This window comes from Microbispora siamensis (assembly GCF_016863095.1).
GTDB lineage: Bacteria > Actinomycetota > Actinomycetes > Streptosporangiales > Streptosporangiaceae > Microbispora > Microbispora siamensis.
Window position 1 is genome coordinate 57,298 of record NZ_BOOF01000001.1, and the last position, 55,244, is coordinate 112,541.

56 protein-coding genes (1 of these 56 running past the window's edge) are annotated in these 55,244 nt (G+C 72.4%); 39 read left to right on the plus strand and 17 right to left on the minus strand.

What is annotated here, in order from left to right:
- Positions 1 to 53: 53 nt before the first annotated feature.
- From Msi02_RS00270 to Msi02_RS00285, 4 genes are all read left to right on the plus strand, one after another.
- Complete coding sequence (locus tag Msi02_RS00270; RefSeq protein WP_079320561.1) at positions 54 to 470, plus strand: CBS domain-containing protein; 417 nt, start codon at positions 54 to 56, stop codon at positions 468 to 470.
- A 224-nt stretch (positions 471 to 694) separates the two neighbouring features.
- Positions 695 to 1,105 carry a hypothetical protein gene (locus Msi02_RS00275; RefSeq protein WP_079320562.1) on the plus strand — a complete coding sequence of 137 codons (411 nt, stop codon included), beginning with the start codon at positions 695 to 697 and terminating at the stop codon, positions 1,103 to 1,105.
- 20 nt (positions 1,106 to 1,125) lie between these two features.
- Positions 1,126 to 1,599, plus strand: coding sequence for a DUF6789 family protein (locus tag Msi02_RS00280; RefSeq protein ID WP_204046530.1), 474 nt, complete (start codon positions 1,126 to 1,128; stop codon positions 1,597 to 1,599).
- Positions 1,596 to 2,411, plus strand: a complete 816-nt coding sequence (locus tag Msi02_RS00285; RefSeq protein ID WP_204046531.1) for an SDR family NAD(P)-dependent oxidoreductase — start codon at positions 1,596 to 1,598, stop codon at positions 2,409 to 2,411. The genes Msi02_RS00280 and Msi02_RS00285 overlap by 4 nt, the downstream gene beginning before the upstream one ends.
- 107 nt (positions 2,412 to 2,518) lie before the next feature.
- Here the strand turns inward: Msi02_RS00285 and Msi02_RS00290 are convergent, their stop codons facing one another.
- Positions 2,519 to 2,944, minus strand: a complete 426-nt coding sequence (locus Msi02_RS00290) for a PPOX class F420-dependent oxidoreductase (RefSeq protein ID WP_079320565.1) — start codon at positions 2,942 to 2,944, stop codon at positions 2,519 to 2,521.
- A gap of 416 nt (positions 2,945 to 3,360) precedes the next feature.
- Here Msi02_RS00290 and Msi02_RS00295 point away from each other — a divergent pair, with 416 nt between their 5' ends.
- The gene (locus Msi02_RS00295; protein ID WP_204046532.1) at positions 3,361 to 5,589 is read left to right on the plus strand and encodes a M4 family metallopeptidase; all 2,229 of its coding nucleotides are present in this window, start codon (positions 3,361 to 3,363) and stop codon (positions 5,587 to 5,589) included.
- Positions 5,590 to 5,650: 61 nt separating this feature from the next.
- Here Msi02_RS00295 and Msi02_RS00300 read toward each other — a convergent pair whose 3' ends face one another.
- The 4 genes from Msi02_RS00300 to Msi02_RS00315 form a co-directional block, all read right to left on the minus strand.
- Positions 5,651 to 8,518 carry an AAA family ATPase gene (locus Msi02_RS00300; protein WP_204046533.1) on the minus strand — a complete coding sequence of 956 codons (2,868 nt, stop codon included), beginning with the start codon at positions 8,516 to 8,518 and terminating at the stop codon, positions 5,651 to 5,653.
- A 119-nt stretch (positions 8,519 to 8,637) separates the two neighbouring features.
- Entirely contained in the window at positions 8,638 to 9,375 is a 738-nt protein-coding gene (locus tag Msi02_RS00305) for a lysophospholipid acyltransferase family protein (protein ID WP_204046534.1), read from the minus strand.
- 74 nt (positions 9,376 to 9,449) lie between these two features.
- Entirely contained in the window at positions 9,450 to 11,198 is a 1,749-nt protein-coding gene (locus tag Msi02_RS00310; RefSeq protein ID WP_204046535.1) for a thiamine pyrophosphate-binding protein, read from the minus strand.
- On the minus strand, positions 11,195 to 11,968 hold the full coding sequence (locus Msi02_RS00315; RefSeq protein ID WP_204046536.1) for a cyclase family protein: 774 nt from the start codon (positions 11,966 to 11,968) through the stop codon (positions 11,195 to 11,197). Before Msi02_RS00315 ends, Msi02_RS00310 begins: the two co-directional genes overlap by 4 nt.
- Positions 11,969 to 12,101: 133 nt before the next feature.
- Between Msi02_RS00315 and Msi02_RS00320 the strand changes: the two genes are divergently transcribed.
- The 4 genes from Msi02_RS00320 to dhaL all read left to right on the plus strand — a co-directional run bounded on the left by Msi02_RS00320 (position 12,102) and on the right by dhaL (position 16,163).
- On the plus strand, positions 12,102 to 13,637 hold the full coding sequence (locus Msi02_RS00320; RefSeq protein WP_204046537.1) for a hypothetical protein: 1,536 nt from the start codon (positions 12,102 to 12,104) through the stop codon (positions 13,635 to 13,637).
- 111 nt (positions 13,638 to 13,748) lie between these two features.
- The gene (locus Msi02_RS00325; RefSeq protein ID WP_204046538.1) at positions 13,749 to 14,519 is read left to right on the plus strand and encodes an MIP/aquaporin family protein; all 771 of its coding nucleotides are present in this window, start codon (positions 13,749 to 13,751) and stop codon (positions 14,517 to 14,519) included.
- The gene (gene dhaK / locus Msi02_RS00330) at positions 14,516 to 15,508 is read left to right on the plus strand and encodes a dihydroxyacetone kinase subunit DhaK (protein ID WP_079315828.1); all 993 of its coding nucleotides are present in this window, start codon (positions 14,516 to 14,518) and stop codon (positions 15,506 to 15,508) included. The genes Msi02_RS00325 and dhaK overlap by 4 nt, the downstream gene beginning before the upstream one ends.
- Before the next feature lie 28 nt (positions 15,509 to 15,536).
- Complete coding sequence (gene dhaL, locus Msi02_RS00335) at positions 15,537 to 16,163, plus strand: dihydroxyacetone kinase subunit DhaL (RefSeq protein WP_204046539.1); 627 nt, start codon at positions 15,537 to 15,539, stop codon at positions 16,161 to 16,163.
- Between the two features lie 118 nt (positions 16,164 to 16,281).
- Here dhaL and Msi02_RS00340 read toward each other — a convergent pair whose 3' ends face one another.
- Positions 16,282 to 17,055: an IclR family transcriptional regulator gene (locus Msi02_RS00340; RefSeq protein ID WP_239107984.1), complete on the minus strand. Its 774-nt coding sequence runs from the start codon at positions 17,053 to 17,055 to the stop codon at positions 16,282 to 16,284.
- Between the two features lie 36 nt (positions 17,056 to 17,091).
- On the opposite strand from Msi02_RS00340, the gene dhaM reads away from it, so the two are divergent.
- Both dhaM and Msi02_RS00350 read left to right on the plus strand, forming a co-directional pair.
- A complete protein-coding gene (gene dhaM / locus Msi02_RS00345) occupies positions 17,092 to 17,466 on the plus strand; it encodes a dihydroxyacetone kinase phosphoryl donor subunit DhaM (protein WP_204046540.1) in 375 nt (124 codons plus the stop codon).
- On the plus strand, positions 17,450 to 17,752 hold the full coding sequence (locus Msi02_RS00350) for an HPr family phosphocarrier protein (protein ID WP_204046541.1): 303 nt from the start codon (positions 17,450 to 17,452) through the stop codon (positions 17,750 to 17,752). Before dhaM ends, Msi02_RS00350 begins: the two co-directional genes overlap by 17 nt.
- 4 nt (positions 17,753 to 17,756) lie before the next feature.
- On the opposite strand, the gene Msi02_RS00355 is transcribed toward Msi02_RS00350, so the two are convergent.
- On the minus strand, positions 17,757 to 20,600 hold the full coding sequence (locus tag Msi02_RS00355; RefSeq protein ID WP_204046542.1) for an AfsR/SARP family transcriptional regulator: 2,844 nt from the start codon (positions 20,598 to 20,600) through the stop codon (positions 17,757 to 17,759).
- A 115-nt stretch (positions 20,601 to 20,715) separates the two neighbouring features.
- On the opposite strand from Msi02_RS00355, the gene Msi02_RS00360 reads away from it, so the two are divergent.
- The 6 genes from Msi02_RS00360 to Msi02_RS00385 all read left to right on the plus strand — a co-directional run bounded on the left by Msi02_RS00360 (position 20,716) and on the right by Msi02_RS00385 (position 24,180).
- Complete coding sequence (locus Msi02_RS00360; protein WP_204046543.1) at positions 20,716 to 21,168, plus strand: carboxymuconolactone decarboxylase family protein; 453 nt, start codon at positions 20,716 to 20,718, stop codon at positions 21,166 to 21,168.
- Positions 21,169 to 21,207: 39 nt separating this feature from the next.
- On the plus strand, positions 21,208 to 21,498 hold the full coding sequence (locus Msi02_RS00365; RefSeq protein ID WP_079315823.1) for a hypothetical protein: 291 nt from the start codon (positions 21,208 to 21,210) through the stop codon (positions 21,496 to 21,498).
- Positions 21,499 to 21,567: 69 nt separating this feature from the next.
- Positions 21,568 to 22,476: a hypothetical protein gene (locus Msi02_RS00370; protein WP_204046544.1), complete on the plus strand. Its 909-nt coding sequence runs from the start codon at positions 21,568 to 21,570 to the stop codon at positions 22,474 to 22,476.
- 62 nt (positions 22,477 to 22,538) lie between these two features.
- On the plus strand, positions 22,539 to 23,114 hold the full coding sequence (locus Msi02_RS00375) for a hypothetical protein (protein ID WP_204046545.1): 576 nt from the start codon (positions 22,539 to 22,541) through the stop codon (positions 23,112 to 23,114).
- Between the two features lie 53 nt (positions 23,115 to 23,167).
- Positions 23,168 to 23,647: a cupin domain-containing protein gene (locus Msi02_RS00380; RefSeq protein WP_079315820.1), complete on the plus strand. Its 480-nt coding sequence runs from the start codon at positions 23,168 to 23,170 to the stop codon at positions 23,645 to 23,647.
- A gap of 158 nt (positions 23,648 to 23,805) precedes the next feature.
- Positions 23,806 to 24,180 carry a PH domain-containing protein gene (locus tag Msi02_RS00385; RefSeq protein WP_204046546.1) on the plus strand — a complete coding sequence of 125 codons (375 nt, stop codon included), beginning with the start codon at positions 23,806 to 23,808 and terminating at the stop codon, positions 24,178 to 24,180.
- A 586-nt stretch (positions 24,181 to 24,766) separates the two neighbouring features.
- On the opposite strand, the gene Msi02_RS00390 is transcribed toward Msi02_RS00385, so the two are convergent.
- Positions 24,767 to 25,540, minus strand: coding sequence for an IclR family transcriptional regulator (locus tag Msi02_RS00390; RefSeq protein ID WP_079315819.1), 774 nt, complete (start codon positions 25,538 to 25,540; stop codon positions 24,767 to 24,769).
- A 126-nt stretch (positions 25,541 to 25,666) separates the two neighbouring features.
- Here Msi02_RS00390 and Msi02_RS00395 point away from each other — a divergent pair, with 126 nt between their 5' ends.
- The 12 genes from Msi02_RS00395 (at position 25,667) to Msi02_RS00445 (ending at position 37,417) form a co-directional block, all read left to right on the plus strand.
- Positions 25,667 to 26,641, plus strand: coding sequence for an ABC transporter substrate-binding protein (locus tag Msi02_RS00395; RefSeq protein WP_204046547.1), 975 nt, complete (start codon positions 25,667 to 25,669; stop codon positions 26,639 to 26,641).
- Entirely contained in the window at positions 26,634 to 27,623 is a 990-nt protein-coding gene (locus Msi02_RS00400) for an ABC transporter substrate-binding protein (RefSeq protein WP_079315817.1), read from the plus strand. Before Msi02_RS00395 ends, Msi02_RS00400 begins: the two co-directional genes overlap by 8 nt.
- On the plus strand, positions 27,620 to 28,441 hold the full coding sequence (locus Msi02_RS00405) for an ABC transporter permease subunit (protein ID WP_204046548.1): 822 nt from the start codon (positions 27,620 to 27,622) through the stop codon (positions 28,439 to 28,441). Before Msi02_RS00400 ends, Msi02_RS00405 begins: the two co-directional genes overlap by 4 nt.
- The gene (locus tag Msi02_RS00410) at positions 28,438 to 29,190 is read left to right on the plus strand and encodes an ABC transporter ATP-binding protein (protein ID WP_204046549.1); all 753 of its coding nucleotides are present in this window, start codon (positions 28,438 to 28,440) and stop codon (positions 29,188 to 29,190) included. Before Msi02_RS00405 ends, Msi02_RS00410 begins: the two co-directional genes overlap by 4 nt.
- Positions 29,187 to 30,716, plus strand: coding sequence for a zinc-binding metallopeptidase family protein (locus Msi02_RS00415; protein ID WP_204046550.1), 1,530 nt, complete (start codon positions 29,187 to 29,189; stop codon positions 30,714 to 30,716). Before Msi02_RS00410 ends, Msi02_RS00415 begins: the two co-directional genes overlap by 4 nt.
- 1 nt (position 30,717) lies before the next feature.
- Positions 30,718 to 30,840, plus strand: coding sequence for a hypothetical protein (locus Msi02_RS43805; RefSeq protein ID WP_275414059.1), 123 nt, complete (start codon positions 30,718 to 30,720; stop codon positions 30,838 to 30,840).
- A complete protein-coding gene (locus Msi02_RS00420; RefSeq protein ID WP_204046551.1) occupies positions 30,837 to 31,670 on the plus strand; it encodes an LLM class flavin-dependent oxidoreductase in 834 nt (277 codons plus the stop codon). The genes Msi02_RS43805 and Msi02_RS00420 overlap by 4 nt, the downstream gene beginning before the upstream one ends.
- Positions 31,660 to 32,760: an LLM class flavin-dependent oxidoreductase gene (locus Msi02_RS00425; protein ID WP_204046552.1), complete on the plus strand. Its 1,101-nt coding sequence runs from the start codon at positions 31,660 to 31,662 to the stop codon at positions 32,758 to 32,760. Before Msi02_RS00420 ends, Msi02_RS00425 begins: the two co-directional genes overlap by 11 nt.
- Positions 32,757 to 33,638 carry an ABC transporter substrate-binding protein gene (locus Msi02_RS00430; RefSeq protein WP_204046553.1) on the plus strand — a complete coding sequence of 294 codons (882 nt, stop codon included), beginning with the start codon at positions 32,757 to 32,759 and terminating at the stop codon, positions 33,636 to 33,638. Before Msi02_RS00425 ends, Msi02_RS00430 begins: the two co-directional genes overlap by 4 nt.
- Before the next feature lie 62 nt (positions 33,639 to 33,700).
- Positions 33,701 to 34,753 (plus strand): LLM class flavin-dependent oxidoreductase, encoded by a 1,053-nt coding sequence (locus Msi02_RS00435; protein ID WP_204046554.1) that lies wholly within the window; start codon positions 33,701 to 33,703, stop codon positions 34,751 to 34,753.
- Between the two features lie 144 nt (positions 34,754 to 34,897).
- On the plus strand, positions 34,898 to 35,995 hold the full coding sequence (locus tag Msi02_RS00440) for an LLM class flavin-dependent oxidoreductase (protein WP_204046555.1): 1,098 nt from the start codon (positions 34,898 to 34,900) through the stop codon (positions 35,993 to 35,995).
- A 12-nt stretch (positions 35,996 to 36,007) separates the two neighbouring features.
- A complete protein-coding gene (locus tag Msi02_RS00445; protein WP_204046556.1) occupies positions 36,008 to 37,417 on the plus strand; it encodes an NtaA/DmoA family FMN-dependent monooxygenase in 1,410 nt (469 codons plus the stop codon).
- 1,931 nt (positions 37,418 to 39,348) lie between these two features.
- Here Msi02_RS00445 and Msi02_RS00450 read toward each other — a convergent pair.
- Positions 39,349 to 40,089, minus strand: coding sequence for a carbonic anhydrase (locus Msi02_RS00450; RefSeq protein WP_204046557.1), 741 nt, complete (start codon positions 40,087 to 40,089; stop codon positions 39,349 to 39,351).
- A 280-nt stretch (positions 40,090 to 40,369) separates the two neighbouring features.
- Between Msi02_RS00450 and Msi02_RS00455 the strand changes: the two genes are divergently transcribed.
- Positions 40,370 to 41,338: a tyrosine-type recombinase/integrase gene (locus Msi02_RS00455; protein ID WP_204046558.1), complete on the plus strand. Its 969-nt coding sequence runs from the start codon at positions 40,370 to 40,372 to the stop codon at positions 41,336 to 41,338.
- 28 nt (positions 41,339 to 41,366) lie between these two features.
- Here Msi02_RS00455 and Msi02_RS00460 read toward each other — a convergent pair whose 3' ends face one another.
- Both Msi02_RS00460 and Msi02_RS00465 read right to left on the minus strand, forming a co-directional pair.
- Positions 41,367 to 41,621 carry a Smr/MutS family protein gene (locus Msi02_RS00460; protein WP_030509549.1) on the minus strand — a complete coding sequence of 85 codons (255 nt, stop codon included), beginning with the start codon at positions 41,619 to 41,621 and terminating at the stop codon, positions 41,367 to 41,369.
- An 80-nt stretch (positions 41,622 to 41,701) separates the two neighbouring features.
- Entirely contained in the window at positions 41,702 to 42,130 is a 429-nt protein-coding gene (locus tag Msi02_RS00465; RefSeq protein WP_079315837.1) for a CBS domain-containing protein, read from the minus strand.
- 165 nt (positions 42,131 to 42,295) lie between these two features.
- On the opposite strand from Msi02_RS00465, the gene Msi02_RS00470 reads away from it, so the two are divergent.
- Entirely contained in the window at positions 42,296 to 43,690 is a 1,395-nt protein-coding gene (locus Msi02_RS00470) for an aminopeptidase P family protein (RefSeq protein ID WP_204046559.1), read from the plus strand.
- 195 nt (positions 43,691 to 43,885) lie between these two features.
- Here Msi02_RS00470 and Msi02_RS00475 read toward each other — a convergent pair whose 3' ends face one another.
- A complete protein-coding gene (locus Msi02_RS00475) occupies positions 43,886 to 44,239 on the minus strand; it encodes a hypothetical protein (RefSeq protein ID WP_204046560.1) in 354 nt (117 codons plus the stop codon).
- Between the two features lie 207 nt (positions 44,240 to 44,446).
- On the opposite strand from Msi02_RS00475, the gene Msi02_RS00480 reads away from it, so the two are divergent.
- Entirely contained in the window at positions 44,447 to 45,094 is a 648-nt protein-coding gene (locus Msi02_RS00480; protein WP_204046561.1) for a 4'-phosphopantetheinyl transferase family protein, read from the plus strand.
- Here Msi02_RS00480 and Msi02_RS00485 read toward each other — a convergent pair.
- Entirely contained in the window at positions 45,074 to 46,015 is a 942-nt protein-coding gene (locus Msi02_RS00485) for a cation diffusion facilitator family transporter (RefSeq protein ID WP_079315806.1), read from the minus strand. The two genes, Msi02_RS00480 and Msi02_RS00485, sit on opposite strands and share 21 nt — an antisense overlap.
- A gap of 38 nt (positions 46,016 to 46,053) precedes the next feature.
- Between Msi02_RS00485 and Msi02_RS00490 the strand changes: the two genes are divergently transcribed.
- The 3 genes from Msi02_RS00490 (at position 46,054) to Msi02_RS00500 (ending at position 48,831) form a co-directional block, all read left to right on the plus strand.
- On the plus strand, positions 46,054 to 46,521 hold the full coding sequence (locus Msi02_RS00490) for a MarR family winged helix-turn-helix transcriptional regulator (protein ID WP_079315836.1): 468 nt from the start codon (positions 46,054 to 46,056) through the stop codon (positions 46,519 to 46,521).
- A 115-nt stretch (positions 46,522 to 46,636) separates the two neighbouring features.
- Positions 46,637 to 47,284, plus strand: a complete 648-nt coding sequence (locus Msi02_RS00495) for an LppX_LprAFG lipoprotein (RefSeq protein ID WP_079315805.1) — start codon at positions 46,637 to 46,639, stop codon at positions 47,282 to 47,284.
- Positions 47,281 to 48,831, plus strand: a complete 1,551-nt coding sequence (locus tag Msi02_RS00500; protein ID WP_204046563.1) for an MFS transporter — start codon at positions 47,281 to 47,283, stop codon at positions 48,829 to 48,831. The genes Msi02_RS00495 and Msi02_RS00500 overlap by 4 nt, the downstream gene beginning before the upstream one ends.
- An 18-nt stretch (positions 48,832 to 48,849) precedes the next feature.
- On the opposite strand, the gene Msi02_RS00505 is transcribed toward Msi02_RS00500, so the two are convergent.
- Entirely contained in the window at positions 48,850 to 49,326 is a 477-nt protein-coding gene (locus Msi02_RS00505) for a MarR family winged helix-turn-helix transcriptional regulator (RefSeq protein ID WP_239107985.1), read from the minus strand.
- Between the two features lie 52 nt (positions 49,327 to 49,378).
- On the opposite strand from Msi02_RS00505, the gene Msi02_RS00510 reads away from it, so the two are divergent.
- The 4 genes from Msi02_RS00510 to Msi02_RS00525 all read left to right on the plus strand — a co-directional run bounded on the left by Msi02_RS00510 (position 49,379) and on the right by Msi02_RS00525 (position 52,777).
- Positions 49,379 to 49,756, plus strand: coding sequence for a cupin domain-containing protein (locus Msi02_RS00510; protein ID WP_204046564.1), 378 nt, complete (start codon positions 49,379 to 49,381; stop codon positions 49,754 to 49,756).
- A gap of 35 nt (positions 49,757 to 49,791) precedes the next feature.
- The gene (locus Msi02_RS00515) at positions 49,792 to 50,208 is read left to right on the plus strand and encodes a cupin domain-containing protein (protein WP_204046565.1); all 417 of its coding nucleotides are present in this window, start codon (positions 49,792 to 49,794) and stop codon (positions 50,206 to 50,208) included.
- A gap of 185 nt (positions 50,209 to 50,393) precedes the next feature.
- Positions 50,394 to 50,855 (plus strand): DUF6220 domain-containing protein, encoded by a 462-nt coding sequence (locus tag Msi02_RS00520; RefSeq protein ID WP_204046566.1) that lies wholly within the window; start codon positions 50,394 to 50,396, stop codon positions 50,853 to 50,855.
- Positions 50,852 to 52,777 (plus strand): multicopper oxidase family protein, encoded by a 1,926-nt coding sequence (locus Msi02_RS00525; RefSeq protein ID WP_204046567.1) that lies wholly within the window; start codon positions 50,852 to 50,854, stop codon positions 52,775 to 52,777. Before Msi02_RS00520 ends, Msi02_RS00525 begins: the two co-directional genes overlap by 4 nt.
- A 9-nt stretch (positions 52,778 to 52,786) precedes the next feature.
- On the opposite strand, the gene Msi02_RS00530 is transcribed toward Msi02_RS00525, so the two are convergent.
- From Msi02_RS00530 to Msi02_RS00540, 3 genes are all read right to left on the minus strand, one after another.
- On the minus strand, positions 52,787 to 53,434 hold the full coding sequence (locus Msi02_RS00530) for a response regulator (RefSeq protein ID WP_079315801.1): 648 nt from the start codon (positions 53,432 to 53,434) through the stop codon (positions 52,787 to 52,789).
- Complete coding sequence (locus Msi02_RS00535) at positions 53,425 to 54,672, minus strand: sensor histidine kinase (protein WP_204046568.1); 1,248 nt, start codon at positions 54,670 to 54,672, stop codon at positions 53,425 to 53,427. Before Msi02_RS00535 ends, Msi02_RS00530 begins: the two co-directional genes overlap by 10 nt.
- An 87-nt stretch (positions 54,673 to 54,759) precedes the next feature.
- A protein-coding gene (locus Msi02_RS00540) for a multicopper oxidase family protein (protein WP_204046569.1) crosses the window boundary here: on the minus strand, positions 54,760 to 55,244 show its end. 943 nt of this gene lie beyond the right edge of the window; only the last 485 of its 1,428 coding nucleotides appear in the window; the start codon falls outside the window, past its right edge — the gene reads right to left on this strand; its stop codon occupies positions 54,760 to 54,762.

Genomic DNA, 55,244 nt, shown 5'->3' on the forward strand with positions numbered 1-55,244 from the left:
TCGCGCGGCCCGTCCCCGGCCGCGCGTACGGAACACGAAAGAAGGGAGAAGGCATGACGACCGCTCGCGAGATCATGACCCCCCGGGCCGAGTGCGTGAACGCGGACGAGACCGTCCTCGACGCCGCGCAGAAGATGGCGCGCCTCGGCGTGGGCTCGCTGCCGATCTGCGGCACCGACGACCGGCTCAAGGGCGTGCTGACCGACCGCGACATCGTCGTGAAGGTGCTGGCCCAGGGCAAGGACCCCAAGTCGTGCCAGGCCGGTGAGCTCGCCCAGGGCGAGGCCGTCACGATCGGCGCCGACGACGACGCGGCCGAGATCCTGAGCACGATGGCCACGCACAAGGTCCGCCGCCTGCCCGTCATCGACGGCCACAAGCTGGTGGGCATCGTCGCGCTGGCCGACGTGGCCCGCGCCCTGCCCGACCGTCCGGTGGGCGACCTGGTGGACGCCATCAGCACGGACTGACGTCCGTCCGCCCCGTACGGCAGGCGGCCGCCTGAGCCCCGGCCCTCCCACGGCCGGGGCTTCGCGTAACGCCCTGTTTCATCCCGACCAATGGGGTATGGCGGCACTTGCGCGCTCTGTCCCGGCGGGACGTCGCCAGAGCCGGAGCCGCGGCGACCGGGGCCCACGCAGACGGGCCCCACCGGCCAGACCCATCGACGACCGAGGTGCCGGGAGGGGTAGCGATGACCGACGACACCACCGCGGGCAAACCGGAACGCTTCGCGTTCGACTTCGACCCCCGATTCGCCCCCCTGCTGTCCGTCCTGGGCATCCGCCCGGACACCGCCGGGGTCCTGGTCGGCCCCGGCACGCTGCGAGTCCGCTTCGGGCCCTGGGTGACCGAGACCCCGCTGGCCAACGTCTCCGGCGTCGAGACGACCGGCCCCTACTCCCCGTTCCGGGCGATCGGGGTCCACGTCTCGCTCGCCGACCGCGGCCTCACGTTCGCCACCAACGCCCGCAAGGGGCTGTGCGTGCGGTTCCACGAGCCGATCAGGGGCGGCGAGCCTTTCGGGCTGCTGCGCCACCCCGGCCTGACCGTGACGGTCGCCGATCCCGCGGGACTCGCCGAGAAGCTCTCCCGGCGCCTGTAGAAGCCTCCTGGAGGAGATCCTTGATCCGCCAACTCGTACGCGGCGCGGCCGCCGGAGCGCTGTCCACCCTCACGATGAGCGCGGTGATGCTCGCCGGGCAGAAGACCGGCCTGATGCCGGGCCAGCCGCCCAAGCACATCGTGAGGGCGGCCCTGCCGGGCCACCGGCATCGGCCCAAGCCCGGGGAGAACGTCCTCGGCGCCGCCGCGCACCTGGGATTCGGCGCCACCTGCGGCGCGGCGTTCGCCCTGCTCACCCGCGGGCGCGGGGCCGGCGTTCCCCTCGGGGTGGGCTACGCCCTGCTGATCTGGCTCGGCGCCTACCAGGGCTGGGTGCCCGCACTGAACATCCTGCCGCCCGCCTCGCGCGACCCCGTGCGCGGCCGCCCGGTCGTCATGGCCGCGGCACACGTGGCGTACGGCGCCACGCTGGCGCTCGCGATCCGCGCCATGCGCGGGACGGACGGACGACACGACGAGAAGGAGGACAGATGACGACGACGGAACGGCCGCTGGCCCTCGTGACCGGCGCCTCCAGCGGCATCGGCTACGAGCTCGCCCGGCAGTTCGCCCAGCACGGCTTCGACGTGGTGGTCACGGCGGAGGACGCGGAACTCGACACCGCCGCCGAGTCGCTGAAGGAGTACGGCGGGCAGGTCATGCCGGTGCGCGCCGACCTCACCCGGTACGACGAGGTCGAGCGGCTGTGGACCGCGACCGTCGCGGCCGGGCGGCCCCTCGACGCCGTGGCGATCAACGCGGGCGTCGGGGTGGGCGGCGCCTTCGCCCGTGAGACCTCGCTGGAGGCCGAGCTGAAGCTCATCGAGCTGAACGTCACCTCCGCCGTGCACCTGGCCAAGCGCGCCGTCGCCGCCATGACCACCCGCGGCAAGGGGAAGATCCTGTTCACGTCGTCGGTCGCCGCGCTCACGCCCGGGCCGTTCGAGGCCGTGTACGCCGCGAGCAAGGCGTTCCTCCACTCGTTCGCCGAGGCCCTGCGGGGCGAGCTGAAGGACTCCGGGGTCACCGTCACCTCGCTCCTGCCCGGCCCGACGGACACCGAGTTCTTCGAGCGGGCCGGCATGGAGGACACGCGGGTGGGCGCCGGCAAGAAGGACGACCCGGCCGAGGTCGCCCGGCAGGGCTTCGACGCGCTGATGAAGGGCGACGACAAGGTCGTCGCCGGGTCCTTCATGAACAAGCTCCAGGACGTGGCGGGCCGGGTCGCGCCGGACACGGCCAAGGCCGCCGTGCACCGCCGCATGGCCGAACCCGGCAAGGGCGGCACGTCCGGGAAGGACGAGTAGGCGCAACAGGGTGCGCGGCGGGGGGGCGCCCCGCCGCGCACCGTGCCCACCGCGCACAGTGCCCACCGCGCACGGCGACCAGGCGGTGACACCGGCCGGCGGGCTGCTCAGGAGGCGACGTCCCTGAAGGCGACGACCTTGCCGACGCGCAGCCGGACGAGGAACTCGCCGGGGACGCCGTTGCGCGCGCCGTACGCCTCGGCCCGGTCCTCCCCCATGTAGCGGCCGCCGAGCACGGTCGCCCAGTGCCGGACCTCGTCGAGGTCGGCCGACAGCGTCGCCTCACCCTCGATCATCACGTACGAGTACGGCGGGGCCTGGTCGTCGACGCACAGGGTCGCCCGGGGATCGCGGCGCAGCGCCTTGGCCTTCACCCCGCTCTCGTGGGTGGTGAACACCACGTCGTCCCCGTCGAGGGCGAACCAGATCGGCGTCACGTGCGGCCGCCCGTCCGCCCTGGTTATGGCGAGTTTGCCGGTCTTGGTGCCGCTCATCGCGAAGTCCCGCCACTCGGCCTCGGTCATCCTTTCCATGGCCTCGAAGCTAGCGCCCCTCGCCTGTTCGCCTCGCCTGCCCTCCCCCACGTGACGGCCCTTTTCTTACGCTCTACGCACCAAGGCCGTCGCTTTTCCGTAGATGTACGGATATCGCTACGGATGTTCGTGTCCGGAGCATGGTTCTAACGTCGCGCACGGGCCGGTTTCCCCGGCCGGGTCGGCGAAGACGAGGAGCCTCGTGACGTAGCACTCCCCCTCTTTTCTCCCAGCCGTCTCCCGCCATGGGAGAGACGCGTCCGCTCGTGCCCGCCACAGCGGAACGCACCGTCCATTTCTCTCATCACCCCCCAAATCCCACAGTGTCCGCCGTCCGGGCTCGTCTCGGCGGCGCGACCGCCGGCGCCCGCCCACAAGGCGGACGTCACGTGGGAGGCAGAGAAAGGAAGACGCCCATGAGGCGCACAGCACTGCTCGCGGCGGCCGCCGCACTGGCCGTGACCGGCGTGGTGGCGCCCGCCACCGCCGCTGCCGCCAAGCCCCCGCCCGGCAGCGAGAGCGCGGTCAGGTCCCTCGCCGACGACCCCGCGCAGCGGGCCGCGGCCGCCGCCGACCAGGCCGTCGCGAGCGGCCTGGACGACCTGCGCGTGTCCCCCAACGAGACCTACCGGCGCACCGCCGTCACGCCGGGCGGCGGCATGTACTACGTCACCTACGAGCGGTCGTACAAGGGCCTGCCCATCGTGGGCGGCGACGCGGTCGTGGTCACCGACGCAGGCGGGCGCGTACGCGACACCGAGGCGGCGTCCGGCGCCCTCCCCCTGGGCGTGCCGACCTCGCCCACGGTCGGCGCCGAGACCGCCACCGCCACGGCGAAGACCGTGCTGTCCCGGGTCGACGACACCGCGGCCCCGCGCCTGGTGGTCCTGGCCTGGGGTCACAAGCCGCGCCTCGCGTGGGAGGCCGTCGTCTCCGGAATCGCCGACGGCAAGCCGAGCATCCGGCACGTGTTCGTCGACGCGACCACGGGTGAGATCGCCGACTCCTACGACCAGGTGAAGGCGGGCACCGGAAACGGCTACTACTACGGCACCGTCACCATCAACACGAGCGGCTCCGGCACCTCGTACTCGATGACCGACTCCACCCGCAGCGGCATCAAGTGCGGCGGGCAGAACGGCTCGGCCTACACCGGCACCGACGACTCCTGGGGCAACGGCAGCGGGACCAATCTGGAGACCGCCTGCGTCGACGCGCTCTACGGCGTGCAGCGCGAGTGGGACATGCTGCGCGACTGGCTCGGCCGCAACGGCATCAACGGCAGCGGCGGCGGCTTCCCCGCCCGCGTGGGCCTGGCCGACGTCAACGCGTACTGGAACGGCAGCTACACCAACTTCGGCCACTCTCAGGACAACGCCCGTCAGGCCACGCCGATCGACGTCGTGGCGCACGAGTTCGGTCACGCCATCTTCCAGACGACCCCCGGCGCCGCCGGCTCCGGCAACGAGAACGGCGGCATCAACGAGGGCACCGGCGACATCTTCGGCGCGCTCACCGAGGCGTACGCCAACAACCCGAACGACCCGCCGGACTACCAGGTGGGCGAGGAGGTCGACCTCGTCGGCGACGGGCCGATCCGCTACATGTACAACCCGTCCCTCGCCGGCGACCCCAACTGCTACTCCTCCTCGATCCCGAGCACCGAGGTCCACTCCGCGGCCGGCCCACTGAACCACTGGTTCTACCTGCTCGCCGAGGGCTCGTCGCCGGGCGGCGGCAAGCCGAGCAGCCCGATCTGCTCGGGCGGCCCCTCCTCCGTCACCGGCATCGGCATCCAGAAGGCCGGCAAGATCTACATGGGCGCGCTGCAGCGCAAGACCTCGACCTGGAAGTACGTCAACGTCAGGACCGCGTCGCTGGCGGCGGCGGTGGAACTGTACGGCGCGAGCAGCCCCGAGTGCGCGGCCACCAAGGCGGCGTGGAGCGCGGCCGGAGTGCCGGCGCAGTCGGGCGAGGCGAGCTGCTCCTCCTCGGGCAACGACTTCTCGCTGTCGCTCAGCCCCACGGCGGGCACGGTGACGCCGGGCCAGTCGGCCACCTCCACGGTCGCGACGTCGACCAGCTCGGGTAGCGCGCAGACGGTCACGCTCAGCGCCTCCGGGCTTCCCTCCGGGGCCACCGCGAGCTTCAGCCCGTCGTCGGTGACCTCGGGCGGCTCCGCCACGCTGACGATCGCCACCAGCGCGTCGACGCCGTCGGGGACGTACACGGTCACCGTCACCGGCAGCGGCTCGTCCGGCACCCACACCGCGTCGTACACGCTGACGGTGTCGGGCACCTCCGGCGGGCGCACGTTCACCAACGGCACCGACTACACGATCAACGACCTGACCACGATCACCAGCCCGATCACCTCGACCGCCACGGGCACCGCGGTCTCCCCGGTCAAGCTCAGCATCACGATCTCGCACACCTGCGCCGAGGACCTGCGGATCAGGCTCCAGGGCCCGAACGGCACCTGGTACACGGTCAAGTCCAGCGGCGGCCTGAGCTGCACGTCGTTCGGCACCCGGACCTACTCCGTCCCGGTCACGCAGACGGCGGCGGGCACCTGGACCCTCGAGGTCCGCGACCAGTACACCTACGACACCGGCTACCTCGACTCGTGGAGCATCACGGTCTGAGCGACGGCGGCGCAGCCCCCGGGACCGCACCGGTCCCGGGGGTTTCCGCGTACGGGGCCGGTCAGGCGGGCGGCGCGATCTGGGTCCGCGACCGTACGCCGAGCTTGCGCAGCACGGTGGCCACGTGGGTCTCGACCGTGCGCGTGGACAGGAAGAGCACATCGGCGATCTCGCGGTTGGTCCGGCCGAGCGCGACGAGCCGGGCCACCTCCCGCTCCCGCTGCGACAGCGCGCCGGCGGCCCGCCGCCCGCCGCGCGGGAGCGGGACGTCCACGCCGATGTCGCGCAGCACCCGCCTGCACCGGGCGGCGTCGTGGGTGGCGCCGAGCCGGCCGTACGACTCCGCGGCCTCCCGGAAGCCCGCCGCGGCGGCGCCGTCCCCGAGCGCGAGCCGGGCCCGCGCCTCGCCCTCGGCCGCCCGCGCCGCCGCGTAGGGCTGGGGCAGGGCGGCGTACGCCTCCCGGGCCCGGGCGAAGAGGGCGGCGGCGTCGGCGTGCCGCGGTCCTGCGGCGGCGAGCGCGCCGCGGGCGGCGTCGAGCGCGGCGTGCGCGGCGGGCGCCACCCGGCCCGCGATCCCGGCGGCGTACTCGTCCACCAGCTCCGCCGCCGTCTCCATGCGCCCTGCCCTGGCGAACGCGGCGACGGCCGACGGGACGAGGCTCGCGCCCCACACCCACACGCCCTTGCGGCGCAGCAGGGCGACCGCCCGCCCGGCCTCCGCGACGGCCTCGTCCATCGCTCCCCGGGCGAGGTGCAGGTCGACGAGCCCCCCGGCGGCGGCCGTCACGACCGGGACATTGCGGGCCTCCGGCGCGTCCAGCCCGGCGCGGTGGAACTGCCTGACCGCCTCCTCCCATTCGCCCGTCGCAAGGGCGAGCAGCCCGAGCACCAGCCACAGGTCCACCGCGATCAGCGGTGTCTCCGTGGCCGACTCCCCCAGGGACGCCGCGCGGTCGCGCAGCCCTTCCCACCGCCCGGTGAGCCACTCCCTGCGGATCGCGGAGGCGTCGAGGAGGAAGGCGGGATACTGCGCGCCGGTCTCCAGGGCGAGCCGCCGTCCTTCCCGGGCGAACCGCTCGGCCGCCGCGTAGAGCCCCACGGTGGTCGCCGAGTCGTGGAGGTTGCAGTACGCCCGGGCGACCTCCCGCCGGACCCCCGTGCGCGGGTCGTCGACCGGAAGCCGGGTGGCGACGTCGAACGCGCCGGGAGAGCCGGTCGTCATCTCGAAGGAGGCCCGGTTGGCCAGCACCGCGGCCGACAGCTCCGGGTTGTCGGCGGTGGCCACGAGCGCCTCGGCGCGGGCCATCCACTCCGCGTGCTCCGCCAGCGACTCGGCGCCCCATTCGGGCATCGCCATGCTGGCCCAGCCGCGCGCGGCGAGCGTCGGCCGGTCGTCCAGCTCGGCGAGGGCGGCCATGATCTCCGGCCGCCCCGCGGCGGCGTCGCCCGCCTGGTTGGACAGGACGACGCCGAGGTTGAGCCGCACCTCGCCGCGCACGTCCCTGGACAGGAAGTCGCCCCGCAGCACCTGGCGCAGCAGCCGCACCACCCGCTGGTGCGACAGGCCCGTCGCCGCGAAGCGGCTGAGCATCAGCACCAGCGGGCCCCGGTCCCGCACCGGCAGGTCGGGGTCGTCGAGCATGCCCTCGACCACCTCGACGGCCAGGGCGGTGTCCCCCAGCGCGGCGGCCTGCTGGGCGGCGGCGGTCCCGTGGCGCACCCAGGCGTCGGTGTCCCCGGCCTGCCGGGCGTGGAAGGCGAGCTGCACCAGCGGCGGCGCGTCCGTCGCGGCCAGCGCGGCCATCGCCCGGACGTGCGCCGACCGGCGTTCGGGGCCCGGAATCGCGTCGTAGACGGCCTGCTGCGCCAGCGCGTGGCGGAAGCCGTACCGGCCGCCGGGGTGCTCGTGCAGGACCCCGGCGCGCAGCGCCTCAGCCAGGCCGGCGGAGCCAGGCGCAAGGGCGCCCGGCCCGGAAGCGGTGTCGCCGCCGACCGCGGTGATCAGTTGCTCCGCCGCGGGGAGCCGCAGCACGGCCGCCGCCCGGACCGCTCTCGCCGCCGCCGGGGACAGACAGGACATCCGCTCGGCCATCGCCTCGCGCAGCAACAGCGGGACGCCGGCACGGTCGACGGCACGGTCGAGCGCGTCCGGGTCGTCCGCGCCGGGCGGCGAGGCGGGCAGGGATCGGACCAGCTCCTCCACCACGAACGGGATGCCCGCCGTGCGCTCGTGCAGCCGTGTGACGAACCCGGGAGACAGGTCGGAGCGCTCCAGCAGCGCGCCGGCCAGGCTGGCCACGCCGGACGCGTCCAGCGGCGCCAGCCGTACGACCACGCTGGCCGTGTCCGGCTGGTGCCGGTAGGCCCGGCCGAGCGGCGGACCGGCGACGCCGTCCCGGCGGCACGTGGCGACCACCGCGAGCCCCTGCGGCGGCTGCCCGGCCAGGAAGCGCAGCAGGTCGAGCGTGCCGTCGTCGGCCCAGTGCAGGTCCTCGACGACGAGCACGGCCGGTCCGACGGCCGCCAGCAGGGCGCGTATCGCGCGGAACACCCGGTGGCGCTCGGCCCGCGGGTCGTCCAGGGGCTGCGGCGACGGCGGCAGCGCCCCGGCCAGTTCGGGCAGGTGGCCGCGGAGCGCGCCGGTGACCGGGTTGAGCCGGTGCGCCGCCGGGAGCCGTCCCCTGATGTCCCGCAGCGCCTCGAAGACCGGCCCGTACGGGAAGGGTTCGCGGATCTGGTGGCAGTAGCCGAGGAGCACGGCGCGGTCGCCGGTCGGCAGGCGGTCGAGCGCGGCGCGGACGAGCCGTGTCTTGCCGATGCCCGCCTCGCCCTCCACCAGCACGACCGCCGGCGGGCGGGTCACCGCGTCGATGAGAGTCCGCAGCTCAGTGGCGCGTCCGACCAGCGGGGGCGGGGGCACGATGCTCATCCACGGCTCCAAGGTACGGGTTGCGGGTCCCCCCGGGCTCAGTTATCCCCGTCCCTTGACCGCCGGTCAACCCTTCGGCGTAACGGCCGTGTTGCGGAACCGGACAGACGTGTGCGGCCCTACTCGCGGCGTGGCCGGGCGGCGGCGTCGAGCGCGGCGGCCTCCTCCGGGGTGGGCGCGGTGCCGCCGAGGTGGGCGGGCTGCCACCACACGCCCCGCCGCTGGTCGGGGTAGGTCCGCTGGGCCTCGTCGAGCAGGTCGGTCATCCGCCGCCGCAGGTCGCCGGTGAGCGCGGCGATGTCGTCGTCCGGACCGGGCCGCATCGGCTCGCCGACCAGGATCGTGATCGGGACATGCCGCTGCAGCAGTCTGCGGGGCCGGCCCTTGGTCCACAGCCGCTGACCGCCCCACAGGGCGAGCGGGATCACGGGCACCCCGGCCTCGGCCGCCATCCGGATCGGGCCGCTCTTGATCTCCTTGACCGTGAACGACCTGCTGATCGTCGCCTCGGCGAAGTTGCCGATGATCTCGCCGTCCTTGAGGGCCCGTACGGCGGCGTCGTAGGCTCCCGCCCCGGCCGACCGGTCCACCGGGATGTGGTGCATGCCGCGCATCAGCGGGCCCGACACGGGGTGGTCGAAGACCTCCTTCTTCGCCATGAACCGGACCAGCCGCCCGGCGGGATAGGCGGCGAAGCCGGCGAAGATGAAGTCGAGATAGCTGACGTGGTTGCTCACCAGGACCGCGCCGCCGCTGCGGGGTATCCGCTCGGTGCCCTCCATGCGGAACCTCAGGTCGAGCAGTTTGAAGGCGGTCAGCGCGGTCCGCAGGACCGGTGGGTACACGATCTCAGCCATGCCTGAAACCGTAACCTACTCATCCGTAACTTTTATCGGGCCGAAGGTCCTCTTCTCCGCACGCGCACACCGGGTCAATGGCCGCGGAATGCCTCCTCCAGCCACCACGACGGGCGGTCGGCGGTGACCTTCGCGTGGACGAGCAGGGGTTTGTCGCGCGGCCCCTTCAGCCACTCGGCGACCCCCGACAGGTCCTCCTCCCGCCGTACGGTCACCGCCTCGAAGCCGAAGCCCCGGGCGATCCGCGCGATGTCGGCGGGCGGGAAGGTGACCGTGCCGAGCGGGAAGCCGTGCGGGCCGAAGTGGTGGACCTCCGCGCCGTATCCGTCGTCGTCGTAGACCACGACCACCATCGGCAGGCCGAGCCGTACGACCGTCTCCAGTTCGGCGACGCCCATCAGGGCCCCGCCGTCGCCGAGGGCGGCGACCGCGAGCCGGTCGGGCCGTGCGACGGCCGCGCCGATCGCGGTGGCCAGGCCGAGCCCGATCGACTGGTAGGCCTGGGTGAAGCAGAACGCGCCGCCGTCCGGGACCGTGAGGAACATCGACGGATATCCCATGAAGTTCCCCGAGTCGACGGCCACCAGCCGCTCCTGCGGGAGCAGGTCGTCGAGCCCGATGGTCAGCGTGCGGGGGTCGATGCGTCCTCCGGCGCTCAGGTCCTCGTACGGCACGTCGCGCCAGCGCCCCTCGCGGGCGATGCGCTCGGCGACCTCCGGAGCGCGGTAGCCGCGCGTCCCCGTCTCGCCCTGCGCCGCGGGTTCGCCGAGCAGGGCGGCGACCGCCCGCGCGGTCTCGCGTACGTCGCCGACGACGCCGAGGTCGATCTCGCGGTGCACGCCGAGCGCGTCGGGGTCGAGGTCCACCTGGACGACCCTGGCCTCCGGCCCGATCAGGGCGCCGTGCCGGGTGGTCCACATGGTGAACGAGCAGCCCCAGCCGACGACGAGGTCGGCGCCGCGGATCAGCTCGGCCGCGAGCGGGGTGGCGAAACCGCCGCTCACGTCGAGGTCCCACGGACTGCCGTGGAAGTGGCCCTTGGCGACCGCCGAGGTGGCGAACAGCGCCCCCACCCGCTCGCCGAGCGCCTCCAGTTCCCGCCGCGCGCCGCGGGCTCCCCGTCCGGCCACGAAGACCGGCCGCTCCGCCTCCGCCAGCATCCGCGCGAACCGCGTCAGCTCGTCGGACGGCTCCGCCGCGAACCCCTCCGGCTCCTCGTCGTCCCCGGACTCGATGGGGAACGTCAGCCCCCACGCCGCCGGCACGCGGCTCGCCACGTCGCGGTGTGCGCCGCCCCGGCCGGCCAGCAGTTCGCGTACGGCCTCGGCGGCCTCGTCGGGCAGCGTCTCGGCCTGCACGTCCAGGGGCAGGTTGAGCACCACCGTCCGGCGCCCGAGCAGGGCGGCGAGGAAGGCCATCACGGTGTCGTCCACGACCGTGGCGGCCGAGCCGACCCTGGCGCAGTGCGCGCCCACGGCCTCGGCGAGCGCGGTCTGGTCGATGCGGAAGTTGGAGGTGGGCGAGGTCACCTCCGGCGCGAGCACCAGCAGCGGGGTGCGGCTCTTGGCCGCCTCGGTGACGCCGGTCAGCGCGTTGGTCAGGCCGGGCCCCTGGTGGACGGTGAGCACGGCGACCGTGCCGCTCATCCTGGCGTAGGCGTCGGCCATCGTGGCGGCCCCGCCCTCGTGCCGCGCCGCGACGTACCGCACGCCGTGTTCGACGAGGGCGTTGGTGACGTGGAAGTTGCCGCTGCCGACGACGCCGAAGGCCGCCCGTACGCCGAGGGCGGCGAGGGCCGCGCCGACGGCCTCCGCGACGTTCACCGCTCCACCAGCGCGAGCACGCGGACCGGGCTGCCCGAGCCGCCGACGATGGGCAGCGGGCCGGCGACCACCACCGCGCCGGTCGGCGGCAGCCGGTCGAGGTTGCGCAACTGGGTCAGGCCGTACTTGCCCGCGCCGAGCAGGAAGGAGTGGCACGGGAAGGCGGGGTCGAAGGAGTGGGCCGCGCCGGCGTCGGTGCCGACGGTCTCCACCCCGATGCCCGTGATCGGCGTCTCCTCGGCGAGGTAACGGGCGCAGTCGAACGACATGCCCGGCGTGTGCGGCCCCGTCTCGTCGGCGTTGAGGAACTCCGCCTGGTCGTGGGCGCGCACGTCCCAGCCGGTGCGGTACAGCAACCAGCCGCCGTCGGGCAGCGGCCCGTGCTCGGCCTCCCACGCCTTGACGTGGTCGACCTCCAGCAGGAAGTCGGGGTCGGCGGCCGACTGCGCGCTGAAGTCGAGCACCACGGCGGGTGCGATCAGCTTGACGGGGGCCACCTGCGCGACGTCCTCGCCGTCGCGGCCGGTGACCCAGTGGACGGGCGCGTCGAAGTGCGTGCCGGTGTGCTCGCCGGTGGTGAAGTTGTTCCAGTACCAGGCCGGGCCGCGGTCGTCGTACCGGCTGATCTCCTGCATCGAGAACGGCACCGTCTGCCCGAACGGCTCGGGCAGCAACAGGATCGGTGTCTTGTCGCTCAGCGGCGCGGTGAGGTCGAGCACCTCGATCCCCCCGCTCCGGATGCCGTCCACCAAATCCCGCAACACCGACATCAACGCCTCCCCATGATTCAGGCCCCTGCGATACTCCTACACCCTCCCCCCGGAACGCCATATGCCGTCTCCATATAGGCCCGGCGTATAGATCGTCCAAACCACGTAGGCTACGCCGGACGGAGGAGACGAGGTGGCGGTGAGCTCTCGGGGCACTGGAACCGCCGCGGCGTGGCTCGGCCATCCGGCGACACTCGCCGCGATCGCCGTGCTCCTCGTCAACGACCACCTGCTCAAGCGGCTGTGGCCGGGCGTGGTCACCGGCAAGCTGAGCGACGTCGCGGGCATGTTGGTCGCCCCGCCGCTGCTGGCGTTCGCCGCGACCCTCGCCGTACGGCGCACCGTCGCTCGCGCTCCGGGCGGCGCCTCGGGGAGCGCCGCAGTGGAGCACGGGGAGGCGGACAGGCGGGCCGCCCTGACGGCGATCGCGCTGACCGGCGTGGTCTTCGCCCTCGTGAAGACCACGCCGATCGGAGCGCGCGTGGCCGCCGACGCCTGGGCGCTGTTCAGCTCCTCCGCCGGCGTCGTCGCGGACCCGGCCGACCTGCTCGCCCTTCCCGCCCTCGGCCTCGCCTGGATCGTCCGACGGCACGCCGTACGGCCATCCTCCCGCCCCGGCCGTTCCGCACGCCGCGCCCGGCTGCTGGTCGCCCTGCCCGCGGCGGTTATCGCGGTCACCGCAACCGCCGCGGCTCCGGCCTTTCCGTCCGCCGTGCACGTGGAGGCGCACGATGCCGTGATCGTCGTGTATCTCGGCTACGGCCTGGACGGGCTTGCCACGAGCGACCAGGGCCGGTCGTGGCATCGCTGGACCAGCCCGCCGTCCGAAAGATCGTCGCGGAAGACAGCCTGTGTCCCCGGCGAGCCGAGGCGCTGTTACCGAGTGGCCCCGCCTCTGCTCAAGGTCGAGCAGTCCGACGACGGAGGACGCACCTGGGCGACGGCCTGGGAGGTCTCACCGGGCCGGCAGCACTACCTGTACCGGAGCCGATACGAGAGCAGTCCTCTCCGCTCCGACACCGCGGAGTCCACGGCCGTGGCGGTCCTGCCGACGCCCCGGGGACACCTCGTTGCCGTGGCGAACGGCCGCGACGGCGTGGCGCTGCGCGACGTCACCGGACGATGGCACCGGCTCGGCTTCCGGGGATACGACGACCTGTCCGAGCAGTCGGCCGCACCTGTCGTCAACGCGGGCGAGCGCATCGAGGCGGAGACGGGGACGGCCTACCTCACCGCGCTGACCGTGCTGCTGGCCGCGCTGGCGTTCGCCGGGTGCTTGCGGAGGTCGCCGCTCGGCTTCTCGGCCGCCGGGTTCCTCACCTGGGTGGGCCTCTACATGGCGGTGAAGGGCCCGCCGGGCATCTACGGGCTGCCGTTCACGGTCCTGGGCGCGCTCCTCGTGGTGGGCGGGTGCGTCGCACTGGCCGCCATCGCCGCGTACTCCCGTATGCGGGGACTGAGCTCGATCGTCGCGGCGCCGCTGACCTTCGCCGCGATCTACCTGCCGTTCCGGGGCTGGAGCGCCGGGCGGCCCGACGACTACGGCACCGCCGTGCTGCTGGCGGTCGTGCTGTGCTGTCCGGCCGTCGCCCTCGGCGCGCATCTCGCGATCCGGGCCCGAGGCGGCTACCGCCGGGTCGCGCGGGCGCTGCGCTCCCTCACCCGCTGAGCCTTCACGGCCCTGCACCACGCCGGCCCTTGACGTGGATGGCCTCCAGATTTAACTTCTATGAAACCGCGTTCGACATTATCGAACGACGTTCACACTCTGGACGGTCCCATGAACGACTCACCCCCCTCCACGTTCCAGAAGCTCCTGTCGGAACTACTCGGCACCGCCTTCCTCGTGTACGTCGGCGCCGGCTCCGCCGCGGCCACCGGCGTCATCGCCGCCGGCTCCCACGCCCCCTTCTCCATGGCCGAGCTCGGCATGATCAGCTTCGCGTTCATGCTGGTCATCGTGGGCACGGTGTACGCCGTCGGGCACATCTCCGGCGCCCACATCAACCCGGCGGTCACGGTCGCCCTCGCCGCGACCGGGCGCTTCCCCTGGCGCGAGGTGCCGGGTTACGTCGCGGCGCAGGTCGCCGGGGCCCTCGCCGGCGCGCTCGGGATCTTCGCGACGCTCGGCGCGGACGCCGCCAGGGCCGCCGGAGGCGGCGTGACCGCGTACGCCCCCGAGGTCGGCTTCGCCCGCGGCACGCTGATCGAGGCGATCGGCACGTTCATCCTGGTCTTCGTCGTCTTCGGAGTGCTCGACCGGCGGGCGACCCCCGGATGGGCGCCGATGGCGATCGGCTCGATCGTCTTCGCGATCATCGTCATCGTTGGCCCGGTGACCGGGGCCGCGATCAACCCGGCCCGCTACGCCGGCCCGTTCCTCGTGGACGCGGCCTGGGGCGGCGCGGTGAGCTGGGACCAGCTGCCGGCCTACTTCGTCGGGGAGTTCGCGGGCGGGCTGATCGGGGCACTCGCCTACACGGCGCTTGCGGCCTCGCGAGGAAGGACGAAGCTGGAGAGCACGACCACGGCAGTAGGGACCCCGTCATGAAGAAGCTCATCAACAGTGTCGATTCCGTCGTCACCGACGCGCTGCGCGGCATCGCCGCGGCGCACCCCTCGCTCCGCGTCGACATCGAGAACAAGGTCGTCTTCCGCGCCGACGCCCCCCGGCCGGGCAAGGTCGGCCTGGTCTCCGGCGGCGGCTCGGGTCACGAACCGCTGCACGGCGGGTTCGTCGGCCACGGCATGCTCGACGCGGCCTGTCCCGGCGAGGTGTTCACCTCCCCCGTCCCCGACCAGCTCATCGAGGCGACCAAGGGCGTGGACGGCGGCGCGGGCGTGCTGCACATCGTGAAGAACTACACGGGCGACGTGCTGAACTTCGAGATGGCCGCCGAGCTCAGCGGCGACGAGGGCGTCGAGGTGGCGACCGTGCTCGTCAACGACGACGTGGCGGTGCAGGACTCCCTCTTCACGGCGGGCCGCCGGGGCACCGGCGCCACGCTGTTCGTCGAGAAGATCGCCGGCGCGCTGGCCGAGACCGGCGCGCCCCTGGCCGAGGTCGCGCGGGTCGCCCGGGAGGTCAACGAGCGCAGCCGCTCGTTCGGGGTGGCGCTCACGCCCTGCACGGTCCCTGCCGCGGGCAAGCCCACCTTCGAGCTGAGCGATACGGAGATCGAGCTCGGCATCGGCATCCACGGCGAGCCCGGCAGGACCCGGGCGCCGCTGCGCGAGGCCCGCGAGATCGTCCGAGTCGCCATGGACGCGATCGACGCCGACCTGCCGCTGTCCGGCGAGACGCTCGTCATGGTCAACGGCATGGGCGGGACGCCGCTCATCGAGCTGTACATCGTCTTCGCCGAGGTGGAGGCGTACCTGCGGGACAAGGGCGCGACGGCCGTGCGCAGCCTGGTCGGCAACTACGTGACCAGCCTCGACATGCAAGGCTTCTCGGTGACGACGTGCTCGCTGACCGGCGAGCTCACCCGGCTCTGGGACGCGCCGGTGGAGACACCGGCGCTGCGCTGGGGCCGCTGACCGCCATCCGAACCTCTGGAGTCCCCTCGTGAACACCCAGTTCTTCGCCGCCTGGATCGAGGAGATCGCCGCCGCCGTGCGGGCGCAGCGCGACCACCTCACCCAACTGGACGCCGCGATCGGCGACGCCGACCACGGCGCCAATCTCGACCGCGGCTTCACCGCCGCGCAGGAAGCGCTCGCCGGCGCGTCCCCGCAGACCCCGGGCGCGCTCCTCGTCCTCGTCGGCTCCACCCTCATCCGCAAGGTCGGCGGCGCCTCCGGCCCCCTGTACGGCACCGCCTTCCGGGAGATGGGCAAGGCGTTCGGCGAGGCCGCCGAGATCTCGCCGGCCGAGCTGAGCACGGGCCTGAACGCGGCCCTGTCCGGCGTCCAGCGCCTCGGCGCGGCGGCGGAGGGGGACAAGACGATGGTCGACGCTCTCGCCCCGGCCGCGAAGGCGCTGGCCCAGGCCGTACAGGACGGGCTGAAGCCGGAGGAGGCCCTGGAGGCGGCGGCCGCCGCGGCCGAGCAGGGCGCCAGGGCGACGGTCCCGTTGCAGGCGCGCAAGGGGCGGGCCAGCTACCTCGGGCCGCGCAGCGTCGGGCACGAGGATCCCGGGGCCGCCTCGACGGCTCTGCTGTTCGGCGCGCTGAAGGCCGCCGCCTCCCGATGACCGTGAACCGATGACCGTGAGCCGCGGCCGGGCCGTGAGGAGCCGGGACCGCTCAGGCGGCCGAGCCCCCGGGCACGGCGGAGCGCCGCACGGCCGGGCCACACCGAGGTGGGACCGGTCAGGCGGCCGGGCCTCCGGGCACGGCGGAGCGGGGCGCGCCGAGGTCGCGCGAGACCGCCCGCGCGGTCTCGCGCACGGCCAGCGCGATCTCCTCCCGCCGCGCCGGATCCAGCACCCGCTCGACCGGCCCGACCACGGCGACCGCGCCGGCCACCGAGCCGTCCCGGGAGAAGACGGGCGCGGCGACGCCCGCGTCCCCCAGCGCCGCCTCCTGGTCCTCGACCGCGTACCCCCGGCGGCGCACCTCCGCGAGCGCCCGCTCCAGGTCGTCGCGGCCGGTCCTGGTGAGCCCGGTCAGCGGCGCGAGGTCGTCCGACAGCAGTTCCTCCCCGCGCGGGTCGTGGGCGGCGATGGCGTGGCCGAGCGCGCAGGCGTGCCACGGGATCGCCGCACCGACCTCCAGGATCTGCACGACGTCGTCGGGCCGGAACACGTGGTGCAGCACGATCACCCGGCTCCCCGACAGCGTGCCGACCCAGACGGCCTCGTTGACGCGCTGGGCCAGGGAGTCGGCCCACAGCAGGCTCCTGGCCCGCAGTTCCGAACCCTCCAGATAGGCGTTGCCGAGTTGCAGCACGGCGGGCCCGAGCGCGTACTTGCCGGTGTCGGGGTCCTGCACGACCAGCTCGCACGCGGCGAGCGTACGCAGCAGCCCGTGCACGGTCGGCTTGGCGAGGCCGACCCGCTCGGCGATCTCGGTGACCCCGAGCCGGGGGGTGCCTGACCCGAGGACCTTCAGGATGAGCGCGGCGCGCTCCACCGACTGGATCACTTTTCGATTATGCCGAACGATCTTCAGGAATAACGAATGGTTGGCATCGTACTCATTTCACACAGCAGCGGCCTGGCCGCGGAGGTGGCCGCTCTGGCCAGGCAGATCGGCGGCGCGCAGGTACCGCTGGCGGCGGCGGGAGGCACCGAGGACGGCGGCCTCGGCACCAGCCCCGACCGGGTGACCGCCGCCATCGAGGAGGTGGACCGGGGGGACGGCGTCGTGCTGATCCCCGACCTCGGCAGCTCGGTGCTCACCGCCAGGCTGCTGCAGACCCCGGGTGCCGTCGTGATCGCCGACGTGCCGTTCGTGGAGGGCGCCATCTCCGCGGTCGTCGCGGCGGGCGGCGGAGCCTCGCTCGACGGTGTGCTGGCGGCGGCCGAGGAGGCGTGGCATGTCCGTAAGCTCTGACCCCACGGCGAGCCCCGAACCCGCGGCCGACGAGGCCGGCGCCGACGAGCGCACGATCGTCCTGACCGAGGACCTGCACGCCCGCCCCGCCGGCGCGCTCGCCCAGACCGCGGCCGCCTTCACCTCGGCCGTCACCCTCTCGTACGGCTCCCGCTCGGTCGACGTGCGCAGCGTGCTGTCGCTGATGGGCCTGGGCGCCATGAGCGGGCAGGCCGTGACCCTGCGCGCCACCGGTGACGACGCCGCCGAGGCGCTGACCGCTCTCTGCGCGGTGCTCGGCGGCTGACGGACTACCGCCGCGCCGCGCCCGCCGGCGGCGCGGCGGACGCTCCGGCGCCCTCCAGGAGGTCGCGGACCTTCTCGGCCTCCGGAACGCCGAGCTCCCCGTAGAGGCCGAGAGCCAGCCACCCGTGCTCACCCGCCTGCTCGGCGTTCCCGAGCGCGAGGTGGGCGCGCGCCAGCCCGTCGTGGGCGCGCGCCTGCTCCGGCCGGTTGCGCGTCAGGTCGGCGAGCGCGAGCGCTGCCGTGTGCTCCTCGACCGCCCGAGCCGGGTCGTCCGCCGCCTCGGCCAGCCCGTTGAGCGCGGCCGCCTCGTCGGCGGTGTTGCCGAGCGCGCGGTAGACGGCCGCGGCCTGCTCGTGGCGGGCGCGCGCCTGGGCGAGCTCGCCCTGGCGCCGGAGGACGACGCCGAGGTGGTCGAGGATCACCGCCTCTCCGGCCGGGTCGCCCACCTTGCGGTGGAGCGCCAGCGCCAGGTCGAGGTGGCGCCGGGCCTCCTCGGGACGGCCGGCCCGGTCGAGGAGGAGGGCGAGGATGCCGAGCACGTTGGCCTCGCCCCAGGTGTCGGCCCCGATCCGGGTGAGGTCGAGCGCCTGCTTGAGGTACTGCTCCGCCTGGGCGTCCCGGCCGCGGCGCAGGGCCACGTTCCCCAGGGTGAGCAGCGCCCGGGCCCGTTCGCCGGCCTCCTCGCACGCGTCGAGGGCCCAGTGGTCGAGGGCCCAGTGGTCGAGGGCCTGGTGAGCGTGCTCCTCCGCCCGCTCGTACTCGCCGAGCCGCCAGTAGACCCGCGCCAGGTCGGTGAGCGCGCGCGCCTGGACCTCGCGGTCGCCGAGCGTACGGCTGCGCCGCAGGGCCAGGGCGTGCAGCGTGAGCGCGTCGTCGTGGTGCGCGTGCCGGTCGAGGTAGGGGCGCATCGCCAGGGCGAGCATCCCCAGGCAGATCTCGGGCCCGTGGACGGCGGTCGCGATGATGTTGGAGCGCTCGGCGTCGAGCCAGGTGACCGCCTCCGCGGCGTCGCGGACGGGCGCGATCGGGGCGGACGGCTGGGGGATGCCCTCCCGCTGGCCGACCGTGTACGGGAAGAGCCGGTCCATCGCCGCGCGGGAGCGGTGCAGGTAGTAGGTGAGCAGCCGCATGACGGCGCCGTCGTCCTCGGCCAGCGAGCGGGCGTGCTCGCGGAGCAGGTCGTGGAAGGTGTAGCGGCCCGGTTCGAGCTGCAGGAGCATGTGGGCGTCGAGGAGGCCTTCGAGCAGCTCCTCGGCCTCGTCCTCCGAGATCCCGGCCAGCGCGGCGGCTCCGCATGCGTCGATGTCGCGCCCGGGCACCAGCCCGAGCAGGCGGAACATGCGCTGCTCGTCCTCGTGGAGTTGCTCGTAGGAGAGGGCGAAGGCCGCCGACACCCCGTCCAGGAGCCGGCGATGGTCCCGCAGCCGGTCGGCCAGGTAGGACACGGTCCAGCGCGGACGGTGCTGGAGGCGGGCGGCGGAGATCCGGATGGCGAGCGGGAGGTGCCCGCACAGCCGCAGCACCTCGCGTACGGCGTCCGGCTCCCGGTGAGCGCGTTCGCCCACGATCCGCTCGAACAGCTCGGCCGCCTCCGCCTCGCCCAGCACGCCGACCGACAGCGCCCTGGCTCCGTCCAGGTCGACGAGCCGCCGCCTGCTGGTGACCAGGACGAGGGTGTCGGAGCGCCCCGGCAGCAGAGGGCGCACGTGCTCGGCGTCGAGGGCGTTGTCCAGTACGGCGAGCACGCGGCGACCGGCCAGCTCGGCGCGCCAGAGCGCGCTCCGCTCGGCCGGGGTGACCGGGATGCGGCCGGCGGGCACCCCGAGCTGGCGGAGGAGGGTCTCCAGCGCCGCGGCGGCGTCGACCGGCTCCCGGCCCGCGGTGTGGGCCTGCAGGTCGATGAAGAGCCGGCCGTCCGGATAGCGATCGGCCAGCCGGTGGGCCACGTGCACGGCGAGAGCGGTCTTGCCGATCCCGGCCATGCCGTCGATCGTGAGGACCTCCGGCCCGCCGGGCGCGTGGTTGCGCTCGTCCGCGAGCCGCTCCAGTTCGGCGGCCCGTCCGGAGAAATCGGGGATGTCGTAGGGCAGGAAGGTGGAGCGGGCCGGCGGGGCCGGCACCACCGGCGCCGGGGCGGCCAGGCGCAGGGCCGGATCGTCCGCCAGGACCGCCCGCTCCAGTTCGGTGAAGGCGTGTCCGGGGTCGAGGCCCTGCTCGTCCGCGAGAGCCGTACGGTAGGCGCGCGCGGCGGCCAGGGCGTCGGGCTGCCGTCCCGCCCGGTGCAGGGCCAGGACGAGATGGCCGTTGAGCTTCTCGCGCAGCGGGCCGGCGGCCACCTGTGCGGCGAGCTCGTCGAGCAGGTCGGCGTGCCGCCCGGCGGCGAGCTCGCCCTCCACCAGGCGCTCGTACGCCGACAGCCGCCGGTCGTTCCAGAGCTCCCGCACGCCGGTGACGTAATGCGCGTGCACGTCCTCCAGCGCCTCGCCGCTCCACAGGTCCAGGGCCCTGCGCAGCTCGCCTGCGGCCACCAGCTCGGTGAACTCGTGCGCGTCGACCTGTCCGGGCTCCGGCTGCGCGACGTAGCCGCCGGCGCGCGTCTCCAGGAGCCGTACGGCTCCCGCGCCGCGCAGCACCTTGCGGATCGCGGTGATCGAGGCGTGGATCTGCGACCGGGCGGTGTCGGGCCGGTCGTAACCCCACATCGCGTCGATCAGCCGCTCGATGCCGATCACCCGGCCGGCGTTGAGCAGGAGGTAGGCCAGGACAGCCCGGTGACGTGGGGCGATGCCCGTCAGAGGCGCGCCGTCGACGACCATCTGGACGGGGCCGAGAAGGGTGAAGCGCAGCATCGTCCCCCCATCACCCTCGCATCGTGCGCGCATAGCGAATGTATCAATCCGGGCGGCCACTCTGATCTCACACGAACCGAGACGGATCCGACAGAACCGATACGGAGGCACCACGATGGAAGCCCGGATGAAGAACCCCGCCGCGATCATCCCCGCCGCGATGAAGCCGATCATGGAGCTGATGAAGGCCGCTCAGTCGCAGGGGCTTCCCCCGGAGCTCCTGGAGCTGGTCCACCTGCGGGTCAGCCAGATCAACGGCTGCAGCCCCTGCGTCGACAGCGGCCTGAAGAGCCTGCGCAAGCTCGGCGAGAGCGACGAGCGCATCGGCCTGGTCAGCGCCTGGCGCGAGGCTCCGTACTACACCGACGCCGAGCGGGCCGCGCTGGAGCTGGCGGAGGCCTCGACCCGGCTGGCCGACCGCGCCGACGCCGTCTCCGACGAGGTCTGGGACAACGCCGCCGACCACTTCGACGAGAAGCAGCTGGCCTCGATCCTGCTGATGACCGCCGTCACCAACCTCTTCAACCGCCTGAACGCCCCGGTCCGGCAGATCGCCGGCAGCTGGTAAGCCCCTCCCCGACTCTCACGTACAGAAGGAGACACCGACATGACCGCTGTCCGCTCGCACCGCTACTCCGTCGCCGAGACCGACCTGGAGGAGTTCCTGGCCCGCCGGAGCTCGCTGATCGCGACCATCAGGGAGGGGCATCCCGGCCTCACCCGCACCGTGCTGATCCAGCTCGAGGACGGCACCTACACCGACACCTGGCACTGGGAGTCCGGCGAGCAGCTGGGCGCCGCCCTCGCCGCCCTGCCCACCTTCCCGGAGGCGCCGCTGACCATGTCCCTGACCAAGGACGCCACCGCCCTGAACGGCCGGGTCGTCGACGAGCGCTGACCCCCCTTCGATCGCCCCGGCCCACGGCCGGGGCGGCCGCGTGGAGGAGGCGGCGGGCACGGCTCCAGGATGAAACCCAGGCCTCCCGGGCTCGGCGCGCGGCTGGCCGTGATGGGCGGCGCGATGGTCGAGAACGGAGCCGATCCCGCCCCGCTGATCGACCCCGTGGTCGAGGGACTGTGCGACGCGCTGGAGCGCTCCGCCGAGTTCCCGCGGGCCTGGCGCGCGGTCACCGACCGGCGCCTCCCGGAACCCGGTCCGGAGGACCAGGTGGTCCTCGGCGCGGCGCGCGTGCTCTCCGGCCCCTTCGGCCTGCCCGGACGGCTCGGGCTCGGCCGCCGCCTGCCTTTCGCTCGCGCCCTCGACCTGGTCGTGGGCTGGTCGATCGCCGAGGACTGGAGCGCGGCCGCGACCACCGTGCTCCAGCGGTCTGCGGCCATCCGCGCGGATCTCTCCCGGCGCCCGCGACTCGCCGCGGCGGTCGCCGCCACGGAGGACGACCGCCCCGACCTGTGGTGCCTGCCGAGGCTCCTCGCCGTGCTCGACGACGAACCGCTGATCGTCCTGCACCGGCCGACCGGGCGGGCGTACGCGATGACGATCGGCGGGATCGGGGACAACTTCCAGCTCTCCACGCTGCTGGCGCACGTCCTGAACGGGCACGTGCCGCTGACCATCCCCCACCCCTCCTGGGTCGAGGCGGCCACGGACGGGCCTCTCGAGCCCGAGGCCGGGCCGATCGTGGCGCGGTTCGACCTGCGCGACGGGACGGGCGAGTCGATCCGCACCGCCGGGTGCCCCGCCGACATCCCGCTTCTCGACGGGCAGCGTGTGGTGGTCCTCGACAGTCCGTCGTTCCGGCGTACGTGGAACATCGGCCGCACCTATCCGATGATGCGGCCGTCGATCACTCTCGACCGCGTGCTGCCGGAACAGGAAGCCCGCGTGTGGTCGTCCCGCGTGGCTCCCGCTCCATGACCGTCCCCCCACACACCGTTCGGCGGGCGTACCGCCGGAGCCCGGGGGTATCGAGTCCCGTCATGCGTGCCCTCACCCGCCTGATCCTGCCGATGGTCGTGGTCACCGCCCTGGCCTCCGGCTGCGGGGCCTTCGATCCACGCCTGGTCGTCAACGGGGGCTCCGGCACGGACGGGCCCGACGCGGAAGTGACGCTGCACGACACGGTCGCCCACCGGCCGTACTCCCTGGGCGGGTGGGACATGTGCCTGGACCGGCCCGGCTCTGCCACCATCACCGGGATCGAGCTGATCAGGCCGTACAACGACATCGTGTTACAGGCGTTCTCGTCCCGGCCGCATACGGGTCCCATGCTCGGCAACGCCGAGAAGCCGCTGACCGACCTCGGCTTCCCCGCCCGCAGCCCCGCCGTCACCACCGTCTGCGAGGAGAGCTCTCTCCACACCGAGCTCGCCCTGCAGTACGCGAAGACCGGCGACGCCTCCGCGGGAGCCGAGGGTGTACGCATCACCTACATCTCGGCGGGCCGGCGGCGTACTGTCGATTTCAATCTGCGCGTGCTGCTGTGCGCACCCGGCGACACCGAGCGATGCAGGGAGACGTACGAAGAACTCCGCACCCGGAGTGACGACGACTGAACAGCCGGGTCCACGACCGGGCGAGCGACTCGAATCCGAGGAGAGGACGATCCTTGACGTATCCACCGCCGACCTACCACGGTGACACGGGCGAGCTGACGGCGTCGTACCGGCGCCCGGACGCCGCGCCCGAGCTCGACTACCCGAGCGGAACCACGGTGCACTATCTGGCGACCGGTGCGACGACCAATGGACAGTTCGGGCTCTACCGCTGGGACATGGGACCGGAGCCCAGCGGCCCGGCGGCGCACTTTCACCGGTCGATCTCCGAATCGTTCTACATCCTCTCCGGCACGGTGCGGATCTACGACGGACGGCGCTGGATCGACACCAGCCCCGGCGACTTCGTGCACGTCCCCGAGGGTGGCGTACACGCGTTCCGCAACGAATCGGGAGAGCCGGCGTCGATGCTGCTGCATTTCGCGCCGGGCGCGCCACGAGAGGGCTACTTCGAGGGACTGCTCACGCTCGCGGACATGAGTGAAGAGGAAAAGGCGGAGTTCTACCTCCACCACGACACCTTCTGGCTCTGAGCACCGCACGGACACGACGTCGGCGCTGGACGAAACCGCCTGGCAGACACTGGAATCTCGCCGCCCCGCGTGAGCCGTCCAGCCCGCGTCGGTTTTCCGGTCACACTGAAGGGCGCGTAACCGGCAAGCCGGCCCATTCCGCGGGTAGCCTCGCAAAAGTGATCGACTTCAACAACGACTCCCTATTCAAGCTGAATCCGTGCCACCCGCAAGAGGTCGGCCCGGCCGTGGCCCCTCTCCTGCTTCACGGCGAGCAGATCGTCTCCTCCTATAAAACGGTCCGCGACTTCGTCGTCTTCACCGACAAGCGCATCATCGCGGTCAACGTCCAGGGGCTCACCGGCAAGAAGCGCGACTTCTCCTCCCTGCCCTACAGCAAGGTGCAGGCATGGTCAGTCGAGACCGCCGGGACCTTCGACCTCGACGCCGAACTGGAACTCTGGTTCAGCGGCCTGGGCAAGGTCCGCTTCGAGTTCAAGGGCAACTCGGACATCATCCGCCTCAGCCACATGATCGCGGGCTACGTGCTGTAGCAGAGGGTTCAGAGGTGGAAGTCGACAACCAGTCCGACGCTCCGTGCCGGGGCACCAGGAGTGCTGACAGGCGGGCTCTCCGAGCTGTCCGCCGTCTGCCGGTGGCGCGGATGGGCCGGCCGCTGCTCCGGATCACGAGGCCACCACCGGCCCGGGTGTGAGCCGGGGTACGGAGGCCGGTGATCCGAGCGGGGGACCGAGGACGCGGGCACGCAGTCGTACTGGGGGCACGGTGTGGTGAAGCACTGCTTGGGCGAGGGCACGCAGACGCGGCCCGGACCACAGTTGACTGCCGCACAGGGCGATCCGGGACCGCACGCACCGGGCGCCTGCCCGGCTGCCGGGGTGGCGATGGCCGGCCGTGCCGCTGGAATCGTCGGCGAATCGTCCGCCCATGCCTTGGCCATGGCGGCTGGTGATGCCGCCACGGCCACGACCGCTATCAGGATCAGTTTTCGCAGCATTTCTCCCCCGGCTGTGGTGATCGCTTCTCCCTCTCGCGATGCTCGCACCGGCCGCACCTGCCAACGGCAAAACGGCTCTCAGCACGTTGCATGGCTTATTCGGGGTGAGGCGGTGAACCGCCTCACTCGGAGGTGCGCGACCGGCGCTCGCCCGGCGGGATCAGCAGCACTTCCAGCGCGCGGGCGCAGGCCCGCGCGTGCGTGACGAACCAGTCGATCCGCGCGTCGCTCATGACCAGCGGCGTGGAGCGCACGGCCAGCGCGTAACGCACGTGGCCCTGCCGGTCGAGCACCGGCACGGCGACCGTGCGGATGCCGTCGCCCGACTCCCCGTCGTTGAGCGCGTACCCGGCCTCGCGCACGCGGTCCAGCTCGGCGCGCAGCTCGCCGTGGTCCACGATGGTGCGGCCGGTCAGCGCCCGCAGGGGGCCGAGCGCCTCCAGGTCCGCCCTGCCCTCCGGGTCCCAGGCCAGCAGGACCTTGCCCAACGCCGTGGAGTGCAACGGGCGGCGCAGGCCGATGCCGCTGTCGGGGTTGAGCGAGCCACCGCTCAGGATGACCGCGTGCCTGTCGTTGCGGACGGCCAGGTCCACGGTGGCGGAGGTGATCCGGGCCAGCTCGGCCAGTTCGGGCGCGATGCGGTGCAAGCCGCGCCGGTGGAAGGAGAGCTGCCCCAGCTCGGTGATCGACGGTCCGAGCCGGTAGCGGCCCGTGCGCGCCTCCTGCTCCAGGAAGCCCGCGGCGGTCAGCGTCCTGGCCAGGCGGTGCGTGGTCGAGGTGGACAGTCCCATCCTGCGCGAGAGGTCGGACAGGCTGAGCGAGGCGTGCCCGCCGCCGAAGCAGTCGAGCATGCCGACCGCCCTGCGTACGGACTGCACGCCGCCTTCTGCTGCCATACGGGAAACCCTGTCTTCCGAGTAGGGAGAGCCGAGACCAGGTGAGAGCCGGTCCCGCCGAGAACGCTTCCCGCATCGCGGGACAATCTTTGCATTCCCTACCAATTTACTAGCAAAATCGCCTCCATGACGACAGCCGCACTCGACACCATCTGGTTCACCCGCTGTCCCGTGCCCACCGCGACGGGCATCGCGGTGCACCAGGGCTGGCTGGCCGGAGAGTTCGCCGCCGAGGGGATCGAGGTCCGGTCCCTCCAGGACGACGGCCCCGGCGTCCCTCGCGAGACGCACTACACCCACGCCCTGACCGGTCTGTTCCGCGAAGGCGGCAACGTGCCCGCGCTCTGGGCTCGCTCGCGCGGCGAGGCCACCCGGCTGATCGGGCTCACCTGGATCGAGGAGCGGCAGGCCATCCTGGTCCGCGCCGGCAGCGCCCTGGAGCACCCCGCGCAGCTCAAGGGCCTGCGCCTGGCCGTGCCCCGGCACCGCATCGCCATCGACTTCTGGCGGGCCATGGCCCTGCGCGGCTTCCACGGGGCGCTGGGGCTGGCCGGGCTCGGCCTCGGCGACGCCGAGCCGGTGGATGTCGTGGCCGAACCCGGCGGCGGCCAATGGGAGGCCGAGCTGGCCGCGCTGGCCTCCGGCAAGGTGGACGCGGTCTATGTCAAGGGCGCGCTCGCCGTCGAAGCCGCCCTGCGCCATGGCGCGGAGGTCGGCATCGACCTCGACGCCGTGCCGGACCGGCGGGCGCGGGTGAACAACGGCACCCCGCGGCCGATCACCGTGCACCAGCGCCTGCTCGACGAGCACCCCGATGTGGTCACCCGCTTCCTCGGCGTGCTGCTGCGGGCGGCCGACTGGGCCGCCGATCACCCGGAGGAGGTCGCCAGGATTCTCGGCGCCGAGACCGGCGCGGGCGCGACCGGCGTGGCCGCCGCCTACGTCCCCGGCGCCTCGCTCCACCTGGACCTGTCGCCCGAACGCCTCGATCTGCTGGCCGAGCAGGAGCACTTCCTGCGCGGCCACCGCTTCCTCGAATCGCCCGTGGACGTCGCGGCCTGGGCCGACCACACCCCGCTGCAAGGAGTCACCCATGCGTAAGCTGCTGCTCGCCGTCCCTCTCGTCCTCCTGGCCGCGGCCTGTGGCGGCGGCACCGGCGCCACCACAGGCCAGGAGCAGGTGGTCGTCCGGATCTCGGACCCGGGCAACAGCGGTTTCCTGGCCGCCGCGAAGAAGGACGGCAGCCTGGACGCCGCCCTGGCCAAGGTCAACGCCAAGGTCAAGTGGGCCGGCGACTTCTCCGTCTTCGCCCCCGCCGCCCAGGCCATCAACGCCGGTTCGCTCGACATCGCAACCGGTTCGATCACCTCCGGCGTCACCGCGCTGGCCGTCAAGCCCAGCTTCAAGATCTTCGCCACGGTGCCGCCCGATCTCGCCGGCGAGGGGATCGTGGTCAAGAACGACTCGCCGATCAAGTCGGTCGCGGACCTGGCCGGGCACACCGTGGCGGTCGGGCACGGCGGCACCAGCGAATACCTGCTGCTCAAGGCGCTGCAGACGTTCAACGTACCGGTGGACAAGGTCAAGCGCGTCTACCTGAGCCCGCCGCAGACCGCACCGGTCTTCGGCTCGGGCAAGGTGGACGCCTGGTCGACGTTCTCCACCTTCCTCGTCCCCGCCGTCACCGAGCTGGACGCACGGATCCTGGCCGACGGCGAGGCCATCAAGTCGGACAACTACGTGATCTACGTGGCCGCCAACAAGCTGCTCGAGGAGCATCCCGAGGTGGTCAAGGCCCTGTTCGAGTTCATCAAGGAGGGCAGCGCGAAGGAGATCGCCGACCCGGCGGCGTACCTGAACGTCTTCACCCAGGCGGGCCCGCAGGCCGTGCAGGGCGAGCAGAAGGACCTGGTGGTCGACATCCAGAAGAAGGGCAAGCCCGCCCAGGCGGTCACCGCCACCGAGATCGCGAAATATCAGGAGGTCGCGAAGTTCTTCCTCGACCAGAAGGTGCTCACCGCGCCGCTGGACGTCTCCCAGCACGTCGTGGACGTGACGAAGCTCGGGAACGCCAAGCAATGAGCACCGCAGTGCAGGGGCTCGTCGCCCCGAATCCGCCCCGAGCCGCGGGACGCGCGCCCGCGCTGACGTTCGCGCTGCGGGCCGTCGGCCCCCTTCTGCTGCTGGCGGCCTGGTACGCGGCCACCGCCTCCGGCGTCCTCACCGAGGACGTGCTCGCCGGCCCCCAAGACGTCCTCAAGACCTTCGGCGAGCTGTGGGCCGACGGCCAGCTCCCGGAGGCGCTGCGCGTCTCCGTCACCCGGGCCGGCCTCGGCCTGGTGCTGGGCGCCTCCACCGGCCTGCTGCTCGGCGTGGTCTCCGGTTTCACCCGGCTCGGCGAGGAGCTCGTGGACTCCTCGATGCAGGCGCTGCGCGCCATCCCCTTCCTGGCGCTGACCTCGCTGTTCGTCGTCTGGTTCGGGATCGAGGAGGCCTCCAAGATCCTCCTGATCGGCGTGGCCTGCACCTTCCCCATGTACGTCAACGTCTCCAGCGGCGTGCGCAACGTGGACCGCAAGGTCGTCGAGGCGGCTCGCTCGTTCGGCCTCGGCCGGCTCGCGATCGCGCGCGAGGTCGTGCTGCCGGGGGCGCTGCCGTCGGTCTTCGCCGGGCTGCGCCTGGCCACCACGCTCAGCGTGATCGCGCTGATCGCGGCCGAGGAGATCAACGTGACGGCCGGGCTCGGCTACCTGATGGCCCGGGCCACCGACTACCTGCGCACCGACATCCTGGCGCTGTGCGTGCTGCTGTACGCGGTGATCGGGTTGCTGGCCGACCTGACGCTGCGGCTGATCGAACGGGTGACGATGCCCTGGCGCAGGGCGGTGAGCATCCGATGAGCCCAGAGGTGAGCGCAGAATCGGCAGGCCTCGCCGTACGGACCAGAGGGCTGCGCAAGGTCTTCGGCGAGCGCGCCGTGCTCGACGGGGTGGACCTGGACGTGCGCCGCGGCGAGTTCCTCGCGCTGCTCGGCGCGAGCGGCACGGGGAAGACGACGCTGCTGCGCATCCTCGCCGGCCTGGACGCCGCCACCGGCGGAACCGTGCTCGTGCCCCCGGTGCGCACGGTCGTCTTCCAGGAGCCGCGGCTCATCCCCTCCAAGCGCGCGCTCGCGAACGTCGTCATCGGACAGGGCCGCTCCGCCCGCGCCAAGGGGCTCGCGGCTCTGGCGGAGGTGGGCCTGAGCCGGCACGCCGACGCCTGGCCCGCGACGCTCTCCGGCGGCGAGGCCCAGCGGGTGGCACTGGCCAGGGCCCTGGTACGCGAGCCGGAGCTGCTCCTGCTGGACGAGCCGTTCGCCGCGCTCGACGCGCTCACCCGGCTGCACATGCAGGACCTGATCGCCGAATTGTGCGCCCGGCACCGCCCGGCCGTGGTGCTGGTCACGCACGACGTCGAGGAGGCGATCCTGCTCGCCGACCGGATCGCGGTGCTGCGCGAGGGCAGGTTCGTCACGGACCTGCAGGTCGGCATCGACCGACCGCGCGACAGGACGGATCCCGTCTTCGTCGAGCTGCGCCGCCGCCTGCTCGCCGACCTCGGCGTCGACAGCCACGCGGGCACGCCGCGCGAGGAGGTGGCACGGTGACCGCGCCGACTCCGCCCGCACCCCGCGCACCGGGGACCGTGACCACACCGGCCCAGCCTGCGCGGCGGGCGCCGGGCACCGCGGCGACCGCGTGGATCGACGAGAACGCGCCCGTGCTGACCGGGCTCGCGGACCGGATCTGGGCCTACGCGGAGCCGTCGCTGCGCGAGTGGCGTTCCGCGCTGGCCACCGCCGAGTTGCTGCGCGCGCACGGCTTCACGATCTCGTGGGGCACCGCCGGGCTGCCGGCCGCCTTCGTCGCCACCTCCGGCGACAGCGGCCCCGTGCTCGGCTTCAACGTCGAGTACGACGCGCTGCCCGGCCTGTCCCAGCGCGCGGGCGTCCCTCGCCACGAGCCCACCGTGTTCGAGGGCGACGAGTACGCCCCCGCGTACGGTCACGGCCACGGGTGCGGCCACAACGCCCTGGCGGCGGCGTCCACCGGCGCGGCCATCGCCGCCGCCAGGGCCCTGCGCGGCCGGGCGACGATCAGGGTGTTCGCCTCCACGGGCGAGGAGCAGCTCGTCGGCAAGGCGTACGCGGTGCGCGACGGCGCGTACGACGGCCTCGACGCCTTCCTCGACTGGCATCCCGCTCCCGTCACCGGGACGGGCTGGGAGGTCACCAGCGCGCTGTACTCGGCCACGTTCTCCTTTCTCGGCTCGCCCGGCCATGGCTCGAACCCGCTGGGCACCCGGAGCGGCCTGGACGGGGTGCTCCTGCTGACCGGCATGATCGAGCGGCTGCGCGCGGGCAACGTCTCGCCGTCGGGCCGGATCGGCTACGCCATCGGCGGCGGCGGCGCCCCCAACGTCACCCCCGACCTGCAGACGTTGTGGGTCTACGTCCGCGAGGCCACCCACGAGCGGGCCAGGACCCTCTATGACAAGGTCGTGGCCTGCGCCGCGGCCGCCGCCGTCGCCAGCCAGACCCGGCTCGAACACCGGCTGGTGACGGCGATCAGAGAGGGGCTCGGCAACCGGGCGGGCGCGGAGCTGCTGCACCACACGATGAGCGAGCTCGGTCCCCCCGCGTTCACCGACGCCGACCACGAGTTCGCGGTGCGGCTGCAGGAGGCGATCGGCAGACCGGGCGCCGGCCTGGCGACAGGGGTCCTGCCCCTGCGCCCGCCCGCCGAGCCGGACCTGGGCGGGCCGTCCAGCGACACGTCGGAGGTGAGCTGGACGGCGCCGCACCTCAGCCTGACCGCGGCGGTGGTTCCGATCGGCGTGCCGCTGCACTCGTGGGCGGCCACGGCCTCGACCGGCACCGCGATCGCGCACGCCGGGCTGCTGGCCGCCGCCCGTTACCTGGCCTCGGCGGCCGTCACGCTGGTGGAGCAGCCCGAGACGCTGGCGGCGGTCCGGCAGGAGTTCGCCGCCCGCGAGCGAGGGCCGGCGCCGCTGCCCACGACGGCGCAGCCGCCCTACCACGTGCCGCCGCCCTCGTTCCTCGAAGAGACGGGGCAGTCGGCACGCCCGGCCAGGACGCCGCCTATTTCCACTGAACTCCTAGGAAAGATCTGACATGTCCGTCCTGTTCATCTCCGGCAGTCCTTCGGCCGGTTCCCGGATCGAGGCGCCGACCGAGGGGCCGCTTCCGCGCATCGACGCCGTGCTCGAAGAGGCGCCCGTGGCGGCGGTGGCATGATGACCCGCCGCGGCACGACCCACCCCGGGACGGCCCCGGGTGGCGGCGGCCCCGCGCCGTCCCGCTTCCACATCGTCCTCCCCACCAGGAGCACCGCCGCGCCGGAGCTGCCCGCGTTCGTCACCGACGTACGGCCCGCCCTGACCGATCCGGCCGGACGGACCGCCGTGGCCGCGGACCTGGCAGGGCTGGCGGGGGCGCTGGTGCCGTTCGACCCCGGCGGGCAGGAGTCCCTGAGCGTCGCCGCGAACGTCTTGCGGCGTACCCGGCACCTGCGCGTGGTCGCCGGGTTCCACACCGCGGCCGCCACCCCCGTCTACGCGGCCAAGCTCTCGGCCTCGCTGCAGCGCTTCGCCGCCGGCCGGCTGGGCTGGCGGCTCGCGGTGGACCTGGACCCGGCCACGGCCAGGGCGCAGGGCGACTTCCTGACCGGCCCCGAACGCTATGCCCGTGCCGGCGAGTTCCTGACCGTCGCCAAGGGCGTCTGGCACGGCGGCCCGTTCGAATTCCGGGGCGACTTCTACGAGGTCGCCGCGGGGGGCTTCGGCCCGCCGCTGTCGGCGCCGCCCTTCCCCGAGGTGCACCTTTCCGGCACCTCTCCCGAGGCCCTCGCTCTGTCGCGGCGGCACGCGGACGTGCACGTCTTCGCCGAGGGCGACGACCTGGACTCCCTCGTCCCCGAGCTGCCGGGCCTGCGCTACGGCGTCCACCTGGCCTCGCTGGACCGCGTGGAGGAGTACGCCGGGCGGGGCGTCACCGAGTTCTTCGTCCAGACCGAGGACGTCTACCGCCTCGGCGAGCACGTGAAGGAGCGCACCGTTGCCGGTTGACATCTACTGGCGCATCCACATGGAGGGCGACCAGCCGTCGCTGCGCCGCAGGGTACGCAGCCGGGGCGGATTCGCTCCCAACGGCACCGCGCCAGGCATCCGGGACGGCCGGGACGACGGCTACACGCACGCCGACTACATGGCCGAGGTCGCGCGGGCGGCCGAGGAGTCCGGCTTCGTCGGCGGGCTGCTGCCGAACTTCCCGCACACCGACGACCCGTGGGCCGCCGCCGCGACGCTGGCCCGCGAGACCACGTCGTACCGCTTCATGGTGGCCTTCCAGCCCGGGTTCCTGCACCCGGTGCAGGCGGCACGGATGACGGCCACGCTGCAACGGGCGACCGGCGGCCGGATCGTCTACAACGTCATCTCCGGCGGCGGTGGTCCCGCCCAGCTCTGGTGGGGCGACAAGGTGGACCACGACGACCGCTACGCGCGGACCTCGGAGTTCCTGGACGTGCTCAAGGGCGTCTGGCAGGGCGGGCACACCCATCACGGCCGCTTCTACCAGGTGGAGGACGCGGGGCTGCCGGAGGAGCTGGCCGGGCAGCCGTTCCCGGAGATCTTCTTCTCCGGCTCCTCCCCCGCCGCCATCGACGCCGCCGGCCGGCACGCCGACTACTACCTGTCGTGGCTGGAGCCGTTCGACGCGCTGGCGGAGAAGTTCGACGCCGTACGCGCGCACAGCGCCACGCCGCCCCGGTTCGCCGTACGCGTGGACGTGCTGGCCCGTGAAAGCGAGGAGGAGGCGTGGGAGGAGATCCGGCAGGGCTGGGAGGCCAGGCCGCGCGGCGACGACTCCGGCGGGGGCGACTCCGTCGGTGTGCGGCGCAGCCGCTCCTTCCTCACCGAGGCCGGTGACGATCCCCGCAGCCTGGAGGTCGCCCCCAACGTGTGGGGCGGGTTCAGCCAGTTGCGCGACGGCCCCGCCTTCGGCCTGGTCGGCGACTACCACCAGGTCGCCGAACGCCTCGACCAGCTCCTGGACCTCGGCGTGGACGCGTTCATCCTGGCCGGAATTCCCCATCTCGAAGAGGCCCGCCGCGTGGGCCGCCATGTACTGCCGCTACTGAAAGGACGCACCTCATGACCACCCGAGTCGGCTTCTTCCCGCAGAACAACACCTTGTGGGTGGCCCGCCACCGCGACCTGCTGCCCGGCGTGGAGTGGGTGGACCTGAACGCGCTGGGCCGGGGCGCGCCGGTCGATCCCACCAGGGCGCTCCCGTCCGCGCACGGCGACCATCTGTTCGACGGCGGGTACGACTTCATCGGCACCGGCTCCACTCCCCCGGTCACCGCCCAGGCCAAAGGGCACGACATCGTGTACGTGGCGATCTCGGAGCCACGTGTCGAGAACGGCCGCCTGGTGGTGCGGGACGACTCGCCGATCGGCTCCGTGGCGGAGCTGAAGGGCAAGCGGGTGGCGCTCGGGCACGGCTCGTGGCAGACCACGCTGCTGCTGCTGGCCCTGGAGCGCGCCGGGCTCGGGTGGGGCGACATCGTCCCTGTGGACGCCTACGGCAACGCCGCCGAACTGCTGGTGAACGGCGACGTGGACGCCTGGGTGGGCTCCTATCCGTACCTGACGCCGGTCGAGTCGCGGACGAGGACGCTCGTGGAGACCGACGGCCTGTTCAGCCACCGCTCGCTCTGGTTCACCCGCCGCGACTTCGCCCGGGAGCGGCCCGACGAGCTGGCCAGGATCGTCACCGCGCTCCAGGAGGCCGACCGCTGGACCGCGGAGCACCCGCGTGAGGCGGCCGCGCTGTTCGACGGGGACCTCGACGCCTGGGAGCACGCGCTGCGCACCCGCCCCTGGGGGCTGCACCCGGTCAGCGAGGAGTTCGTCGCCGAGCAGCAGCACGCCGCCGACCTCTTCCACGCCAACGGGCTGATCGACAAGAAGATCTCGGTCGCGGACGCCGTACTTCCCGAGATCGGCGAACTGGTGCTGCGGACCCGCTGAGCCCCGGCAATTATTTCCCGTCATTCCTGGTTGGCTTCAACCGAGGAGAAGGAGGAACCGCCGTGCCGCTGCCCACGCAACCACTGCGCAAGCTGGGTTTCCTGACCATCGGGCTGTTCGACGGGGACGACCCGCGCCCGGGACACGAGTCGACGCTGCGGATCATCGAGCTGGGCGAGCGGCTCGGCTTCGACAGCGCGTGGGTGCGGCACCGCCACCTGCAGTACGGCATCTCCTCCCCGGTCGCCGTCCTGGCGGCGGCCTCCCAGCGCACCACCCGCATCGAACTGGGGACGGCGGTCATCCCCCTCGGCTGGGAGAACCCGCTGCGGCTCGCCGAGGACCTGGCCACGGTGGACATCCTGTCCGGGGGCCGGCTCAACCCGGGCGTCAGCGTCGGGCCGCCGCTGCATTACGACCGGGTCAAGGACGCGCTCCACCCCGGCACCGCCGACCTGGAGGACTTCAGTCACGAACGGGTGCGCCGGCTGCTGTCCTTCGTACGCGGCGAGCCGGCCACCGACTTCAGCGGCACCGAGGGATTCGAGGTCTTCTCCGACCGGGTCCAGCCCCACTCGCCCGGCCTGGGCGCCCGCATGTGGTACGGCGGCGGCAGCCTCCGCTCGGCCCGATGGGCGGGCGAACACGGCATGAACTTCCTGACCAGCAGCGTCGTCAAGGCGGAGGAGTCGGAGAACTTCGCCGAGATCCAGCTCTCCCACGTACGGGAGTTCCGCGCCCACCACCCCGACGGCCGGAGGGCCCGCGTCTCCCAGGGCCTGGTCGTCATCCCCACGGACACGGCCACGCCGGAGCAGCGGGTTAAGTACAAGGAGTACGCCGACAAGCGCGCGCCCCGCACCGCCACGCCGCAGGGACCGGCCCGCATGATGTTCGCGCCCGACCTCGTCGGCAGCTCCGCCGAGATCGCCGAGCAACTGTACGCGCACGCCGCCTTCCGGGAGATCGACGAGGTCGCGTTCGCGCTGCCGTTCACCTTCGATCACGAGGACTACGTGCAGATCCTCACCGACATCGCCACGAGGCTGGGGCCCGAGCTCGGCTGGCGGCCCGCGACAGGGTCAGGCGGTGCGGCTCCCCCGGTCGTGGGCTGAGTCCCGGGCACCCGGGAACGGTTCCGAAAAAGATCGCCTGTGCGGGAACAGATCGACCTTTCAGAGTATTCCTACCAATAAAGCGGCTAATTGAGGGAAGGGCCGCGGAGGAAGACCGTACGGAGAAAGGACGATGAGCCGACCATGACCGACCGTCGCCTGTTGCTCGCCATCGATCTGGACGGAGACGGCGCCCATCCGGCCGCCTGGCGCCACAGCGGCCATCCGCCCGCGCACACGCTGACGGCCGCCGCGCTGCGGCGGGTCGTCACCGAAGCGGAGGCGGCGGGTTTCGCGCTCGCCACCTTCGCCGACACCCCGCTCCCGGCCGGCCCTGCGCCGGACGACGCCGGGCGGCTGGAGGCAGGCACCCGGGCCGCGTTCGCCGCCCTTCTGACCAGCGGGATCGGGCTCGCCCCCACGCTGCACGCGACCACGACGGAGCCGTTCCACCTGGCCACGCAGCTGGCGAGCCTGGACCACGCCAGCAAGGGCCGGGCGGCCTGGGTGGTCGGCGCGGCCGCCGGCGACGACGCTCTCGCCACCATCGGGGCGCAGGCGCTCACGGAAGAGGACGCACGGCGTGAGGCGGCCGACGTCGTCGAGGTGGCGCGCCTGCTGTGGGACTCCTGGGAGGACGACGCGGTGATCAAGGATGCGGCCACCGGCCGCTACCTCGACTCCGACCGCGTGCATCACGTCAACTACACCGGGACGAGCTTCACCGTCTCGGGGCCGCTCATCACGCCGCGCCCACCGCAGGGACAGGTCGTCGTACTCGCCCCGGCCGGCCTGGAGCTCGACGCCTCGGCCGACGTGGTGCTCGTGAGCGAGACCGACGCCGGCGCGCTCGCCCGTCCGGCGCAGCAGGCCAGGGACGCGGGCGCGGCGCTCGCGTTCGCCGAGATCGAGGTCGCTCTCGACGCCGCCGAGCCGGCGGCGCGGCGGCTCGCCGCCCTGGACGCGGCGACACCGTGGCCGGACTCGGGACGCCTGCGCTACGCCGGACCGGCCGCCGGGCTCGTGGAGCTGCTGCGTTCGCTCCCCCCGGCCGTCGACGGGGTTCGCCTGCACCCCGCCGTCCTCGCCGCCGACCTCCCGGTGCTCGCCGGGGAAGTGCTGCCCGCGCTCGCCGCGGCGGGTCTGCACGCGCCGCCCGTGCCCGGAGCCACGCTCCGTACGACGCTGGGCCTGCCCCGTCCCGCCAACCGCTTCGCCGCCGTCGCGAGCGCGACCGCCTGAAGGGACGACGCCATGACCTCCCCCAGCCCGACCGGCGCCCCCTACGACCCGCACGCCCAGGTGCACCTCGGCGTGTTCTATCCCGGGGTCGGCCCACAGCTCGTCTGGACGGACCCGGACGCCGCGTCCCACACCGCGATCGAGACCTTCGTCCACGTCGCGCAGCTCCTGGAGCGCGGGCTCTTCGACGCCTTCTTCCTCGGCGAAGGGCTGCGCGTACGGGAGAACCGCGGCCGCGTGCACGACCTGGACGTCGCCGGCCGTCCCGACGCGATCACCCAGCTCTCCGCCCTCGCCGCGGTGACCGAGCGGATCGGCCTGGTCGCCACCCAGAACACGACCTACAACTTCCCCGCGGACCTCGCCCGCCGCCTGGCGAGCCTGGACCTCCTGTCCGGCGGGCGGGCCGGCTGGAACATCGTCACCACCGACAACGCCTGGACGGGCGCGAACTTCCGTCACGGCGGCTGGCTCCCCCATGAGCGGCGCTACGAGCGGGCCACGCAGTTCGTGGACGCGGCCAAGGAACTGTGGGCGTCCTGGGCGCCGGACGCGATCGCAGAATCAGGAGAGGAGTCGTCCTGGGCACGGCCCGGAGCGATCCGCGAGGTGGAACGCGACACCGACCTGGTACGGCTGCGCGCCCGCGCCACCGTTCCGGCCAGCCCCCAGGGACGGCCGGTGCTGTTCCAGGCGGGCGACTCCGACGGCGGCCGTGAACTGGCGGCCCGCCACGCCGACGTGGTGTTCTCGGCCAACACCGACTACGACAAGGCCGTCGCCTACGCCGCCGATCTACGCGCCCGGCTGGCCCGCTACGGCCGCTCGCCGGCCTCGCTGCGCATCCTGCCCGGCGCCTCGGTGATCCTCGGCGACACTCCGGAGGAGGCCAGGGAGCGAGCCGAGTGGGTGCATGCGGAGCAGCTCTCGCCGCCCCGGGCGATCGCGTTCCTGGAGCAGTACTGGGACACCGACCTGTCGGACTACGACCCGCACGGCCCGCTGCCCGACATCGAGCCGAGCCAGGCCGAGCTGGACCCCTCCCGCGGCACGCTCCCCATCGAGCGGCGCACCGGCAAGCTCGCCACCATCGCCCGGTGGCGGGAGCAGGCCGCCGCGGAGAACCTGTCGATCCTGCAGCTCGTGCGCCGGGTCACACCGCGGGAGCGCGCCTTCGTCGGCACCGCGTCGCAGGTCGCCGACGAATGGGTGCGGTACGTGCGTACGCGCGCGGTGGACGGGTTCAACATCAGCCCGCACCTGCTCCCCTCCTCGCTGGAGGACATCGTGAACAAGCTGGTTCCGGAACTGCAGGAGAGGGGCGCCTACCGTACCGAGTACACCGGGACGACGTTGCGCGAGCACCTCGACCTGCCCGCACCGTCCGGAGGGTCAGGCGTGGCGGGCCATTTCGCCGGTTGAGCTCAGCACCGTCGTACGGCCGGCTACCGCGCGAGGTGGCCGGCCACCTCGCGCGCGTCGGCCTCGATGCCACGGACGTACGTGGACTCGCGCTACGGGGCAGCACGACCAGCCCCAGCGCACACAGCCCAGGCCGTCCCACCGACACACCGCGGTCTACCTGACGTGAAGCTCGTGAGCCGCCCCTACTTCCACTGGAAGCGATCGAGCGCCGCTCTGACCTGCGGCAACCCCGAGGACCACCCTGGTGACCTGCAATGGTTGTCTCGGTGGTTCTCGGTGTTTCACGGCTGATCTTGATGTCATGTGCCCTCGTTGTGCCCTCACTGATCGCGAGGACAAGCATCTAGATACAGCCACGAACCGCCGCATGAGGGATGCCCTACATTCCCGGGTCCTGCGACGCTGTCAAACTTTGTGACTTGCCAGCGCGTGGCCGCACATCCGGCACCACCCCTTAACCGGCGGTTTCGAGAGAGGGACGTGTCTGTACAGGCCAAACGATGCGAACACACGTGCCGATGACAGATTGTGTCGATGTGATTACGATCGACTGGGGCGGTTGTGATTCCCAATGCGAAGGGTGTCGCCGGGTGGACTCGCTGATGATCTACGGGCATGGGCTTATCTCATCGCTGCGGGCCTGTGCTCGCTCCGGCGATCCGGCCGACCCTTGCGACGGTGCCGAGCCTGGCGAGGAGCCCGCCTGCCGGGCCCCTGCTGGTGAGTGAAGTGCCCCCAGTGCATCTCCGGGAGCCTAGGCGTGCCGGACCTCACGCTTTGCGAACTGCCTGAATGAGGTGTCCGGTCCGTACAGACCCCTCCGCCGCCCCCGGTATCTGCCAGGAGCGGTACAGCGTATGTCGTGACTAGCAGCTTGGAAAGTCTTTCGACATCATGTTGTGTGACCTGGGAAAAGGGTGACCTGGGCGCATGCCGTTTGAGCGACCGTGAGTCCCCGCTGGTCACCGCGGCCGATGTCTCATGTGCTCTCGTCATGCCATAAGGGCGTCACGTGCCAGGCTCCGCTTCCGGAGGGCGGATGTCTCTGTTCTCCTCGACCCACAGGTGCCTGAGGGGAGGTTTGATCTCGACGCGGTCTCCCCAGCGCCTGTAGAAGGTGGTCCAGTTCATCGTCCGCACGTTCTCCGTCTCCAGGGCGTCCCAGACTATGGAGGCGGTGAAGCGCCGCGGCAGATTGTCGGGTCCGACCCATAGCCTCCACCTGATTCGCCCTCCGGGCTCCGACCCTTTCTCGAGTCCGAACAGGATGCCCGCCGCGCTCGGCCGAAGCTCCGGCACCGTGACATCACCGGCGTACAGGATGCGCCGTGATGACGGAGCGGGATCGCTGCATTCTTCTCAACATGATGGTGACCGCGCCGAGACACCACAATGGACGATCGAGTAGTGATCGGATTGAAGATGGTGCTGGCGCTGTCGCTGGTCGTCACCGCCACAGGTCGAAACCGCGCCATCGGTCACGCCGGTCGGCAGGGATCGTCCCCAGGCCGCACGCCCAGTCCTGGATGACCTGCAAAGGTTGTCTCGGTGGTTCAACGGACACAAAAGACAGACGAGGGGCTACTTGACCAGCCTCGCCCCCTCAGGGACGACCTGGACCTTCGCTCTTGGAGCGGGTGGCGGGAATCGAACCCCGCGCTGTCAGCTTGGGAATAGGCTACTGATCTGGCCGTGCTGAGCTGGGAAAACAGGGGTACAGGTCAAGGCCAGGCGAGTGACCGTGAGTCCCAGTGGTCCACCGCTGATCGCCGTCCGTTCTGGCACGCATCTGGCACACGATCACGTGCTGACGGTCGCAGTGCTCCTCGGCGGTGGATCTCGGCGACACTCCGAGATCGGGCAGCGATTGAGTGATCCGACGGGCAGGTGCGTGCACTTTCGCCGGGCGAGGTTCTATTCCCGCCGGGTCAGACGAGGCGGGTGACTGTGCCGGTGTCGATCGAGTAGTACGCGCCGATGACTTTGAGCTTGCCCTTGGCGATGCGAGGAGCGAAGAGATTGTCCTTCTTGAGCTGGTTCACCACGTCGACGGTGTTGATGCGGATCATCTTGTCGACGTCGCCGCCCGAACGCGTGTAGGCCGAACGCAGGGCGGAAGCGATCGTGCTCAGCTCGCCAGGCAGCTTCTTGTGCTCGTGCAGCGATTCTGCAGCGGCCGTGACGGCCCCGCAGCGCTGATGGCCGAGCACGACGACGAGCGGGGTGCCGACTTCGGCTGGGCCGTACTCGGCGGCACCTGTAACCAGCGGGTCAATGGTCTGCGCGGCGGTCCGTACCACGAACAGGTCGCCCAGCCCGGTGTCGAAGACTAACTCGGGGGAGACCCGCGAGTCGATGCACGAGATTACGACCGCGAAGGGGTTCTGCTTCTGCGCCACCTTCCTGCGGCGATCGGCGTCCTGGTGCGGGTGGGTGGCGGTGCCGTCCACCCAGCGGCGGTTGCCCTCGCGCAGGGTCGCCCACGCTTGGTCCGGGGTGGCGGCACGCTGGTCCGGCGCGGTCCCGTTCGACGGCTGAGCGGTGCGGGCGAATACGGCGGTGCCCGCGCATGCCGCACCTGTCAGGATGCCTCCGGCGACGATGCCGGCGCGCAGGAGGGCCCGCCGGTTGATCATGTGGATATCCGGATCCGGCTGTTGTGCTCCCATGAAGGGGTGCCTCCTTCCCCACCCTCGATGCAGAGTTATGTAGCCGCTTGTTACCTGTGTCCAGTTTCGCAGGGAGGATTGAGGACCTGCTCGACGGGTGACCGCCGCTTCTTCGGCGGCCGCCCGGCCAGGCCAAGGCACGCTTTCAGGGGGTTGACAGTAGTGGCCTTGGAGCGAAGCGACAGTTTATGAATCGGACGGGGTGGTTGGAGGAATGGAAAGGACTCTCGGTGCCTATGCCAGAATCTGGCGAGCGGGCCTGAGTGCTGATCCTCGGACGTTGGAACAGATTGACAGCCGCCTATCCAAATGGGTGTACGGCAAGCCGATCAACGATCAGTCTATGGGCGCGCCGGCCAAACGGCCCTCTCTGATTCAGGCGTGGATTAAGGACATGGAGAGCACTCTCATGGCCTCCTCGATCAAGGGTGTCGTGGACACACTGGGCGCCATTTTCGAGGCCGCCGTGGATGACCAGGTGGTTGGGCGCAACCCGGTGAAGGCGCAGTCGGTGAAACCGCCGACCCCGGCCCGGAAGAAGGTCGTCCCATGGACTCTCGAACAAATTGAGGCGATGGCTGCGGCCCTCGGCGAGCTGTACGGTCCTATGGTCTTTCTCGGCGCAGGATGCGGGCATCGGCAGGGCGAGCTGTTCGGCGTAGCCGTCGAGGACGTCGACTTCCTCGGCCGCATGGTGCATGTGAACCGTCAGGTTCGGCTGATCGGCGGACGCCTGGTGTTCTCTCCACCCAAACGCGGCAAGACCCGGACTGTGCCTCTGCCTGAGTCGCTCGGCTTGCGACTGAGCGCGCACATCGCTCAGCACCCGCCGGTCACGGTCACGTTGCCGTGGGTCGAGAAGGGCAAGCCCGGAAGCAACCTGGTGACAGTGGAGCTTCTGTTCCCTGGCCCGAATGGCAGTGCGCTGCATCGCAACACGTTCAACCACACGTGGCGTGTCGGTCTCGAGCGTGCGGGCATTGTGCCCCCGCCGGCGAAGGGAGAGCGCCGGAAGTCTCACCGCGAACATGGATGCCATGTGCTGCGGCATCGGCGTGGCTCGGTGCCGGGGTCGACATTCGCACGGTCGCTGAATACCTCGGTCATGCCGACTCTGGCTTCACGCTCCGGACGCACCCACCTCATGCCGAAGGCAGCGGACCGGGCACGCAAGGCCATGGGCGCGTTCTTCAGCCAAGAGCAAACCGGGCTGAGTGCCCTGGTCGTGCCCTCGGGAAGATCAATATGACGTTTACCCTGGTAGACGTGCGGTGCCCTTACTTCCACTGGAAGTAGACGAACAGGCGGCCGTGGTTCTTGGAATCCTTGTCGATCCGGTGGTACAGCGCCTTGATCTCCTTCTGTTCCAGGAAGCGCAGCACCTTCTTCTTGAGCTGGCCGGACCCCTTGCCCGGGATGATCTCCACCTGGGTCGCCTTCTTGCGTACGGCCTCCTGGATGATGCCGTGCAGCGCCTTGTCGATCTCGCTGCCCTTGTTGTAGATGTCGTGGAGATCCAGCTTCAGCTTCACGCAGGCGAGTCTAAATCGCCGCTCGCCCCGGGACGCGGGGCGAGGCGGGTGACCGCGCCCCACGCCGGCGGGGCCGAGCGTCAGCCGTTGATGTAGTCGACCAGAGCCTCCTTTTCGCTCTCCAGTTCCTGGATCGAGGTCTTGACGACGTCGCCGATGCTGACGATGCCGGCCAGCCGGCCGTCGCGGACCACGGGCACGTGCCTGATCCGGTGGTTGGTCATGGTGCGGCGCAGGTCCTCGACGTTGGCGTCCGGGCCGCAGGTTCGCACCTCCGCGGTCATGATCGACGAGACGGGCATGGCGAGCAGCGCCGCGCCGTGCTCGTTGAGCCGCCGCACTACGTCGCGTTCCGACACGATGCCCGCGATGGACAGGCCGTCCTCGGAGACCACCACCGCGCCGATGTTGAGCTCCGCCAGCCGGGCGAGTAGCTCGGACACCGTGGCGTGCGGAGGAACGGTCGCCACACCTGTTCCCTTACTCTGCAAGATCGTCCCGATGAGCATCGACACCGCCTCTCAGGGGCACCCGGGGGACATGTCCCCGCTTCCGCTCCCGCCGGCCGGCCGGAGCGGCGAATCCTGTTTCCCCAGGCAACAGCGGTCGTCCTACCTCGTCAAGGGCCCCCACCCCTACGATGGCGAAATATCACCGCACCCTGGGGGCAGAGGATGGCCGAGAAGCTCAACACCGGGAGCCACGATCTCCCGATCTCAGACGCGCTCGCGGAGTTCATGCGCGGCGGCTGGGCCGACACGCGCGAGGACGTGGCGCCGCTGCCGGTCGCCGCGTACGCGGCCAAGCGGCGGGCACGGCTCGCCGAACGCCTGCCCGGTGAGCGGCTCGTCATCCCCTCGGGCACGCTGCAGGCCCGCAGCAACGACGACGACCACCGGTTCCGTACGCACAGCGCGTTCGCCTACCTCACCGGCGGCCAGCAGCCCGACGACGTCCTGGTGATCGAGCCGTCGGGCGACGCGCGGCTGTTCCTGCATCCCCGCCCGTCCCGCGCCGAGTCGCAGGAGTTCTACCGCGACCGGCGGTACGGCGAGTTCTGGGTGGGCCGCCGTTTCGACCTCGCGGAGGCCGAGGCGGCGTACCAGATCGAGTGCGCGCACATCGACACGCTGCCTGCGGCGCTGAGCGCACCGGCGCGCGTGCTCCGCGGGGTGGACGCCTCGGTCGACGCGCTCGTCTCCCCCGCCGGCGACGACCGCGACGCCGAACTGGCCGCGGTCCTGTCGGAGCTGCGGCTGGTCAAGGACGAGTGGGAGATCGCGGAGCTGCAGCAGGCGGTGGACGCGACCGCGCGCGGGTTCGAGGACGTCGTGCGCGCGCTGCCCGCGGCCCTCGCGCACCCACGCGGCGAGCGGTACGTCGAGGGTGTCTTCGGCCTGCGCTCGCGTCTGGAGGGCAACGCCGTGGGCTACCAGTCGATCGTGGCCTCCGGGGCGCACGCCTGCGTGCTGCACTGGATCCGCAACGACGGACGGCTCGACCCCGCCGAGATGCTGCTGCTGGACGCCGGGGTCGAGGGCGACAACCTCTACACGGCCGACGTCACCCGCACGCTGCCGCTGTCCGGCCGGTTCAGCCCGATCCAGCGGCAGGTGTACGACCTGGTCTACGAGGCGCAGACGGCCGCCATCGCCGTACTGCGGCCCGGGGTGCGCTTCCGCGAGTTCCACGAGACCGCCATGCGGGTGATCTCCGACGGGCTGCGCGAGTGGGGCCTGCTGACCCGGGCGCAGGCCGACGCGGGCCTGCACCGGCGCTACACCCTGTGCAGCAGTGGCCACATGCTGGGCCTGGACGTGCACGACTGCGCCCGGGCGCGGGCGGAGACCTATCTCGACGGCGTGCTGGAGGAGGGCCAGGTGCTGACCGTGGAGCCGGGGCTCTACCTCCAGCCCGACGACCTGACGCTGCCGCCGGAGCTGCGCGGGATCGGCGTCCGCATCGAGGACGACCTCGTCGTCACGGCCGACGGCGCCCGTCTGATGTCGGCCGCGCTGCCCCGCCGTGCCGACGAGATCGAGTCGTGGATGGCCGCCCTGGCCAGGTGACGGCCCCGCTCCGGGCTTCCGGCCCGGGCCATACCGCCCGGACCGGAACCCGGAAACGTGTCGCCCGCCTGCAGTTGCCGCCAGGTGCGACTGCCGTTGAGGACGCGAACGGCCCGGGTCACTCACTCGTCGTCGCATCCCGATGTGCCGGGCGCGCTTACGCCGGACCCACGGATGGCGCGGTCAGGGCGATGGTCACGTGCCGACCCGGTCCTTCACGAGCCGCACACATGCGGCCGCGACCCATCTCGGGTAGGTCAGCTCACCCGGGATGTAGATCCAGTAGCTGGACCCGCCGCAAGAGCTGTAGTAGCCACCGCTCTCGCTCTGGCACAGCGACGGGAGGTACTGGCCCGCGTACAGCGTCGTGATGACGTAGCCGGACGTGGTGCTCTTCTGCGACCGGACCGAGACGGCGCCGACCCCCGGCGCCGGAGTGACGGAGCAGGTGACCGCGCCGGCCGGGTGGGCGACGAAGACCACCGAGGCCGCCGCCGCCATCATGGTCACCGCGGCGGCGGCGCCGACACGTCTTCTCGATGTCGTCATTGCTTCCTCTCCCTGGCGGTGCGTCACGACGCACCCACCGACGATCGGGGACCAAGCCGGGATCGGCTCGGGTTGAGGATCGGACAGGCCTATATAGGCGAGGTATAGGCCCTGGTAGAACGTGGGGAAGCAGTGCAGGCCGAAGCGGCCGTGGCGTCCTGGACCCCAGTTCACGTGATCGTCACATCGCTCCCCTACAGTGGGCTCGTGCGCCCCCCACTGGCCGTGGCCGGCCACACCGACGACGTGCTGGACATGGTCGCCGGCACACTGACCGAGGCCGAGCGCGAGCGCGCGGGGCGTTTCACCCGCAAGCGGGACCGCCTCGACTTCGTCGCCGCCCACCTGCTCGTACGGCACTGCGCCGCGGAACTGCTCGGCACCCGTGCCTGCATGCTGACCGTGGTGCAGCGATGCGAGGGGTGCGGGCAGGCCCACGGGCGGCCCTGGCTGGCCGAGGCCCCCGAGGTGTCGATCAGCCTGGCGCACACCTCGGGCTACGTCTGCGCGGTCGCCGGCTTCGGCCGGGTGGGCGTGGACGCCGAGCACGCCACGAACGGCCCGGCCGACGAGAGGCTGGTGGAGCTCGCGCTGACCCCCGCGGAGGCGAAGCTGGTCGGCGACGACAACCGCGGGCTGATCCGGCAGTGGGTACGCAAGGAGGCCCTGGTCAAGCGGGGAGAGCTCACGCTCGACCGGCTGCGCGAGGTGGACCTGTCGGCCCTGCCGCTGGTGGACGGGCTGTCGATCCCGCTGGAATGGCAGGGCCGTCACTTCGTCGAGTGGACGGCCGGCACCGTGATCGCCTCCGCGGTCACCGACGAGCCCGCCAAGCTACGCCTCCTTGGCGGTTGACCGGCCCGGGGTGGGGTCGAGGAAGACCTGCCGGATCTCCGGGAAGCGCTCGGTGAGCCGGCGCTCCACCTGGTCGGAGGCGAGCTCCAGCCGCTCCCCGGACGTCTCGTCGCGGAAGTCGACCTTCGCCGCGACCATGACCTGGCCGGGGCCCATCATGACGGTGACCAGCTCGACGACGGCCTCGACCTCCGGCTGGGCGGCCAGCTCGCCGCGGATCTCCTCCTGCAACCCGCGCGGCGCCGCCTGGCCGATGAGCAGCGAGGCGTTGGTCCTGATCAGGGTCAGCGCCACGCCGAGCAGCAGCAGCCCGATGACGATCGACGCGACGCCGTCCCATACGGCCGAGCCGGTGAGCTGCGAAAGCAGCAGGCCGACGCCGGCCGTCGCGATGCCGATCAGCGCGGCCAAGTCCTCCAGCACGACGGCCTTGAGCATGGTGTCGGAGGTGCGGTGCAGCAGCCGCCCGGGGCTCACCCGCCAGCGGCGGGCCTCGCCGCGAAGCTGCCGCAGCGCCCGCCACAGGGAGACCGACTCGATCGCGAAGGACACCGCGAGCACGAGGTACGACACCCCGATGTCGCCCAGGTCCTCCCCCGCGGTGATCGTGTGCCAGCCGTGCGTCAGCGAGAACCCGGCCCCCACGACCAGCGTGAAGCAGGCCGCCACGATCGCCCACAGGTAGGCGGCACGCCCGTGGCCCAGCGGATGGCGGGGGTCGGCGGGGCGCTCGCCGTGCCGGATCGCGGCGAACAGCACGACCTCGGTGGCCGTGTCGGCCGCCGAGTGCGCGGCCTCCGACAGCATCGCCGAGGAGGAGCTGAGCAGGCCGGCCACAAGCTTGGCCAGCGCGATGGCGAGGTTGGCCGCGCCCGCGACCACGACGGTGCCGAGGCTCTCACCGTTCTCGCTGTCAGGCATTCCGCTCCATCCGTCGAATTGATCTTATGCTGGTGGTCATGGAAGCCCCCGATTGGCTCACCCCGCAGGAGCAGCGCGCCTGGCGGGCCCATCTGGCCGCCCACCGCCTGCTCTTCCACCAGCTCGACCGGGAGCTGCAGGGCACCGGGCTGTCGCTGAACGACTACGAGATCCTCGTGAACCTCTCGGAGAGCCCCGGCCGCCGCATGCGCATGAGCGAGCTGGCCGACGCCACGATCCAGTCGCGCAGCCGGCTGTCCCACCAGATCTCGCGGATGGAGGCCGCCGGCCTGGTGACCCGGCAGGACTGCGAGGACGACCGGCGCGGCACGTTCGCCGTGCTGACCGACCACGGCTGGGAGACGATCCAGCGGGTGGCGCCGGATCACGTGGCGAGCGTCCGCCGCCACTTCATCGACCTGATGACCCCCGAGCAGGTGTCCGCCCTGGAGCAGATCTACACACCGATCGTCGACCATCTCCAGGCGGTCCGCGGCACCCGGTGAGGGGGCTGCGGGACGGCGGGGGATGAGCACCGGTCTCGACTTCCCGTGGCGGGCCGCGCCAAACCGATTCCCAAGGGAGCGCGTGCCGGCCCCGCCCGCTCGCTACGATCCGGCTGTGCGAACAATCCTCGGGCTCGTCGTGGCCGGTTTGCTGCTCGTGACCGCCTGCAGCGCGAAGAGCGACACGGCCCTGCCGGACGGTCCCGCGTTGCTGAAGCGCTCGGCCGAGGCCATGCGGACGGTCAAGACGGTCGCCTTCACGATCGAGACCAAGGACAAGCCCGCCGTACCGGTCCGGCACGCCGAGGGCAGCCTCACCCGGGAGGGCGACGCCAAGGGCACGCTGCAGATCGAGATCGCGGGACTGCAGGAGATCGAGTTCGTGCTCGTCGGCGACAAGGTCTACTTCAAGGGACCCACCGGCGGCTTCCAGACCATGACACGGCAGCAGCTCATGGCCCTTTACAACCCCTCCGCCGTGCTGACCGGCGTACCCGACCTGCTGTCCACCGCGAAGGACGTGCAGACGCAGGCGGAGGAGAAGGTCGGCGACGCCGCCGCCTACCGGGTGACGGCCGCGCTGTCGCAACAGGTGCTGGCCACGCTGGTCCCCGGCGTGCAGCAGGGGGTGACCGGCACGCTCTGGATCGACAAGGCCACCAGCCGCCTGCTCAAGCTCGACCTGCCGCTCACCGGCGGCTCCGTGGCCGTGACCCTGGGGGACTACGACGCCCCCGTGACCATCGCCCCGCCCGCGTCGTGACCGACGCCACCGACGCCACCGGCGCGGCCGGGCAGACGCGGGCGAGCGGGACGGGCGGGCCCGCCGCGCGGCGCCGGCGTCTCGCGCTGGGCGTCGGCGGAGCCGCGGTGCTGCTCGCCGCGCTCGACGCGTACGTCGTCGTCACCGTGCTCGTGGACGTCGCCGCCGACGTCGGCGTGCCGCTGAACCACCTGGAGCGGGCGACCCCGGTCGTGACCGGGTTCCTGCTCGGCTACGTCGCGGCGATGCCGCTGCTCGGCCGCCTGTCCGACCGGTTCGGCAGGCGCCCGCTGATCCACGCGTGCCTGGCCGGGTTCGCCGCCGGTTCCCTCGTCACCGCCCTGGCGGCGAGCGTCCCGGCGCTGGTCGCGGGCCGTACGCTCCAGGGCGTCGCGGGCGGCGCGCTGCTGCCGATCACCATGGCCCTCGTCGGCGACCTGTGGGACGAACGCGCCCGGCCGGTGGCGCTCGGCGCGGTCGGCGCGGCGCAGGAGCTCGGCAGCGTCCTCGGCCCGCTGTACGGCGCGGGCCTGGCCGCGCTCGCCGGATGGCGCGGCATCTTCTGGGTCAACCTCCCGCTCGCGCTGCTGGCCGCCGTCGCCGTGCAGGCGGCCGTCCCCGGCGGGCGCGAGCCGTACGGCCGGCCCTCCGGCGGGGTGCACACGGGGAAGGTGGACGCGGGCGGCGGCGTCCTGCTCGCGCTGGCGCTCGGCCTGCTGGTCGCCGGGCTCTACAACCCCTCCCCCGACACGGCCGTGCTGCCCCCGTGGGGGCTGCCGTGCGTGGCCGCCGGGGCGGTCGCGGCCGTGCTGTTCGTGCTGTGGGAGATCCGCTCGCCGGTCCGCCTGCTCGACCTGGCGGGCGTGCCGCGGACACCGCTGCTCGCCACTTTGGCGGTGAGCCTGCTCGCCGGGGCGGCGCTGCTGGTCACGCTGGTCGACGTGCAGCTCGCGGCGCAGACGCTGCTCGGCAAGGACGCGGTGGGCGGCGCCCTGGTGCTCACCCGGTTCCTCGCCGCGCTGGCGATCGCGGCGTTTCTCGGCGGGATCCTGGTGCGGCGGTTCGGCGAGCGCCCGGTGGCGCTCGCGGGAATGGCGGTGGCCGCCGCGGGCTACTGGATGATCTCCCGGTGGCCGCTCGACCTGGCCTCGGCCGGCGTGCGGATGGACGTCGACCTCGTGGTGGCCGGCCTCGGCCTCGGAGTGGTGATCGCCCCCGTCTCGTCGGCGGTGCTGCGCGTGGTCCCGGCGGCGCAGCACGGCGTGGCGTCGGCGGCGGTCGTGGTGGCCAGGATGATGGGCATGCTGCTGGGCGTGGCCGCGCTGTCGGCCTGGGGCTTCCACCGGTTCCAGTCGCTCACCGCGCATCTGGACACGCCGCTGCCGTTCGGGGTGGACGCGGCCGAGTACGCCCGAAGGCTCGCGGACTACACGGCGAAGGTCCAGGCGGCGCTGCACGCGGAGTACACCGAGATCTTCCTGATCACGTGCGGGCTGTGCGTGCTCGGCGCGGCCGCCTCCCTGGCCCTGCCCCGCCGCCGCGCCTGACCCCGCGCCCCTGCCGGGTCAGGCGCCGAACCATCCGGGCACGTCGAGGCGGAAGACGTCCTGCGGCGTCACCTTCCGCAGGTCGGCCTCCAGTGCCCTGAGCCGCTCGTCGCCGATCACGGCGGCCCAGCGGGCCCGCAGGTCGTCGAAGATCCGGGCCGAGCGCACCAGCATGTCCACGCCCGACGGCGTGAGCCGTACGATCTTGCGGCGCGTGTCGCGGTGGTCACGGGCGCGCTCCACGTAGCCGAGGCGCTCGAGCGTCTCGATCGTCTTGCCCGCCGCCTGTTTGCTGACACCCAGCGTGCGGCCCAGCTCCACCGCGGTCGTGCCCTCCGTGCCGATCGCCTGCATGACGAACCCGTGCATGGGCCGGGCGTGCGGATGCCCCTGACGGGCGAGCTCGGCGTGCAGTTCGTCGATGAGGACGCGAAACCCCAGGAAGAGCCGCAGGGGCAGCTCGAAGCCGGGCGGGTCGATTGACAAGATAGACAACCAGGTTCACTATTACCGACAACGACATTGTCTATCTTAGGAGACGCCGGCGATGCCTGTCATCCGTCATGCCCAATGCCGCAGATCCGAGACCCCGGCCGGGGTCATGACCACCTTCGCCTCGCCCACCCTGGGCGGCGCCGCCCGGGCCGTGTGGCGCGTCGAGGCGACCCCCGCGACGAGCGGACCGCTGCACGACTTCGATGCCGAGCAGGTGTGGACGTTCCTCGGCGGGACCGCCACCGTCGAACTCGGCGGGGAGACGTTCACGGTCGCGCCCGGCGACACTGTGGTCATGCCGCCCTCGACCCCGCGCCGCGTCACCGCGGGCGCCGGTGAGGGCTTCACCGCCGTCGTCACCGCCCCCGCCGGGGCCCGGGCCGTCCTGTCCGACGGCACCGTGCACGGCGTGCCGCCCTGGATCGCCTGACCTCCGCCCGCTCTCTCACACCAAGGAGTCACGACATGCCCGTCATCCGTTCCGCCGACAGCCGCAGGAGCACCACGCCCAACGGCGTCATGACCACCCTCGCCTCGCCCACCCAGGGAGGCGCCACCCAGGCCGTGTGGCGGGTGGACATGCCGGCCGGCAACAGCGGTCCCTACCACGCCGCCGACGGCGAGCAGGTGTGGACCTTCCTCACCGGCGGCGCGACCGTCGAACTCGACGGCGAGACCGTCGGCGTCGAGGCCGGGGACACCGTCGTCATGCCCGCGGACGTGGGCCGCCGGATGCACGCCGGCGCCGAGTCGGGCTTCACCGCGATCGTGGTCGCGCCGGCCGGCTGCGACGTCTACAACCCCGGCGGGGTCACCGCGGCGGACGCCTGCGACCTGGCGCCCAAGGGGACCGACCGGCTCGTGCCGCCCTGGACCCGCTGACACCGGCCCGAGGGGCGGACCGGGTCTCGGGGGCTTCCGGCGCGGCGAATTCCCGGCGGACAGGGACGGGTGTCCCGGGTGCCCGGGACACCGGGCGGTCCACCATTGCGGCGTACCGTTCCGGCTCCCGCCGTCGCCCCGCAGAACCCCCGGGGCTCGTCCCTTCCCGACTGAGGAGGCCCCATATGCGCAAGGTGTTCTTCGGGTTCGCCGTTCTGCAGCTCGTCGCCGTGCTCGCCCAGTTCTACCTCGCCACGTTCGGCGCGTTCGAGACCCCGCACCCGGCGCCGGGCGACCCGAACGCCGCCATCAACTACCACGCCATGAACGGCACGATGGTGATCCCGCTCGTCTCGTTGCTGACCACGGTCGTGGCCCTGATCGCCCGCGCGGGCGGCAAGGTGGCGGGCCTGTCGATCCTGCCGTTCGTGCTGGTCGCGGTGCAGTTGTTCGTCATCTTCCCGCTGGCGGAGATCGCGGGCGCGACGGAGACCGCGACGACCACGGCCAGCCTGGTCGTCATGGGCTTCCACGCCCTCGACGGCGTGGCGATCCTCGCCGTGGCCGTCGTCGTCGTGCGCCGGGCCCGTGCCCTGGTCAAGGGCGCGCCGGTCGCGGCCCCCTCCGGGGCGCACGTCGCGGCGTGAGCACCGCACGGCTGATCGCTCTCGATCAGATCCTGTTCGTCCTGGTCGCGGCCGCCTGGGCCGCGACCGCCGGGGTCGCCCTGGCCGGTCTGCGGCAGCCCGCCGCGGCCGGACGGCGGACCCGCCTGATCGCCGCGGCCCTGTGCGCCGCGGCGATCGTCGTGACCGCGCTCAGGATCCCCGTCACGCTCGGCCTCGCCCGGGCGGGCTGGTGGTTCGTGGCGGAGAAGGTCACGTTGGCCCTGCCCCTGGTCGTCCTTCCCGCGCTCGCCTCGGCGGCCGTCAGCCTGCCCCGGCTGCTGCGCGCGCCGTCCGGAGGCGGCGCTCCCGTCCTGTCCCCCCGGCTCGTCGCGTTCCCCCTGCTGGTAACCGCGTACGGCGCGGTGGCCGGGGTCGCCTGCGGAGTCGTGATCTCCTATCCGGTCACGGGCGGCGGAGCGGCGGCGGTGCTCGCGCTGTTCGCCGCGGCGTCCGTCGTGTCATGGCGGCTGCTCGGCCCGGTCCGCACGCCGGGCGACCGCTGGCAGGCCGCCGGGACCGGCGTGCTCGCGCTCGCCGTCGCCCTGACCGTGGGCGGCGGCTGGTCGGGCGGTCACCCGCACTTCGGCGACCACGCACCTGCCCAGGGCATCTCCGTCGACCTGCTGCACGGCGCGTCCGCCGCGGCGGCCGGCGGGCCGTCGCGGGCGAAGCCACGGGTCCGCCGCTTCACGCTCACCGCACAGCCCGCCACCGTACGGCTCGCCTCCGGCCCGATCGACGCGTGGTCGTTCAACGGCCAGGTGCCCGGGCCCGTGCTGCGGGTGCGGCAGGGCGACCTGGTGGAGGTCACCCTGCGCAACCGGCTGCCCGGACAGTCGGTGACCGTCCACTGGCACGGGTACGACGTGCCGTCCGGCGAGGACGGTGTGCCCGGCGTCACCCAGAACGCCGTGGCGCCCGGGCAGACCCACGTCTACCGGTTCCGGGCCGAAGACGCCGGCACGTACTGGTATCACAGTCACCAGAACTCCAGCGTCGCCGTGCCGCGCGGGCTGTTCGGCCTGCTGGTCGTCGATCCGGCCGCCCCGCTGCCGGAGAGCGAGGACCACGTCCTCGCGCTGCACACGTTCGGCACCCGGCCCACGTTGTCGGTGGACGGCGCGGCGCCGGTGGAGGGGCTCGCCCGCCTCGCGCTGCCGCCAGGCGCCCGGACGCGGCTTCGCGTGGTGAACACCGACACCCGGCCCGTGGTCCTCGGGCTGGGCGGCGCGCCGTACCGGATCGCGGCGGTGGACGGCGGCGACGTGCCGGGGGCGACCGACCTGGACGGCGACCGTCTGCACCTCGCCGCGGGCGGCCGTTACGACCTGACCTTCACCGTGCCCTCCGGCCCGGTGCTGCTGACGGCCGGGGACCGCCCCGCCCTCCTCGTCAACGGACCGGCGACGCCTCCGGCGGCGGCCGGGCCGATCGTGGACATCACCCGCTATGGCGCGGCCACCGCCCCGCCGGCCCGGTTCGACCAGGAGGTCACCTGGGTGCTGGACAAGACCCTCGCCATGGCCGACGGCCTGCCGAGGCTCGCCCAGACGGTGAACGGCAAGGCCTGGCCGAACATCCCCACCCCCGTCGTACGGCAAGGCCAGACCGTGAGGATCAGGGTGGTGAACCGGGGCACCGACACCCATCCGATGCACCCGCACGGCCACCATGTGCGGATCCTGTCCCGCAACGGCGTGCCCGCGACCGGGCTGGCGATGGACACCTTCGACGTCGCCCCCGGCGAGGTCTGGGAGGTCGCCCTGGTGGCGGACAACCCCGGCATGTGGATGTCCCACTGCCACGACCTGGCGCACGCCGCCCAGGGAATGGAGTTCCACCTCGCCTACGAGGGCGTCACCACGCCGTACGAGATGGGCGGCGGCAACCATCCGGCCTGACGCGTGCGGTCAGGAGCGGAGGTAGGCCAGCACCGCGAGGACGCGGCGGTGCTGGTCGCCGTCCTCGGCGTGCAGGCCGAGCTTGGTGAAGATGCCGCGGATGTGCTTTTCCACCGCGCCCTCGGTGACGACGAGGCGGCGGGCGATCGCGGGGTTCGACCTGCCCTCGGCCATCAGCGACAGGACCTCGCGCTCGCGCGGCGTCAGCGAGGCCAGCGGGTCGTCGCGCCGCCGCCGCACCATCAACTGGGCGACGACCTGGGGGTCGAAGACCGTCCCCCCTGCGGCGACCCGCCGCAGGCCGTCCATGAACTCCTCGACGTCGACCACGCGGTCCTTCAGCAGGTAGCCGACCGCCCCGCGGGCGTCGGCCAGCAGGTCGTCCGCGTACGACACCTCGACGTACTGCGAGAGGATCAGCACGGGCGCGCCCGGCGCCTTCTCCCGCGCCTCGACGGCGGCGCGCAGGCCCTCGTCGGTGAACGTCGGCGGCATCCGCACGTCGACCACCGACACGTCGGGCCGGTGGGCGACGACGGCCTTGACCAGGTCCTCCCCCGTGCCCACGGTCTCGACGACCTCGCAGCCGAACTCCTCCAGCAGGCGGACGAGCCCCTCCCGGATGAGAACGGCGTCGTCGGCCACCACTACGCGCACGGAACCTCCGCCGTGATCAGTGTCGGCCCGCCCGCCGGCGACCGCACCGACAGCTCGCCGTCGACGGCCCGCAGCCGGTCGGCCAGGCCGGACAGGCCGTGTCCCTTGGCGACGTGTGCGCCGCCGACCCCATCATCCCCGATCGTGAGGATGAGCGTGTCGCCGATCCTGGTCAGCCCGACCGAGCAGGACGTCGCCCTGCTGTGCTTGGCCACGTTGGTGAGCGACTCGGCGGTGACGAAGTAGATGGTGTTCTCGATGAGCGCGGGATACCGCTCGGCCGTCTGGACGTCCAGTTCCACCGGCACCGTGCAGCGGCCGGCCAGGGCGGCCAGCGCCGGCGCGAGGCCGCGGTCGGCAAGGATCGGCGGGGCGATGCCGCGCGACAGCGCCCGCAGCTCGTCCAGGGTCTCCCGGGTGGCGCTGATGGCCTTGCCGATCGTCTCGTGCGCGGCCGTGGCGTCCTTCTGCAGCTCCCGCTGGGCCCGCGACAGCTCCATCGCCAGGTGGACCAGGCGCTGCTGGGGCCCGTCGTGGATGTCGCGCTCCAGGCGGCGCAGCGCGTTCGCCTCGGCGTGGGCGGCGGCGTGGCGGCCCTCGGTGAGGTCGTCGATGCGCTCCTGCAACTCGGCCACGCCGGTCAGCAGCGCCCGGCCCAGCGACGCCTTGATGAGCGCGCAGGAGCGGACGACCGGATAGAGGGTGATCGCGGCGACCACTCCGATCGCGACGTAGAAGACGCTGTCGACCAGGTAGCCCCGGCCGAGGCCGAGAAGTTCGGGCAGCTCGGTGTTGCCGGGGATGTTCGAGGTGATCCACCCGTACAGCGGATAGGTCAGCCCGGCGAGAGCCAGCGCCCACCAGGTGACGGTCACGCAGAACGCGACGATCGCGACCGGGAAGGCCAGCAGCGCGTGCAGCGCGTCGAGCCAGGGCTGGCCCCCGGCGAGCGGGGTGACCGTCCTGCGGAACAGGCCGGCCCCGGGCGGCGACGTGGGATAACGCGGCCGAGGCACGTCCCTGCCCAGTACGCCGCGCATGCGGAGCCGCTCGACGTCGCCCATCCCCCGGGCGATGAGGAGGGTGAGGGCGAGGACGGGCACGCCCACCCAGACCACCAGCAGGCCGGTGCCGGCCGACAGGCCGGCCACCGTGAGGCAGAACGTGATCGTCGCGAGGGGGAACCCGACGAGGATGTAGACCGTGTCGCCGCCGAGGCGGGAGAGAAGTCGGCGCATGTTCCCAACGCTATTGACCCGCCCGCCGCAGATCGATCCGGCGAGCGGCAGTCCCGGGGGTAGGGCATTCCCTACCCCCGGGCCGCGTCACGGAACGATCTCCATCTGCCCCATCATGCCGAGGGAGGAGTGCTCCAGGAAGTGGCAGTGGTACACGTACCGGCCGACGTAGTCATTGAAGGTGGCCTGCAGGCGCACGACCGAGCCCGCCGCCAGGGGCAGCGTGTCCTTCAGCCCCGCGTCGTCGAGCGTCGGCGCGCCGCCGTCGCGCTCCAGCACCCGGAAGGACGTCTGGTGCAGGTGGAAGTTGTGCGGGAACCCCCACGCGGTGTCCCCGTTGACGACGCGCCAGATCTCGGTCGAGCCCCGCTTGATCTGGAAGTCGTTCCGGTTCGGGTCGTACGGCTGGCCGTTGACGAGCCCCACCGGCATGGAGCCCGACATGTCGAAGCTCAGCGTCACCTCGCGCTCGACGGTGGCGGTGCCGAGGGCCGGCAGGGGGCGCAGTTCGTCGGGCAGCCGGCTGAGGTCGGTGGCCTGCCCCACCACGTCGAACCGGACGATGGGGCCCG

Excerpts from the sequence above, each read along its gene's own strand:
- dhaM (WP_204046540.1), top strand. The coding sequence starts at position 17,092 with ATGGTTGGCATCGTACTCATTTCACACAGCAGCGGCCTGGCCGCGGAG.
- Msi02_RS00300 (WP_204046533.1), bottom strand. The coding sequence starts at position 8,518 with ATGAGCATCGTGCCCCCGCCCCCGCTGGTCGGACGCGCCACTGAGCTG.
- Msi02_RS00285 (WP_204046531.1), top strand. The coding sequence starts at position 1,596 with ATGACGACGACGGAACGGCCGCTGGCCCTCGTGACCGGCGCCTCCAGC.
- Msi02_RS00430 (WP_204046553.1), top strand. The coding sequence starts at position 32,757 with ATGACCACCCGAGTCGGCTTCTTCCCGCAGAACAACACCTTGTGGGTG.
- Msi02_RS00365 (WP_079315823.1), top strand. The coding sequence starts at position 21,208 with ATGACCGCTGTCCGCTCGCACCGCTACTCCGTCGCCGAGACCGACCTG.
- Msi02_RS00465 (WP_079315837.1), bottom strand. The coding sequence starts at position 42,130 with ATGCTCATCGGGACGATCTTGCAGAGTAAGGGAACAGGTGTGGCGACC.
- Msi02_RS00470 (WP_204046559.1), top strand. The coding sequence starts at position 42,296 with ATGGCCGAGAAGCTCAACACCGGGAGCCACGATCTCCCGATCTCAGAC.
- Msi02_RS00490 (WP_079315836.1), top strand. The coding sequence starts at position 46,054 with ATGGAAGCCCCCGATTGGCTCACCCCGCAGGAGCAGCGCGCCTGGCGG.
- dhaK (WP_079315828.1), top strand. The coding sequence starts at position 14,516 with ATGAAGAAGCTCATCAACAGTGTCGATTCCGTCGTCACCGACGCGCTG.
- Msi02_RS00315 (WP_204046536.1), bottom strand. The coding sequence starts at position 11,968 with ATGTCGGTGTTGCGGGATTTGGTGGACGGCATCCGGAGCGGGGGGATC.
- Msi02_RS00350 (WP_204046541.1), top strand. The coding sequence starts at position 17,450 with ATGTCCGTAAGCTCTGACCCCACGGCGAGCCCCGAACCCGCGGCCGAC.
- Msi02_RS00360 (WP_204046543.1), top strand. The coding sequence starts at position 20,716 with ATGGAAGCCCGGATGAAGAACCCCGCCGCGATCATCCCCGCCGCGATG.
- Msi02_RS43805 (WP_275414059.1), top strand. The coding sequence starts at position 30,718 with ATGTCCGTCCTGTTCATCTCCGGCAGTCCTTCGGCCGGTTCCCGGATC.
- Msi02_RS00290 (WP_079320565.1), bottom strand. The coding sequence starts at position 2,944 with ATGGAAAGGATGACCGAGGCCGAGTGGCGGGACTTCGCGATGAGCGGC.
- Msi02_RS00275 (WP_079320562.1), top strand. The coding sequence starts at position 695 with ATGACCGACGACACCACCGCGGGCAAACCGGAACGCTTCGCGTTCGAC.
- Msi02_RS00515 (WP_204046565.1), top strand. The coding sequence starts at position 49,792 with ATGCCCGTCATCCGTTCCGCCGACAGCCGCAGGAGCACCACGCCCAAC.
- Msi02_RS00420 (WP_204046551.1), top strand. The coding sequence starts at position 30,837 with ATGATGACCCGCCGCGGCACGACCCACCCCGGGACGGCCCCGGGTGGC.
- Msi02_RS00390 (WP_079315819.1), bottom strand. The coding sequence starts at position 25,540 with ATGGCAGCAGAAGGCGGCGTGCAGTCCGTACGCAGGGCGGTCGGCATG.
- Msi02_RS00440 (WP_204046555.1), top strand. The coding sequence starts at position 34,898 with ATGACCGACCGTCGCCTGTTGCTCGCCATCGATCTGGACGGAGACGGC.
- Msi02_RS00395 (WP_204046547.1), top strand. The coding sequence starts at position 25,667 with ATGACGACAGCCGCACTCGACACCATCTGGTTCACCCGCTGTCCCGTG.
- Msi02_RS00410 (WP_204046549.1), top strand. The coding sequence starts at position 28,438 with ATGAGCCCAGAGGTGAGCGCAGAATCGGCAGGCCTCGCCGTACGGACC.
- Msi02_RS00445 (WP_204046556.1), top strand. The coding sequence starts at position 36,008 with ATGACCTCCCCCAGCCCGACCGGCGCCCCCTACGACCCGCACGCCCAG.
- Msi02_RS00400 (WP_079315817.1), top strand. The coding sequence starts at position 26,634 with ATGCGTAAGCTGCTGCTCGCCGTCCCTCTCGTCCTCCTGGCCGCGGCC.
- Msi02_RS00370 (WP_204046544.1), top strand. The coding sequence starts at position 21,568 with ATGAAACCCAGGCCTCCCGGGCTCGGCGCGCGGCTGGCCGTGATGGGC.
- Msi02_RS00305 (WP_204046534.1), bottom strand. The coding sequence starts at position 9,375 with ATGGCTGAGATCGTGTACCCACCGGTCCTGCGGACCGCGCTGACCGCC.
- Msi02_RS00405 (WP_204046548.1), top strand. The coding sequence starts at position 27,620 with ATGAGCACCGCAGTGCAGGGGCTCGTCGCCCCGAATCCGCCCCGAGCC.
- Msi02_RS00510 (WP_204046564.1), top strand. The coding sequence starts at position 49,379 with ATGCCTGTCATCCGTCATGCCCAATGCCGCAGATCCGAGACCCCGGCC.
- Msi02_RS00450 (WP_204046557.1), bottom strand. The coding sequence starts at position 40,089 with ATGGGAGCACAACAGCCGGATCCGGATATCCACATGATCAACCGGCGG.
- Msi02_RS00295 (WP_204046532.1), top strand. The coding sequence starts at position 3,361 with ATGAGGCGCACAGCACTGCTCGCGGCGGCCGCCGCACTGGCCGTGACC.
- Msi02_RS00535 (WP_204046568.1), bottom strand. The coding sequence starts at position 54,672 with ATGCGCCGACTTCTCTCCCGCCTCGGCGGCGACACGGTCTACATCCTC.
- Msi02_RS00475 (WP_204046560.1), bottom strand. The coding sequence starts at position 44,239 with ATGACGACATCGAGAAGACGTGTCGGCGCCGCCGCCGCGGTGACCATG.
- Msi02_RS00520 (WP_204046566.1), top strand. The coding sequence starts at position 50,394 with ATGCGCAAGGTGTTCTTCGGGTTCGCCGTTCTGCAGCTCGTCGCCGTG.
- Msi02_RS00270 (WP_079320561.1), top strand. The coding sequence starts at position 54 with ATGACGACCGCTCGCGAGATCATGACCCCCCGGGCCGAGTGCGTGAAC.
- Msi02_RS00355 (WP_204046542.1), bottom strand. The coding sequence starts at position 20,600 with ATGCTGCGCTTCACCCTTCTCGGCCCCGTCCAGATGGTCGTCGACGGC.
- Msi02_RS00375 (WP_204046545.1), top strand. The coding sequence starts at position 22,539 with ATGCGTGCCCTCACCCGCCTGATCCTGCCGATGGTCGTGGTCACCGCC.
- Msi02_RS00485 (WP_079315806.1), bottom strand. The coding sequence starts at position 46,015 with ATGCCTGACAGCGAGAACGGTGAGAGCCTCGGCACCGTCGTGGTCGCG.
- Msi02_RS00325 (WP_204046538.1), top strand. The coding sequence starts at position 13,749 with ATGAACGACTCACCCCCCTCCACGTTCCAGAAGCTCCTGTCGGAACTA.